The 51,318-nt window shown below is 69.6% G+C and carries 52 protein-coding genes and 1 tRNA gene (1 of these 53 cut by a window edge); 21 read left to right on the forward strand and 32 right to left on the reverse strand.

Going from position 1 to position 51,318, the window contains the following annotated elements; translation table 11 throughout:
- The 3 genes in view from M8A51_RS22710 to M8A51_RS22720 are tightly spaced (at most 51 nt apart) and all read right to left on the reverse strand, a layout consistent with a single transcriptional unit that may run on beyond the window.
- Positions 1 to 136: the beginning of an anti-sigma factor gene (locus M8A51_RS22710; protein ID WP_251780828.1), read on the reverse strand. Its footprint begins 542 nt before the window's first position; the window shows 136 of its 678 coding nt (coding positions 1-136); it begins with the start codon at positions 134 to 136; its stop codon lies off the left edge, out of view.
- Positions 133 to 756, reverse strand: a complete 624-nt coding sequence (locus M8A51_RS22715; RefSeq protein ID WP_251780829.1) for a sigma-70 family RNA polymerase sigma factor — start codon at positions 754 to 756, stop codon at positions 133 to 135. Before M8A51_RS22715 ends, M8A51_RS22710 begins: the two co-directional genes overlap by 4 nt.
- Before the next feature lie 51 nt (positions 757 to 807).
- A complete protein-coding gene (locus M8A51_RS22720) occupies positions 808 to 3,426 on the reverse strand; it encodes a S8 family serine peptidase (RefSeq protein ID WP_251780830.1) in 2,619 nt (872 codons plus the stop codon).
- Between the two features lie 207 nt (positions 3,427 to 3,633).
- On the opposite strand from M8A51_RS22720, the gene purU reads away from it, so the two are divergent.
- From purU to M8A51_RS22740, 4 genes are read left to right on the forward strand one after another with little or no spacing between them, the layout of a single operon-like run.
- Positions 3,634 to 4,518, forward strand: coding sequence for a formyltetrahydrofolate deformylase (gene purU, locus M8A51_RS22725; protein WP_251780831.1), 885 nt, complete (start codon positions 3,634 to 3,636; stop codon positions 4,516 to 4,518).
- Between the two features lie 8 nt (positions 4,519 to 4,526).
- Positions 4,527 to 4,964, forward strand: coding sequence for a YybH family protein (locus M8A51_RS22730; protein WP_251780832.1), 438 nt, complete (start codon positions 4,527 to 4,529; stop codon positions 4,962 to 4,964).
- Between the two features lie 11 nt (positions 4,965 to 4,975).
- Positions 4,976 to 5,956: a YheT family hydrolase gene (locus tag M8A51_RS22735; protein WP_251780833.1), complete on the forward strand. Its 981-nt coding sequence runs from the start codon at positions 4,976 to 4,978 to the stop codon at positions 5,954 to 5,956.
- 53 nt (positions 5,957 to 6,009) lie between these two features.
- A complete protein-coding gene (locus M8A51_RS22740; protein ID WP_251780834.1) occupies positions 6,010 to 6,546 on the forward strand; it encodes a DUF2946 family protein in 537 nt (178 codons plus the stop codon).
- Positions 6,547 to 6,638: 92 nt separating this feature from the next.
- Here the strand turns inward: M8A51_RS22740 and M8A51_RS22745 are convergent, their stop codons facing one another.
- Positions 6,639 to 7,532 carry a c-type cytochrome gene (locus M8A51_RS22745; protein WP_251780835.1) on the reverse strand — a complete coding sequence of 298 codons (894 nt, stop codon included), beginning with the start codon at positions 7,530 to 7,532 and terminating at the stop codon, positions 6,639 to 6,641.
- A 207-nt stretch (positions 7,533 to 7,739) separates the two neighbouring features.
- Here M8A51_RS22745 and M8A51_RS22750 point away from each other — a divergent pair.
- The 3 genes from M8A51_RS22750 to M8A51_RS22760 all read left to right on the forward strand — a co-directional run bounded on the left by M8A51_RS22750 (position 7,740) and on the right by M8A51_RS22760 (position 9,060).
- A tRNA-Arg gene (locus tag M8A51_RS22750) sits at positions 7,740 to 7,815 on the forward strand.
- A gap of 92 nt (positions 7,816 to 7,907) precedes the next feature.
- A complete protein-coding gene (locus M8A51_RS22755) occupies positions 7,908 to 8,258 on the forward strand; it encodes a hypothetical protein (protein ID WP_251780836.1) in 351 nt (116 codons plus the stop codon).
- A gap of 106 nt (positions 8,259 to 8,364) precedes the next feature.
- A complete protein-coding gene (locus M8A51_RS22760) occupies positions 8,365 to 9,060 on the forward strand; it encodes a Bax inhibitor-1/YccA family protein (protein ID WP_251780837.1) in 696 nt (231 codons plus the stop codon).
- Positions 9,061 to 9,092: 32 nt separating this feature from the next.
- Here the strand turns inward: M8A51_RS22760 and M8A51_RS22765 are convergent, their stop codons facing one another.
- From M8A51_RS22765 to M8A51_RS22790, 6 genes are all read right to left on the reverse strand, one after another.
- On the reverse strand, positions 9,093 to 9,401 hold the full coding sequence (locus M8A51_RS22765) for a hypothetical protein (protein ID WP_251780838.1): 309 nt from the start codon (positions 9,399 to 9,401) through the stop codon (positions 9,093 to 9,095).
- A gap of 61 nt (positions 9,402 to 9,462) precedes the next feature.
- Positions 9,463 to 10,116: an exopolysaccharide biosynthesis protein gene (locus M8A51_RS22770; protein WP_251780839.1), complete on the reverse strand. Its 654-nt coding sequence runs from the start codon at positions 10,114 to 10,116 to the stop codon at positions 9,463 to 9,465.
- A gap of 87 nt (positions 10,117 to 10,203) precedes the next feature.
- On the reverse strand, positions 10,204 to 11,097 hold the full coding sequence (locus M8A51_RS22775) for an NAD(P)/FAD-dependent oxidoreductase (RefSeq protein WP_251780840.1): 894 nt from the start codon (positions 11,095 to 11,097) through the stop codon (positions 10,204 to 10,206).
- Positions 11,098 to 11,193: 96 nt separating this feature from the next.
- A complete protein-coding gene (locus M8A51_RS22780) occupies positions 11,194 to 11,637 on the reverse strand; it encodes an Rrf2 family transcriptional regulator (protein ID WP_251780841.1) in 444 nt (147 codons plus the stop codon).
- Positions 11,638 to 11,700: 63 nt separating this feature from the next.
- Complete coding sequence (locus tag M8A51_RS22785) at positions 11,701 to 13,869, reverse strand: TonB-dependent siderophore receptor (protein WP_251780842.1); 2,169 nt, start codon at positions 13,867 to 13,869, stop codon at positions 11,701 to 11,703.
- Positions 13,870 to 14,086: 217 nt separating this feature from the next.
- Positions 14,087 to 15,136: an AraC family transcriptional regulator gene (locus M8A51_RS22790; protein ID WP_251780843.1), complete on the reverse strand. Its 1,050-nt coding sequence runs from the start codon at positions 15,134 to 15,136 to the stop codon at positions 14,087 to 14,089.
- Positions 15,137 to 15,213: 77 nt separating this feature from the next.
- On the opposite strand from M8A51_RS22790, the gene M8A51_RS22795 reads away from it, so the two are divergent.
- Complete coding sequence (locus tag M8A51_RS22795; protein ID WP_251780844.1) at positions 15,214 to 16,434, forward strand: MFS transporter; 1,221 nt, start codon at positions 15,214 to 15,216, stop codon at positions 16,432 to 16,434.
- 50 nt (positions 16,435 to 16,484) lie between these two features.
- Positions 16,485 to 17,522: an NADP-dependent oxidoreductase gene (locus tag M8A51_RS22800; protein ID WP_251780845.1), complete on the forward strand. Its 1,038-nt coding sequence runs from the start codon at positions 16,485 to 16,487 to the stop codon at positions 17,520 to 17,522.
- Between the two features lie 21 nt (positions 17,523 to 17,543).
- Here the strand turns inward: M8A51_RS22800 and M8A51_RS22805 are convergent, their stop codons facing one another.
- The 7 genes from M8A51_RS22805 to M8A51_RS22835 all read right to left on the reverse strand — a co-directional run bounded on the left by M8A51_RS22805 (position 17,544) and on the right by M8A51_RS22835 (position 25,445).
- The gene (locus M8A51_RS22805; protein ID WP_251780846.1) at positions 17,544 to 18,725 is read right to left on the reverse strand and encodes a cystathionine beta-lyase; all 1,182 of its coding nucleotides are present in this window, start codon (positions 18,723 to 18,725) and stop codon (positions 17,544 to 17,546) included.
- Positions 18,726 to 18,772: 47 nt separating this feature from the next.
- A complete protein-coding gene (locus M8A51_RS22810; RefSeq protein WP_251780847.1) occupies positions 18,773 to 19,426 on the reverse strand; it encodes an amino acid ABC transporter permease in 654 nt (217 codons plus the stop codon).
- Positions 19,427 to 19,496: 70 nt separating this feature from the next.
- On the reverse strand, positions 19,497 to 20,297 hold the full coding sequence (locus M8A51_RS22815) for a transporter substrate-binding domain-containing protein (protein ID WP_251780848.1): 801 nt from the start codon (positions 20,295 to 20,297) through the stop codon (positions 19,497 to 19,499).
- A gap of 150 nt (positions 20,298 to 20,447) precedes the next feature.
- Complete coding sequence (locus tag M8A51_RS22820; RefSeq protein WP_251780849.1) at positions 20,448 to 22,580, reverse strand: alpha/beta hydrolase domain-containing protein; 2,133 nt, start codon at positions 22,578 to 22,580, stop codon at positions 20,448 to 20,450.
- A gap of 133 nt (positions 22,581 to 22,713) precedes the next feature.
- Entirely contained in the window at positions 22,714 to 23,691 is a 978-nt protein-coding gene (locus M8A51_RS22825; RefSeq protein WP_251780850.1) for a Bug family tripartite tricarboxylate transporter substrate binding protein, read from the reverse strand.
- 21 nt (positions 23,692 to 23,712) lie between these two features.
- Positions 23,713 to 24,084, reverse strand: coding sequence for an AtuA-related protein (locus M8A51_RS22830; protein WP_251780851.1), 372 nt, complete (start codon positions 24,082 to 24,084; stop codon positions 23,713 to 23,715).
- Positions 24,081 to 25,445, reverse strand: coding sequence for an acyclic terpene utilization AtuA family protein (locus tag M8A51_RS22835; RefSeq protein ID WP_251780852.1), 1,365 nt, complete (start codon positions 25,443 to 25,445; stop codon positions 24,081 to 24,083). Before M8A51_RS22835 ends, M8A51_RS22830 begins: the two co-directional genes overlap by 4 nt.
- Positions 25,446 to 25,562: 117 nt before the next feature.
- Here M8A51_RS22835 and M8A51_RS22840 point away from each other — a divergent pair, with 117 nt between their 5' ends.
- Entirely contained in the window at positions 25,563 to 26,528 is a 966-nt protein-coding gene (locus M8A51_RS22840; RefSeq protein WP_251780878.1) for a LysR family transcriptional regulator, read from the forward strand.
- Between the two features lie 67 nt (positions 26,529 to 26,595).
- On the opposite strand, the gene M8A51_RS22845 is transcribed toward M8A51_RS22840, so the two are convergent.
- On the reverse strand, positions 26,596 to 27,330 hold the full coding sequence (locus M8A51_RS22845; RefSeq protein WP_251780853.1) for a PEP-CTERM sorting domain-containing protein: 735 nt from the start codon (positions 27,328 to 27,330) through the stop codon (positions 26,596 to 26,598).
- A 200-nt stretch (positions 27,331 to 27,530) separates the two neighbouring features.
- On the opposite strand from M8A51_RS22845, the gene M8A51_RS22850 reads away from it, so the two are divergent.
- Entirely contained in the window at positions 27,531 to 29,273 is a 1,743-nt protein-coding gene (locus M8A51_RS22850) for a PEP-CTERM sorting domain-containing protein (protein ID WP_251780854.1), read from the forward strand.
- A gap of 44 nt (positions 29,274 to 29,317) precedes the next feature.
- Here M8A51_RS22850 and M8A51_RS22855 read toward each other — a convergent pair whose 3' ends face one another.
- From M8A51_RS22855 to M8A51_RS22865, 3 genes are read right to left on the reverse strand one after another with little or no spacing between them, the layout of a single operon-like run.
- On the reverse strand, positions 29,318 to 29,656 hold the full coding sequence (locus tag M8A51_RS22855; RefSeq protein ID WP_251780855.1) for a nuclear transport factor 2 family protein: 339 nt from the start codon (positions 29,654 to 29,656) through the stop codon (positions 29,318 to 29,320).
- A 46-nt stretch (positions 29,657 to 29,702) separates the two neighbouring features.
- Positions 29,703 to 30,581: an EamA family transporter gene (locus M8A51_RS22860; RefSeq protein ID WP_251780856.1), complete on the reverse strand. Its 879-nt coding sequence runs from the start codon at positions 30,579 to 30,581 to the stop codon at positions 29,703 to 29,705.
- The gene (locus M8A51_RS22865; protein WP_251780857.1) at positions 30,578 to 31,192 is read right to left on the reverse strand and encodes a nitroreductase family protein; all 615 of its coding nucleotides are present in this window, start codon (positions 31,190 to 31,192) and stop codon (positions 30,578 to 30,580) included. Before M8A51_RS22865 ends, M8A51_RS22860 begins: the two co-directional genes overlap by 4 nt.
- Positions 31,193 to 31,296: 104 nt before the next feature.
- On the opposite strand from M8A51_RS22865, the gene M8A51_RS22870 reads away from it, so the two are divergent.
- On the forward strand, positions 31,297 to 32,187 hold the full coding sequence (locus M8A51_RS22870; protein ID WP_251780858.1) for a LysR family transcriptional regulator: 891 nt from the start codon (positions 31,297 to 31,299) through the stop codon (positions 32,185 to 32,187).
- 59 nt (positions 32,188 to 32,246) lie between these two features.
- Here the strand turns inward: M8A51_RS22870 and M8A51_RS22875 are convergent, their stop codons facing one another.
- Entirely contained in the window at positions 32,247 to 33,329 is a 1,083-nt protein-coding gene (locus M8A51_RS22875; RefSeq protein ID WP_251780859.1) for an alpha/beta fold hydrolase, read from the reverse strand.
- 113 nt (positions 33,330 to 33,442) lie between these two features.
- Here M8A51_RS22875 and M8A51_RS22880 point away from each other — a divergent pair, with 113 nt between their 5' ends.
- Positions 33,443 to 34,216 (forward strand): hypothetical protein, encoded by a 774-nt coding sequence (locus M8A51_RS22880; protein ID WP_251780860.1) that lies wholly within the window; start codon positions 33,443 to 33,445, stop codon positions 34,214 to 34,216.
- Positions 34,217 to 34,367: 151 nt separating this feature from the next.
- Entirely contained in the window at positions 34,368 to 34,805 is a 438-nt protein-coding gene (locus tag M8A51_RS22885; protein ID WP_368408591.1) for a hypothetical protein, read from the forward strand.
- Between the two features lie 113 nt (positions 34,806 to 34,918).
- Here the strand turns inward: M8A51_RS22885 and M8A51_RS22890 are convergent, their stop codons facing one another.
- Genes M8A51_RS22890 through M8A51_RS22900 form a run of 3 tightly spaced genes read right to left on the reverse strand, consistent with a single transcriptional unit; the run spans position 34,919 to position 37,564 of the window.
- The gene (locus tag M8A51_RS22890; RefSeq protein ID WP_251780861.1) at positions 34,919 to 35,842 is read right to left on the reverse strand and encodes an NAD(P)-dependent oxidoreductase; all 924 of its coding nucleotides are present in this window, start codon (positions 35,840 to 35,842) and stop codon (positions 34,919 to 34,921) included.
- Positions 35,839 to 36,537 carry an RraA family protein gene (locus M8A51_RS22895; RefSeq protein ID WP_251780862.1) on the reverse strand — a complete coding sequence of 233 codons (699 nt, stop codon included), beginning with the start codon at positions 36,535 to 36,537 and terminating at the stop codon, positions 35,839 to 35,841. Before M8A51_RS22895 ends, M8A51_RS22890 begins: the two co-directional genes overlap by 4 nt.
- A gap of 58 nt (positions 36,538 to 36,595) precedes the next feature.
- Positions 36,596 to 37,564, reverse strand: coding sequence for a Bug family tripartite tricarboxylate transporter substrate binding protein (locus M8A51_RS22900; protein WP_251780863.1), 969 nt, complete (start codon positions 37,562 to 37,564; stop codon positions 36,596 to 36,598).
- A gap of 130 nt (positions 37,565 to 37,694) precedes the next feature.
- Here M8A51_RS22900 and M8A51_RS22905 point away from each other — a divergent pair, with 130 nt between their 5' ends.
- A complete protein-coding gene (locus M8A51_RS22905) occupies positions 37,695 to 38,585 on the forward strand; it encodes a LysR family transcriptional regulator (protein ID WP_251780864.1) in 891 nt (296 codons plus the stop codon).
- 52 nt (positions 38,586 to 38,637) lie between these two features.
- Complete coding sequence (locus tag M8A51_RS22910; protein ID WP_251780865.1) at positions 38,638 to 39,873, forward strand: MFS transporter; 1,236 nt, start codon at positions 38,638 to 38,640, stop codon at positions 39,871 to 39,873.
- Positions 39,874 to 39,941: 68 nt separating this feature from the next.
- On the opposite strand, the gene M8A51_RS22915 is transcribed toward M8A51_RS22910, so the two are convergent.
- The 4 genes from M8A51_RS22915 to M8A51_RS22930 all read right to left on the reverse strand — a co-directional run bounded on the left by M8A51_RS22915 (position 39,942) and on the right by M8A51_RS22930 (position 42,489).
- Complete coding sequence (locus M8A51_RS22915; protein ID WP_251780866.1) at positions 39,942 to 40,835, reverse strand: LirA/MavJ family T4SS effector; 894 nt, start codon at positions 40,833 to 40,835, stop codon at positions 39,942 to 39,944.
- A gap of 182 nt (positions 40,836 to 41,017) precedes the next feature.
- Complete coding sequence (locus tag M8A51_RS22920) at positions 41,018 to 41,824, reverse strand: hypothetical protein (RefSeq protein WP_251780867.1); 807 nt, start codon at positions 41,822 to 41,824, stop codon at positions 41,018 to 41,020.
- Positions 41,825 to 41,870: 46 nt separating this feature from the next.
- Positions 41,871 to 42,269: an alternative ribosome rescue aminoacyl-tRNA hydrolase ArfB gene (gene arfB, locus M8A51_RS22925; RefSeq protein WP_251780868.1), complete on the reverse strand. Its 399-nt coding sequence runs from the start codon at positions 42,267 to 42,269 to the stop codon at positions 41,871 to 41,873.
- Positions 42,270 to 42,276: 7 nt separating this feature from the next.
- A complete protein-coding gene (locus M8A51_RS22930) occupies positions 42,277 to 42,489 on the reverse strand; it encodes a DUF3820 family protein (RefSeq protein ID WP_251780869.1) in 213 nt (70 codons plus the stop codon).
- Between the two features lie 82 nt (positions 42,490 to 42,571).
- On the opposite strand from M8A51_RS22930, the gene M8A51_RS22935 reads away from it, so the two are divergent.
- Together M8A51_RS22935 and M8A51_RS22940 are read left to right on the forward strand one after the other, a co-directional pair.
- On the forward strand, positions 42,572 to 43,387 hold the full coding sequence (locus M8A51_RS22935; protein ID WP_251780870.1) for an AraC family transcriptional regulator: 816 nt from the start codon (positions 42,572 to 42,574) through the stop codon (positions 43,385 to 43,387).
- Between the two features lie 79 nt (positions 43,388 to 43,466).
- Positions 43,467 to 44,363, forward strand: coding sequence for an SDR family oxidoreductase (locus tag M8A51_RS22940; protein WP_251780871.1), 897 nt, complete (start codon positions 43,467 to 43,469; stop codon positions 44,361 to 44,363).
- A 9-nt stretch (positions 44,364 to 44,372) separates the two neighbouring features.
- On the opposite strand, the gene M8A51_RS22945 is transcribed toward M8A51_RS22940, so the two are convergent.
- Positions 44,373 to 45,485: an ABC transporter substrate-binding protein gene (locus tag M8A51_RS22945; RefSeq protein WP_251780872.1), complete on the reverse strand. Its 1,113-nt coding sequence runs from the start codon at positions 45,483 to 45,485 to the stop codon at positions 44,373 to 44,375.
- A gap of 162 nt (positions 45,486 to 45,647) precedes the next feature.
- Between M8A51_RS22945 and M8A51_RS22950 the strand changes: the two genes are divergently transcribed.
- Entirely contained in the window at positions 45,648 to 46,112 is a 465-nt protein-coding gene (locus M8A51_RS22950; protein ID WP_251780873.1) for a cache domain-containing protein, read from the forward strand.
- A gap of 21 nt (positions 46,113 to 46,133) precedes the next feature.
- The gene (locus tag M8A51_RS22955) at positions 46,134 to 47,741 is read left to right on the forward strand and encodes a methyl-accepting chemotaxis protein (RefSeq protein ID WP_251780874.1); all 1,608 of its coding nucleotides are present in this window, start codon (positions 46,134 to 46,136) and stop codon (positions 47,739 to 47,741) included.
- 89 nt (positions 47,742 to 47,830) lie between these two features.
- On the opposite strand, the gene M8A51_RS22960 is transcribed toward M8A51_RS22955, so the two are convergent.
- Positions 47,831 to 48,679: a helix-turn-helix transcriptional regulator gene (locus M8A51_RS22960; RefSeq protein ID WP_251780875.1), complete on the reverse strand. Its 849-nt coding sequence runs from the start codon at positions 48,677 to 48,679 to the stop codon at positions 47,831 to 47,833.
- Between the two features lie 149 nt (positions 48,680 to 48,828).
- Between M8A51_RS22960 and M8A51_RS22965 the strand changes: the two genes are divergently transcribed.
- Positions 48,829 to 50,373: an MFS transporter gene (locus tag M8A51_RS22965; RefSeq protein WP_251780876.1), complete on the forward strand. Its 1,545-nt coding sequence runs from the start codon at positions 48,829 to 48,831 to the stop codon at positions 50,371 to 50,373.
- A gap of 46 nt (positions 50,374 to 50,419) precedes the next feature.
- Here the strand turns inward: M8A51_RS22965 and M8A51_RS22970 are convergent, their stop codons facing one another.
- Positions 50,420 to 50,872, reverse strand: coding sequence for a carboxymuconolactone decarboxylase family protein (locus tag M8A51_RS22970; protein WP_251780877.1), 453 nt, complete (start codon positions 50,870 to 50,872; stop codon positions 50,420 to 50,422).
- Positions 50,873 to 51,318 lie beyond the last annotated feature (446 nt).

Below are 51,318 nucleotides of genomic sequence, written 5' to 3' on the forward strand. Positions count from 1 at the left end.
AGCGCCCGACCGCCTGCCGCAGGGCGGGGTGCGCGAGCAGCAGCGTCTCGAAGCGGCGCCGCGCGCGGCCCTGCAACGTGCCCAGCACGTATTCGGCGGCCAGCCGGTCGGCCAGTTCCGGGCGGGTGTAGTTCACAGCGCGCCCTCCCCGCCCGACCGGTCCAGACAAGCCTTCAGCGCCTGCAAGCCGCGCCGCACCCACGACTTCACCGAGCCCAGCGGCGCGCTCATCTGCTCGGCCACCTCGCTGTGGGTCAGCCCCTGGTAGTAGGCCGGCGCCAGGCTCTGCTGCTGCTCGTCCGACAGCGTGTCCAGGCATTGCCGCAGCAGGCGCGCCGCCACTGCCTGCTGCCACAGGTCGGCCGGGCCGGGGCCGGGATCGGGGTGGGTGTCGGTCACGTCGGGGTCCTGCTCATCGTCCGGCACGGGGGTCTCGGCCTTCTGCGGCCGGGCCTGCGCCCGCCGCAGGCTGTCGATCGCGCGGTTGCGGGCGATGCTGGCCAGCCAGGTATAGGGCTGGCTCTGGCCCGCTTCATAGCGTTGTGCGGCGCGCCAGACGTTCAGGTACACCTCCTGCAGCACTTCCTCGGCCTGCGCCCGTTGAGGTTGTATACGCAGGATCACCCCGAGCAGATGCGCAGAGGTCGTGCGGTACAGCTCGGCGAATGCGCTGCGGTCGCCCAGCGCGACCCGGGCCAGCACCTCGGCGAGCGCCTTGCTGCGGTGAGACCAGGCTTGCGGGTCGGGGGCGGCCATGGCGCGCGATTGTAGGAGCGGCGGCCGGTGTGGCGCCTGGCCGCCCTCTTTCTAGCGCGGCCGGCGCCAGCCCGGTACTGCAGCCCCCACGCCTTGTGCATTGGCCCCCCCGAACGGCGCCACCGGGAAGTCAAGCCCGCTGCGCGAACCGTCAAGTTCGATCTCCTGCAACGGCGTGGCCAGTACCGGATAAGCGCCACAGGCCTCGCCGCGCTGGCAGATCACGCCGTCGTTGTCGAGGTCGGTACCGGCCACCAGGTGCAGTCGGGTCGCGGTGACGCCCGTGAGCTGCCACTCGTAGCGGCCGGAGGCGGCATTCAGCGCGCTCTGGTCGATGACCTCACCGCTGGCCGCATCGAGCACCAGCACGTACAGCCGGCCGAAATCGGCCGTCGGCGAGCCCGCGCCGGCCTTCGTGACGCTCACCGGCACGGTGAAGCTGCGGCCGGACGTCTGTACCGTGATGGCGGCGTAGCTCGTGCCTGCAGACAAGGTGGCGCGGTCCACGCCGACCCGGTAGACGCCCAGCCCGGTGGCAGCCTCCACCTCGACCTCGCTCACTGTGACGGCTGCGTTGTCGCTGGTCACGCTCTGCACCGTCTCGTCGCCGGCCGCCGACAGCGCCAGCGTCAGGTCCATGCTGGTGCGCGTACCGCCGAAGTGGATCGACGACGGCGCGGCCTGCACCTCGCCCGCCGGCGCGGGCGGCGGCGTGCCGTCGCGCAACTCGAGCGCGGCGTCCACCGCCTTGCGGGCGTTGACCGCGCCGTAGCCGGTGGCATCGTCCCGGCCTGCCGCGCCGAGGTCGTCGCTCAAGCGGCCGGCGGCGATCAGGGCGTCGACGTCCGCCGGGCTGAGGCCGGGGTGCACGAAACGCATCAGGGCCATCACACCCGCCACGTGGGGCGAGGCCATGGAGGTGCCCATCATCTGGCCGTAGCTCGGCATGCGTGCGCCGTTGGCATCGAAGGTGGCCACGGTGCTGTAGACGCCGTCGGGTTCGCCGGTGCCGGTGGTCGAGCGGCGCACGTCGCCTCCGGGTGCCGCCAGCGCCAGCGTCGGCCCGGCATTGGAATAGAAGGCCGGGCTGCGGCCGGCGTCGAGTGCTCCGACGGCGATCACGCCAGGGCAGTTGGCCGGCATGCCGACCGGCGCCGACCGGCCCTGGTCATTGCGCGCCTCGTTGCCGGCCGCCGCGACGACGATCACGCCCTCGGCGCGCGCCTGCGCAATGCCGTCACGGAACGCCGCCGAGCAGGCGCCCTGTGCGCCCAGGCTCATGTTGATGACGTCGGCCCGCCGCGGCGGCAGGCGCCCGGCATCGTTGGGCAGGCGCGCGGCATAGAAGATGGCCTGCAGCACGTCGTACAACGCGGCATTGCCGTCCGGGCGGAAGGTGCGCAGCGGCAGCAGTTGCGCCATCGGGGCCACGCCGGCGCCGCCGATGCCGTTGAAGGTCAGCGCGCCGATGGTGCCGGCAACGTGCGAGCCGTGAAAAGCCCCGTTGCTGTCGGGCGTCGCGGGATCGTCCGGGTCGGCGGTGTTGGTGCCGCCGGCCGCCGCCACGAAGCTGTAGCCGTCGACGATCTGCTCGGCCAGATCCGGATGGTCCTTGACGATGCCGCTGTCGATGACGGCCACCAGCGGGCGCTGCGCCGGCTGCGGCGACAGCGCGACCAGCCGGTCCATCGCCGGCGGCAGGCCGATCATTTCGTAGTGCCAGCGCTGCAACGGGTAGGCACGGTCATCCGGCGGAAAGCTGCCGACCGACGCCGCCGTCAGCCGCAGCTGCAGGTTGGGCTCGACATAGGCGTACTGCCCGCTGGCGCGCAGCCGCTTCAGCTGGTGCACGGTGTCGCGCACCGCCCGCTGCGAAGCCGGGGGCGCCGAAGCGGCACGGGCGCGGCCTTCGGAGGATGCGCCGAGCAGCAGCGGGCGCCCGGCGGCGGCATCGCCCTGCAGCACCGTGAGGCCCGACGCCTGCGCCAGTTGCAGCGCCTGCGCGCGCGCCTGTGCATCGGGCAGCAACTTCGCAACCAGTTGGCCGGGGATGATGGCGCTGCCCGTGCGGCCCGCGATCTGCTCGCAGTCGCCCCCGTCGGCCGGCGCGGAAACGCGCAGGTTGTAGATCGACGCGCCGGAGTACGCGTTCACGTCCACCACGTAGTCGCCGTCCTGCAGCACGCGCACGCATTCGTACTGGTGGGTGCCGATCGACTGCCCGAGCACGTCGCCGGTGGCCGGATCGTGGACATAGAGGTCGACGTCGTTGTCTGCCGGGTCGCTGGCGAACTCGAGTTCCAGCGTCTGCCCGGCCTTCAGGGCAACCCGGTACATGTCGTCTTCGTCGCCCGCGCTGCGATTGGGGCCTTCCGGCCCGCCGCCCGCGACGTTCACCGTGCCGACGGCCAGCGTGGGCGCCGTCAGCGGTTGGGCCGTGGCCATGCTGTTGTTGGCGGTGCGCCCGGCCTGTTCCGCGTCGTTGGTGTCGGAGTCGACGGACGCGGTCTCCGGCAAGACCACGCGGCCGGAGATCGTCCAGCCTTGAGGTGGCGCCGGCGGAGGCGGCTCGTCGTCGCCGCCACCGCCACCGCCGCCGCCACCGCCACAAGCGGTGAGCGCGAGACTCGCGGCAAGCCAAAGGGACCGGAAACGGATCGATGCAGACATTGCGGGCCTCCCTGCCTCATTGATGTGCCGGGCGACTTTATCGGCCGGCCGGCCGGCCTTCCGCCCCCCTTTCGGGGGCTCAGTGTGACGACGCGTGACGCGCGAGCACCGGGGCGGCATCCCGGCACCCGCCGGGCGCGGCCCTGCCACGCGAGGTGCCGGGCGGCTCCTTACAATCGGCCGGGTCGCAAAGCCCCGGAAGGGCCCATGAGCTCCTCGACCGAATTCGTCCTCACCCTGTCGTGCCCCGACAGCAAAGGCATCGTCTATGCTGTCTCCGGCCTGCTGTACCAGGCCGGCTGCAACATCATCGATTCGCAGCAGTTCGGCGACGTGCAAAGCGCCGACGGCACCGGCCTGTTTTTCATGCGCGTGCACTTCGAGGCGCCCGAGCACCTGGCCGACACCGCCACGCTTGACAAGCTGTTCGCCAACGTGCGGCAACAGTTCGCGATGAATTCGAGCTTCCATGCGCTCGCGCGCAAGCCGCGCCTGCTGCTGATGGTCAGCAAGCACGGTCACTGCCTGAACGACCTGCTGTTCCGCTGGCAGTCCGGGCAGTTGAACGTGGACATCCCGGCGATCGTCTCGAACCACCCGGACTACGCCGATCTGGCGCGCGGCTACGGCCTGGCCTTCCACCACCTGCCGCTGCCGACCGGCGCCTCGGCCGAGGCCAAGCGTGCGCAGGAGCGCCAGATCGAGCAGCTGGCGAGCGAGCACGAGATCGACCTCGTCGTGCTGGCGCGCTACATGCAGATCCTCAGCCCGGAGTTCTGCCGGTTCCTGGCCGGCCGCGCCATCAACATCCATCACAGCTTCCTGCCCAGCTTCAAGGGCGCCAAACCGTACTACCAGGCGCACGACCGGGGTGTGAAGCTGATCGGCGCCACCGCGCATTACGTGACGGCCGACCTCGACGAAGGCCCGATCATCGAGCAGGATGTCGAACGCGTCGACCACACGCTCAGCCCCGAGGACTTCACCGCCGTCGGGCGCGACGTCGAATGCGTGGTACTCGCGCGTGCCGTACGCTGGCACGTCGAGCACCGCGTGCTGATGAACGGGCACAAGACGGTCGTCTTCAAGTAGGAAACTCGATGTCCACACCCCAGGCCCTGCTCGCTTCGCCCGAAGACACCGAAGCCCAGTTCTACGAAGCGCTGCAACGCGGCGACATCGAGAAGCTGATGTCGCTGTGGTCGGATGACGACGAGATCGTCTGCGTGCAGCCGGGCGGGCCACGGCTGGTCGGCATGGCCGCGATCCGGGCCACGTTCGAGGCCATGTTCGCCAACGGCACCATCAACGCCCGGCCCGACAAGGTCAAGCGAGTGCACACGCTGACCACCGCGGTGCACAGCGTGCTCGAGAAGATCGAGCTGACCACCGCCGACGGCGTGCGCTCGGCCTACGTGGTCGCGACCAACGTCTACGTGAAGACGCCGCAGGGCTGGCGCATGGTGTGCCACCACGCCAGCCCGGGCACCTCGCGCGAGGCACAGGACCTGTCGGACGCGCCGTCCACGCTGCACTGAGTGCTGCCGCGATGCACGCCTACCGTTCGCCGCGGTGGCTGGTCGGCGGCAACCTGCAGACCATCTGGCCGGCCTTGTTCTCGCGCCGCTTCCTGGGGCCGCGCCCGGTCTACGCGCGCGAGCGCTGGGCCACGCCCGATGGCGACTTCGTCGACGTCGACCGCCAGGTCTGCCCCGCCGAGCCCCCTGCCGCCGACGCGCCGCTGCTGGTGCTGTTCCATGGCCTCGAAGGTTCGTCGCGCAGCCACTATGCCGAGGCCTTCGCGCACTTTGCACACCAGCGCCGTTGGCACTATGCGGTGCCGCACTTCCGCGGCTGCTCGGGCGAGCTGAACCTGGCGCCACGCGCCTACCACTCGGGCGACTACGAAGAGGTCGGCTGGATGCTCACGCGGCTGCGCGCCGCGCACCGCGGGCCGATGTTCGCAGTCGGCGTCTCGCTGGGCGGCAATGCGCTGTTGCGCTGGGCCGAAGAGGCCGGCGACAGCGCCGCGCAGACCGTGCATGCGGTGTGCTCGATCAGTTCGCCGATCGACCTGGCGGCAGGCGGTGCAGCGATCGACAGCGGCTTCAACCGGCAGGTCTACGCACGCATGTTCCTCAACACGATGAAGCCCAAGGCGCTGCGCAAGCTGGCGCAGCACCCCGGGCTGTTCGATGCCGAGCGGCTGCGGCGGGCACGCACGCTGTACGAGTTCGACGACGTCTTCACCGCGCCGCTGCACGGCTTTCGCGGCACCGACGACTACTGGACGCGGGCCTCGGCCAAGCCGCACCTCGCGCGCATCCGCGTGCCCGCGCTGGTGCTCAATGCCCTGAACGACCCGTTCGTGCCGGCCGCCTGCCTGCCGAAGCCCGGCGAGGTGGGCGAGTTCGTCACGCTGTGGCAGCCGCCGCACGGCGGGCACGTCGGCTTCCCCGGTGGTGGCTGGCCGGGACACGTCTTGACACTGCCCGAACAGGTGCTGGGCTGGATGCAGGCACGACTTTGAGCGAGGATCGTGGGTCCGCCTGCGCGGCGGCCGCACCTCGAGGACACCCAAGCATGGACGACATCGTCAAGGCCGCACTGAAGAAGTGGCCCAACGTGCCCGCCTGCCACGGCTGGCTCGCGCTCGACGCCCGTGGCGACTGGTACATGCGCGACGAGCGCATCCAGGCCGCCGGCCCCTTCCCGCAAGTGAAGGGCAGCCGCATCACGCACGACAAGCTGAAGGACTTCATCCACCGCAACTACGCCGCCGACGAGCAGGGCGCGTGGTTCTTCCAGAACGGCCCGCAGCGGGTCTATGTCGAACTGGAAGTCGCCCCTTGGGTGTGGCGGTTGCAGGCCGATCCGGCCGGGCCGGTGCTGGTGTGCTCGCACACCGGCGTGCCGGCACAGTTCCAGTCGGCGTGGCTCGACGAGCACGGCCGCCTGTTCCTCGACACCGACCTCGGGCTCGGCGTCGTGCACACGCTGGACATGGAAGCCGCCGCGCAGGCGGTCGAGACAGGACAGTGGCAGGTCCGTGACGTGCGCTTCGCCGAGCTGCCGGCACGCCACGCCTACGTGCTCAGTCCGCAGCGCGCCCAGGCCTGACGGACGGCCTGCGCCTCTTCCCGAAAAAAGCCCCCGCTGAAAACGCAAAGGCCGGGGTCTCCCCGGCCTTTGCGTTGGCCCTCACGACGCGTTTACTTGACGGCGTCGACCATGTAGGCGACAGCGGCCTTGATCTCCGCGTCGGAGGCGGCGGAGCCGCCCTTCGGCGGCATCGCACCCTTGCCCTTGATGACGCTGGCCGTCAATGCGTCGAGGCCCTGGCCCAGCCGGGCGCTCCACTGCGCCTTGTCGCCGAACTTCGGCGCACCGGCCACGCCGGCGGCGTGGCAGGCCACGCAGGCCTGGTTGTACAGCGCGCTGCCGGCGTTCGCACCGGCTTCGGCGGCCGGAGCCGCGGCCGGCGCGGCCGCCTGGTTCGCCGCCGCCACAGCGGCCGCGGCCTGCTGCGCAGCGCCGGCATCGGCGGCGGCCGGCTGGGTCTGCGCCGCCTCGGCCGTGGCGGCGGGCGCGGCTTGCGGCTCGGCCAGTTTGCCGCCCGACTGGTTGGCCATGTAGACCACCGCGCGGCCGATCTCGAGGTCGGTGAAGTCGCCGCCGCCTTGCGGGCCCATCGCGCCCTTGCCCTTCAGGGCAGAAGCCAGCAGCGCCTGGTAGCCCTGCGGCAGGCGCGGGGCCCAGGCCCCGGCGTCGCCCAGCTTCGGCGCACCCGCTGCACCGGTGGCATGGCAGGCCGCGCATTGCGCGGTGAAGACCTGTTCGCCGGTCTTCAGCGTCGCGGGGTTGGACAGGTCGCGCAGCTCGACGGTGCCGACCGGCTGGATGCGGCGCAGCACCGCCTCCTCGGTCAGGCCGTCGCTGCCGGCGCCGGCGCGCTTGTCGGAAGCCACGTAGGTGACCAGCAGGATGATGCCGACGATGGGCACCAGAAACGCGAACAGCACCGTGACGATCAGCTGCTTGGGCGTCTTGATCGGGCCTTCGTGGGGGCCGTCGTGTTCATCGTGCGTGTGTTGTGTGTCGCTCATGGGGCTCGATCCTTGACTGCGGGAGCGTATGTTTGGAAGTGTGGCGGGCGTCCGCGGCGCAAAACTTCGGGATTATAAGGGGCCGGCCTGTGGTCGCCGGAGGGCTCCGCCACCCTGCGCGCGACACGTCGCGCAAGGGCGTCGCCGCACGCTTGGCGGCAAGGCCCGGGCAACCGCTTTCGAGAAAGCGGTACCATAGCGACCTTTGCGCCCGTAGCTCAGTGGATAGAGTATTGGCCTCCGAAGCCAAGGGTCGCTGGTTCGATCCCAGCCGGGCGCGCCAGACGTCACAACGCCAGCCTCGTGCTGGCGTTGTCTTTTCCGGGCCCGAACGTCGCCCGAAGGACTGGTGACGCCGGGCAGTAGAATGCGGCCATGCCCGCGCGGCTTGTTGCCCTCCTTCTTTCGTGCGTCCTGCTCTGGTCAGGATTGAGCACGCACGAGTCTTTCGACGCATCGCTTTCCGCCGTGCAGCAGGACTCCCAGATGGCAGCGCCCGGCCATCCGTCATCCGACGATGTGCCGGGCTCCGTCGAAGGCCTGCCCGTCGACGGCCTGGCCGCTTGCGCCGACCTCGTGGAGCATGCGGTGCTGCTGGCCATGCCCGACCCGCCCGGCACCACCCTGACGATGTTGCTGTCCCGGCACGCCGGGATGACGGACGTCCGGTCGCCTCTTGTCGACGGCTTGCTCCGCCCGCCCTGCGCCGGGTCCGCATCGGCCTGAACGGGCCGCGTAACGCTGACCGGCCGCGCCCGCGGCTTCTGCCTTCGGATCGCCTGCGCTCGATGCACGCGACCCATCACTTCGACGCATCGCCAAGAGACTCACCGTGAACCTGAACACCTACTCGACCCCTTCTCACGATCTTGCGGTTTCGGCCGCCCGAGAGCGCAACCGCGTACTGCGCAACACCTATTGGCTGCTCGCGCTGTCGATGGTGCCCACCGTGCTGGGCGCCTGGATCGGCGTCAGCACCGGCATCGCGCGGTCCATGTCCTCCGGGATGGGGCTGGTCGTATTTCTCGTCGGCGCGTTCGGCTTCATGTTCGCCATCGAAAAGCTGAAGAACACGGCGGCCGGGGTGCCGGTGCTGCTGGCATTCACCTTCTTCATGGGCGTGATGCTGTCCCGCCTGGTCGGCGCGGTGCTCGGCCTGGCCAACGGTGCGAGCCTGATCATGACCGCGTTTGCCGGCACCGGGCTGATCTTCCTGGGGATGGCGACGCTGTCCACGGTGATCAAGCGCGACCTGTCCTCGATGGGCAAGTTCCTGTTCATCGGCGCGCTCCTGCTGCTGGTGGCCGGCATCGCCAATTTCTTCCTGCAATCGAGCGCGCTCATGCTGACGCTCTCGGTGCTGGCCATCGGCATCTTCTCGGCTTTCATCCTCTACGACCTCAAGCGCGTGCAGGACGGACACGAGACCAACTACATCACCGCAACGCTGGGCGTGTACCTGAGCATCTACAACGTGTTCCAGTCGCTGCTCATGCTGCTGGGGGTGTTCGGCGGGCGCGACGAGTAGCGCGCGCCCGGCGGCTTCGGCTCACGCCCTGTTCACAGGATCACCGCCAGCGCGCACCACCCGAGGGCCGCGAGACGCAGGGCGCTCGTCCATGGCTCGCCTGAGCCGGCCGCCGAGCGCCACACCGACACCAGCAGGAAAACGTTGTACGGCAGCAGGACCCCCCACGCCGCGGTGGTGAGCGGTGGCGGAGCGGCCTGCGTGATGCCGATCATCGCGGCCGTGCCGACCGCAAGGTTGACAAAGGTGCCGACCAGCAACATGTCCCAGAAGAAGGCGCGTGGCCAGTGCACCTGGCCGCGCCATCGTGAGACCGCGTAGCTTTTCGACCTTTCCCACATGACGCTGTCCCTCTGTTGACGTGGCTGAAGATCGTGGCAGCGTTTGCGGCACGGCTTTCGCTCAGCTCAGCACCGCGGCAAACAGGTACAGCGCGCTTTTGACGAGCGCCGCCAGCACCCCCCAGACCAACGCCACGCCGGCCGCTGCGATGACGCAGCCGCCCGCGACCCAGACGCCGTCGCGCTCGAGGATGCCGAGCGACATCACCGCGATGGCCAGCGCCGGCAGCATGTTGCCCAGGGGAATCGGCAGCACCAGGATGACCGCCAGCAGCAGGCACACCAGACCGACCAGATGTTCGAACGGCGGGCGCGCAAGCGCGCTGAGCCGGGGGCGCAGCAAGCGCTCGGCGCGTTGCAGCCACGGCACGACGTGGCGCACCATCCGCTCGAAGTCGCGCCGGGCGATCGAACGGCGGGCGATGAATTGCGGCAGCCAGGGCGGCAGGCCGAATGCCAGCTGCACCGTCAGGAACAGCAAGGGAGCACCGACGATGGCCGAGGTGCCCGGCGGCATCGGAATCGCGTTCGGGAACGCGAAGATGAAGATCAGGGCCGCCAGCGCGCGATCGCGCAGCGCATGCAGCAGGTCCGCGACCGAGATGTGCTCCCTCGCCGGGTCGCCCGCCACATCCTGGAGCAGTTGCGAAAGCAGGCGGCCCTGAGGTCGGTTCTCGCGCGGCTCCTGGTCCTCAATCGTATCGTCTCCTTGCATGCCGCAAGGCTATCAGGGCTGGCGCGCCTGGGGCCGCCGGATCACCGTTGCTGTCGCACGGAAGATGCATGCGGCCGCATGCCTGCATCAGAAGGCCATCCCCATCAGGAACCGGTGCGCCGCGGCCCCGGCAATGGCGCCATCGCCGACGGCCAGGGCGACGTTTCCTGCCATGCGCGCTGCATCGCCGCAGGCGAACACGCCGGCCACCGTCGTGGCCTTGATCGGGTCGGTCTTGATGCAGGTGCCGAGCGGCCCTTCCTCGACTGCGCAACCGAGCTGCCCTGACAGCGGGCTGGCGAGCACGGAGCGCGCCGCCACGAACAGACCTTGAAACGGGAGGATCCGGCCGTCGTGCATCACCACGTCGAGGCCCTCCCCTTCCAGGCGATCGATCCGGCCAGGCTCGATGGTCACGCCGCGCGCCTTCAGCGCTTCGGCCTGCTCGCGATCGGGTTCCAGCACGCCGTTGAGCAGGAACGTCGTCGGCCCCCAGTCGGGCAGCATCAACGCCTGGTGCACCGACATCGGCGATGTCGCCAGCACACCGATGCGGCCCTGCTGCAACTCGTAGCCGTGGCAGTAGGGGCAGTGGAACACTCGCCGGCCCCAGCGCTCGGCCAGCCCCGGTACGTCGGGCAGCTGGTCCCGCACCCCGGTGGCGAGCACCAGGCACCGCCCGAGCAGCGGCTCGCGGCCCTGCACCGAAACGACGAACCCGCCGCCTGCCTTCGCGGCACTTTCCGCCGTGCCACTCAGCCAGTCGACGGTGTCGTACTCCATCAGCTGCGCGCGTCCTTCCGCGGTGACCGCGCCGGGGTCGCTGCCGTCCTGTGTCAGGAAGCCGTGCGTGGCAGACGCAAACCGGTTGCGGCGCACGCCGGCGTCGACCACCAGCACCCGGCGCCGGGCGCGGGCCAGTTGCAGGGCGGCCGACAGGCCCGCATAGCTGCCGCCGACGACGATGGCGTCGTATGTCATGAATCACCTCGCTGTTGATCACGTATCATCAAATGCTACATGAAAAGCGAGGGCGGTATCGCGTCGGGGATTTGGGAGGGCGTACGGGCACGGGCCCTACTTCGGCCCCGAGGCCTCGTGCGTGCAATGCACGTCGAAGCCGCGCGCCAGCGTCGCCAGCGACACAGCACCGAGGCGTTCGATCAGCAGGGCTTCGGCGGTCTGCAGCGCGTCTTTCAACGCGGCGTTGACCACGCGCTCCACCGCGCACGCGGGGTTGTCGTTGTCGTTGCCGATCGCGAAGATCTTCGGGCCGCCGATGGCGTGGTGGATGTCCAGCAGGGTGACCTGCTCCAGGTCGCAGGCCAGCGTCCAGCCGCCGCCGTGCCCCTTCTCGGAACGGACATACCCGGCGCGCCGCAGGCCTGCCATCGTGCGGCGCACGACAGCCGCATTGGTGCCCAGCATCGCGGCGATCTGCTCGGAGGTGAAGGGCTCGTCCCGCCGGCTCATGTGCAGCAGGACGTGCAGCATCCGGGAAAGACGGCTGTCGGGTCGCATGCCCGGTACTGTCTCATACCGCCTTGACGCCACGCCCGGCCCGCGGCGGCGGGCCGGACAGGGTCACCAGCGGTAGCTCACCGACGCCACCATGCGACGGCGGCTGCCGAACCAGCAGTCGCCGCGCTCCAGGCAGGACGCCACGTACTTCTTGTCGGTCAGGTTGTTGATGTTGAGGGCGAAGCGCCAGTCGGCGGTGTCGTAGGACAGCATCGCGTCGAACAGCTCGACCGCCGGCACGTCCACCGCGTCGACCCCGTCGGACGACCTGCCGACGTGGCGCACGCCGGCCCCGGCGCGCAAGCCCGGCAGCGCGGCAAAACTGTGCACCGCCCAGACGCTGGCGCTGTGCTTGGGGATGGCCTCGAGCTGCTTGCCGAGATAGCGCGTGTCGGCCGCCGAGGTCTCGGTGATCTGGGCGTCGGTGTAGCTGTACTGCGCCACCAGGTCCCAGGCCGGCAGCCGGCCCGACACTTCGAGCTCGAGGCCCTTGACCGTGATCTCGCCGCGCTGCACCGAGGAGTTGACGTCATCGGGGTCCCGCGCCAGTCGGTTGGTCTCCTTCAGCTTGTAGACCGCCGCGGACGCCGCAACGCGCGACCACTCGGGTTGCCATTTCACGCCCAGCTCCACCTGCTTGCCGCGCTGTGGTTTGAACGGGCCGCCGCGGCCCGTCACGGGCTCGAAGGACTCTGAGTAGTTGACATAGGGAGACCACCCGCCGTCGCCCAGCCAGACGCCGCCGAGGTTCTTGCTGGTGGCTTCGTCCGTTCGCGGCTTGCTTTCGCCCTCCTCGGTGCGGACCTTGTCGTGCCGCAGCCCGGCCACGATCACCCAGCGGTCGCCGATCTTGATCTGGTCCTGCACCAGCACGCCCAGGCGCCGTGCCTTCGTAACGGTGGCGTCCATGTCCGGCAGGGCCGGCATCGGGTAGTTGTCATAGTCGGGGTCGTAGACGTCGAGCGGCGGGGCTTCGAAGTCGCCGTAGTAGCGCTGGCTGGCCTTGGAGTGGAAGCCGTCCAGGCCCACCAGCAGCGTGTGCGCCACGGTGCCTGCGCGCAGCTTGCCCTCGAACAGCAGGTCCGCATTGGTGACGCGGTCCTCGTCGTCAGCGGCGTAGAAGTAGCGGTTCAGGTAGGTGCCGTTCGGGTCGGGCGCGCCGGTCGAGTCGACGAAGCCGTCTTCCCAGTCGGCGTACATCGTGCGCATCTTGCCGTCGGTGCGGTCCTGGCGCAGGCTGTGGCGCAGCGTCCAGGTGTCGGTCAGGCGGCGCTCGAACTGCCAGCCCAGGCGCCAGCGCGTGCCGCCATAGGTGTCCCAGTCGGGCTCGCCGATGAAGGTGTCCATCGGGATCTTGCCGTTGGGCCCCGGCCGCAGCGTGCCGACGACCGGGAAGAAGCCGTTGACGTTGCCGCTCTCGTCGCGCTGGTATTCGGCGAACAAGGTCAGCGATGTCGAGCTGTCGGGACGCCAGGTGAGCGAGGGCGCAAGCAAGTCGCGGTCGTCGAACGCATGGTCCACCTGCGTGTTGCTGCGCTTGGCCAGCGCCACCACGCGGTACAGCAGCGTGCCGTCGGCGTTCAGCGGGCCGGTGAAGTCGCCCTGCACCTGCTTGTGATCGTGGTTGCCGACCTGCAGGCCGATCTCGCCGGCGCGCTCGGGCTGGGGCCGCTTGGACACCAGGTTGACCACACCGCCGGGGCCGTTCTGCCCGGCGATGACGGAGGCCGGGCCGCGCAGCACCTCGATGCGTTCGAAGGCATAGGGTTCGTTGCGCACCAGGCCCCAGTAGCCCGTCAGCGGCCGGCGCAAACCGTCGATCAGCGTCGAGCCGACGCTGCTGCCGCGCAGCGCGAAGTAGTCGCTGCGGTTGTCGACGCCATAGGTCTCGACACGCACGCCCGCGGTGTAGCGCAGCGCTTCCTGGATGTTGGGCGAGCCCTGGTCGCGCACCTGGTCGGCCGTGATGACGGAGATCGACTGCGGCACCTCGTTCAGCGGCGTGTCGGTCTTGGTCGCGGTGGCGGTCCGCCGCGCCACATAGCCGGGCACCGGCGAGGCGGCGGTTTCGGTGTCGGCGCTGGCGCGCACGCTGATGGTCGGCAGCGTGGCAGCAGGCTCCGAAGCGGCCGCGGCAGGCGGCGCAACGGTTTGCGCCAGGGTCGCGGCAGGCGCGCTGGCAAGCACGGCGGCCCGCACGAGGGCGTGCAGGCGGGTGGTCGGGGCGGTCATGGTCGGGGGTCCCTCTTACTGCTGGTTCGAAGTCGGTGCGCCGCGGCGGGATGTCACGCTGGCACGGCATGCGTCGTCGTCCGTTGCGATGGCAAGGCGGCGCGCAGCAATCGGTGCCTGAAGCGTGGCGACGGCTGGCTTCGTGGGACCCGGGCACCGCCTCGGTCAGAGACGGTTGCCGCGGAGGTGCTGGCTCAAATTGTAATGCGACTTATTCTTATTCAACAACCGCCAGTGCGCGAGGCGCGGACGGTGCAGCGGCGCGAGCCTGCAGGCGTTCGCCGCGTGCCACGCTGGGCGGGTGGCCGATGACGCGTTTGAACGCCCGGCTGAACGAGGCTTCCGAGTCGTAGCCCAGCCGGTGGGCGGCCACCGCGATGCGCATGCCGTCCTGGGCGATCCAGCGACGCGCCTGGAACATCTTCACCTTGGCAACGTATTTCGCCGGACTTTCGCCGACGGTGCGCGTGAAGGCCTCGGCAAAGCTGGAGCGCGAGGCACCCATCAGCTCGGCCAGCACCGGCACGCTCCAGTCGCGTTCGGGCTCGGCATGAATGGCGGCCAGCACCTTGCCGACCTTGGGGCAGCGCACCGCGGCGATCCAGCCCGTCGCGTCGCTGCAGGCGCACTCCACCCACGCGCGGATGATGGTGGCTGCCAGCACGTCGGCCAACCGCGCCAGGATGCCGCAGGCGCCGATGCGGTCGAGCTCGACCTCGCGCTCCATCGCCTCCAGCAAGGCCGGCACGGTGGGGTCGCGCTGAGCCAGGTCGCCGGCGCGCATGACGTCCGGCATCATCGTCATGAGCGGGTGCAGCGGGTCGAGGTTGAAGCGCATCGCGCCGCAGAACATCACGTCGGGCGGGGTGGCGCCTGCGGCTTCGACCGCGGGCTCGGTGTCTCCGCGCACGAGGTAGATGTTCTCGGACACCGCCACGCGCGCCAGCGAGTCGATGTCGACCGCCGGTGCGTCGGGCGAACTGGCGATGACGTGGAAGCTGCCGCGCGGCAGCAGCACGGCGTCGCCGGGATTCAGGCGCACCCACTCGGTCGAGGCAGTGCGCAGCCAGCTGCCGCCACTGGCGACGAAATGGAAGCGCGCCGCGCGTTGCGCCGGGAAGGCGACCGCCCAAGGCCGGCGCAACAGGCAGCGGCCGTATTCGACACCGTCGAGGCGCAGCCCCAGCAGGATTTCGGTGAGCGTGTCGGGCACGCCCGGTGGGCCCCCCCGGGGGCGCAACACAGGTCCGGAGAAACGATCAAGCATTTCGGATTTTCCGGCATGGAAACGCCGACATCTTATCCCTAAGCTGGCGGCCCAGACCACAACAACCCGCCTGTCTCATGTCTTCCGCTTCCTGCTCCGAATGCCTCGACGCCCGCACGGCCTTGGGCGCCCCGGTCCCCGCCGCGACGCCGGCGCACTGGCCTGCCGTCGCCTCGCTCGCGCTGGGCGTGTTCGCGCTGGTGACCGCCGAGTTCCTGCCGGCGAGCCTGCTCACCGCCATGGCCGCCGACCTGGGCGTGTCCGCCGGCGCTGCCGGCCAGGCCGTCACGGCCACGGCGCTGGTCGGTGCGGTGGCCGCGCCGTCGATCCCGCTGCTCACCCGCAGCTACGACCGCAGGCTGGTGCTGCTGGCGCTCACCGTGCTGCTGGTGCTGTCCAACGCGCTATCCGTCACCGCCAGCAGCCTGCCGGTGCTGCTCGTCGCCCGTGTGATGCTGGGCATCGCGCTGGGGGGCTTCTGGTCGATGGCCGGCGCACTCGCGATGCGCCTGGTGCCCGAGAACCTGTTCGCACGTGCCATGTCCATCGTGCTGACGGGCGTGTCCGTCGCCACGGTCTGCGCCGCCCCCATCGGCGCCTGGATGGGCGACCTGTGGGGCTGGCGCAGCGCTTTCGTCGCCGCCGGCGCCGTCAGCATGATCACGCTCGTCGCGCAATTCTTCACGCTGCCGGCCCTGCCGCCGCGTGACAACCCGAACCTGCGCGTGCTGGGCGAGCTGCTGGCCCGCCCCGGCGTGCGCATGGCACTGCTCGCGGTGTTGCTGGTCATCTCGGGCCACTTCGCCGGCTTCACCTACATCCGCCCGTTGATGGAGGACGTGACGCATTTGTCGGTCAGCGCCATCTCGGCCGTGCTGCTCGGCTACGGCATCGGCGGCTTTTTCGGCAATTTCGCGGGCGGCTGGATCGCCGAGCGCAGCGAGCGCCGCGCCATCGTGTTCGGCGGTGCGCTGATCGCTGCCCTCGCCGCCAGCCTGCTGGTCGCCGGCAGCTCGACCGTCGTCACCGCCGTCGCCGTCTCGCTGTGGGGCTTCGCGTTCGGCGCCTTCCCGGTCGGCTTCCAGACCTGGATCGTGCGCGCCGCGCCCGACCAGGCCGAAGGCGCCGGCGGCCTGCTGGTGGCGGCGTTCCAGATCGCCATCGCCAGCGGCGCCATCGGCGGCGGCCTGCTGGTCGACCACATCGGCGCGCTCGGCGGCCCGGCCTTCGCCGTCGCAGCACTCGCGCTGGGCACGGTGCTCACGCTGCGCTATGGGCCGCGGCCCGCGCGCGCCTGACACCGCGGCCTCCTTGCGCTTCCCATTCACCCTGACTGTTCGGAACCCTCATGCCTGCCGACCACGACACCGTCAACCGCCGCTACACGCTGGCCGCCCACCCGCGGGGCCTGCCGGCGCCCCAGGACTTCCGCCTCGAAACCACCCCGGTACCGACGCCTGCCGACGGACAGGTGCTGCTGCGCACGCTCTACCTCTCGCTCGACCCCTACATGCGCAACCTGATGGCAGAGGTCGGCCCCGGCTATGCAGACCCGGTGCCGCTCGGCGCGCCGATGGTGGGCGGCACCGTCAGCCGCGTGGTCGCGTCCCGCCACCCGAAGTTCGCGGCCGGTGAACTGGTGCTGGCGAACGCCGGCTGGCAGGACTACGCGCTGTCGGACGGCGCCGACCTGCTGCCGCTCGGCGACATGGCGCAACCGTCGCTCGCACTCGGCGGCCTCGGCATGCCGGGCTTCACGGCCCACGTGGGCTTGCTCGACATCGGCCAGCCCCGCCCCGGCGAAACCGTCGTGGTGGCGGCCGCAACCGGGGCGGTCGGCGCCGTGGTCGGGCAGATCGCCAAGCTCAAGGGCGCTCGCGTGGTCGGCATCGTGGGCGGCGCCGACAAGCGCCGCTATGCCGTCGAAGAGCTCGGCTTCGACGCCTGCATCGACCGCCGTGACCCGCAGTTCGCGCAGCAGCTGGCGGCCGCCTGCCCGGCCGGCATCGACGTGTACTTCGAGAACGTCGGCGGCGCGGTGTTCGATGCCGTGCTGCCGCGGCTCAACGTCGGGGCGCGCGTGCCGGTGTGCGGCTTCATCGCCCACTACAACGAGGCCGCCGCACCGGCCGGCCCCGACCGCCTGCCGCAGCTGGTCGCCACGCTGCTGCAAAAGCGCATCCGCATGCAGGGTTTCATCATCCTCGACCACTACGGCGAGCGCTTCGAGGCGTTCCGTCGCGAGATGGGCGAGTGGGTCGCGGCCGGCCGCGTGAAGCTGCGAGAAGACCGCGTCGACGGGCTGGAACAGGCGCCCGAGGCCTTCATCGGCCTGCTGCAGGGGCGCAACTTCGGCAAGCTGGTCGTGCGCGTTGCACAGGACTGACCGCGCGCCGGCCGGCACGTCCTACCGCTGCAACTCGCGCAGCCCTTGCTCCAGGTCGGCCAGCAGATCGTCGACCGCCTCGAGCCCGATGTTCAGCCGCACCACCGTCCCTTCAAGGGGACGGAAGCGGCGCGGCAGCTCGAAGCAAGGCATGGCGAGGCTGGTGACCCCGCCCCAGCTGTAGCCGATGTGAAAGAGCTGCAGCGCGTCGATGAAGCGGACGATCTGCTCGCGCCCGTGGTGCGGTGGCAGCACGATGGAAAACACGCTGGCCGAGCCGGTGAAGTCACGCAGCCAGTGCTCGTGCCCGGGACAGGACGGCAATGCAGGGTGCAGCACCTGCTTCACCTCGGGACGCTGCGCCAGCCAGCGCGCCACCGCGAGCGTGCTGCGCCCCAGGGCGTCCAGACGCAACGGCAAGGTCTGCAGCCCTCGGAGCGCCAGCGAGCAATCGTCGGGCGAGACGCCCATGCCCAGCAGCTGGTGCGTGTCGCCGATGCGTTCATACAGCGAGTCGTCGCGCAGGCTCACCGAGCCGAGCAGCAGGTCGCTGTGGCCGCCGACGTATTTCGTCAGCGCCTGGCAGGCCACGTCGGCGCCGTGCGCGAACGCGTCGAACAGCACGCCCGCGGCATAGGTGTTGTCGACGGCGACCAGCGCGCCGTGCGCATGCGCTGCCTGCGCGATCGCCCGGACGTCCTGCACTTCCATCGTGATCGAGCCGGGACTCTCGCACCACACCAGGCGGGTGTTCGGCTTGAACTGACGCGCCACCTCCGCCCCGGCCAGCGGGTCGTACACCTCGGCCTCGATGCCCAGCCGCTGCAGCGTGCGCCGTGCCACATCCAGGCCGGGCGCATAGACGTTCTCGGGCAGCAGCACATGGTCGCCCGCACCCAGCAGCGCCAGGTCGACCAAGGCCAGCGCCGCCTGCCCGCCCGGGGTCAGGAAGGTGTGCGCCGCCCCTTCGAGTTCGCGCATGCGGGCCGCAAGCTCCATCGCGGTGGGCGTGCCGTACAGGCCGTAGCGGTAGGGCCGCTGCGCGGTGCGCCAGGTGTCTTCGGTGTCGGCGGCGCTGTCGAACAGCGTCGTCGATCCGCGATAGACCGGCATGGCCAGCGAGCGAAAGCCGGCCGGCGCGTGCACCTCGGGCTGCACGAGACGCGTGCGCCACGAAGTCGACGGGGATCGCGGGTCCGGCATGGCAAGCTCCTTTCGGTAGCGCAGGAGGCAAGCCGCATGCCGCGCGTTCAGTGAGGAAAGGCCAGCCGCCGCTCCATCAGGCGCTGCACCCGCTCGAACAGCAGGCTCAGCGCCCAGTAGACGCCGGCCGCCGCCAGGTACAGCGGAAACGGCTGAAACGTGGTGGAGATCAATTCCTTGGTCGCCAGCATCAGCTCGGTCACGGCGATCACCGAGACCAGCGAGGTGTCCTTGATCAGGCTGATGAGGCTGTTGCTCAGGCTCGGCACCGCCATGCGCAGCGCCTGCGGCGTGACCACGTAGCGCAGCGTCTGCGTGCGCGTCAGGCCGAGGCTGGTGCCGGCCATCCACTGCCCCTGCGAAATGCCCAGCACCGCGCCGCGCAGGCTCTCGGACAAGTAGGCCGCGACGTTGAGGGTCAACGCGAGCACCCCCGCGGTGATCGGCGAGAACTCGATGCCCACGCTGGGCAGCCCGTAGTACACGAGGAACACCTGCACCAGCAGCGGCGTGCCGCGCATCGCGCTGACATACACCGCGGCCACCTGTGCCAGCACCGGCACCTGCAGCACGCGCAGCAAGGCGACCAAGGCGCCGAGTGCCAGCCCCAGCACCATCGCCGAGACGGCGAACAGCAAGGTGTAGCCGGTGGCTCGCAGCATCACCGGCGCCGCGAGTTCGAACAGCGCGACCAGATCCATACAGCGCTCCCATCAAAAGAAACGCCCCCTGCGCAGGCAGGGGCGGTGGGCCAGGCGTCGAGCGACGAGCTTACTGAGCCACGGGCGGCTTGCTCACGTCACGCCCGAACCACTTGTTCGAGATCTTCGCGAATGTACCGTCTGCCTTCAGGTCTTCCAGGGCGCGGTCGATGGCCTGCTTGAACTTCGGGCTGCCCTTGCGGAAAGGAATCGCGTTGGATTCCACCGTACCCAGCGGCGCCCCGGCCTTCACCGGCAGCCGCGTCTTCTGCGCCAGGTAGGGGATCAGCAGGCTGTCGTTGAGCGCCACGTCGATGCGGCCCGACGCCAGGTCCTGCAGGTACTCCGGCGCGCCGGGGTAGACGTTCACGGTGGCCCCCGCGATGGCGCGGGCCTGTTCGGCATAGTTGCTGCCCTGCCCCACACCGATGGTGAGCCCCTTGAGGTCGGCGGCGGTGCGGATCGGGCGCGTCTCGTTCGCGCGCACGATCAGCTGCGGGCTCGACACCACGTAGGGGGCGCTGAAGGCGAACACCTGCTGGCGCTGCGGCGTGGCGGCCACCTGGTTGACGATCACGTCGTACTTGCCGGCCTGCAGCCCGGCGAGGATGCCGCTCCACTCGGTGGTGGTGAACTGCGGCTTCACCTTCAGCTTGCCGGCAATCGCCTCGGCGATCTCGACGTCGAAACCGGTCAGCTGGCCCTGCTCGTCACGGAAGTTGAAGGGCGGGTAGGTGCCCTCGAGCGCGATGCGCAAGGCGCCGCGCTGTTGCACTTCGTCGAGCAGGTCGGCGGCATGCGCCGGCAATGCGGCCAGAAACGCGAACGATAGCCCGGCTGCGGCCGCCAAAGCTTTGAGGACACGGCTCATATATTCATCTCCGGAATAAGAAACACAAACCATATGACTTGAGAGTTTATTGAGCCAACAAAGACCAGGTCGCGAGGGGGGTTGCCGTCCGTTGGCCTGCAACGCCCGCAGCGTGCACGATGTACGCCAGCACAGAGGCGAGCGATCACATCATGGCAGCACCGGCTGATCGATCGCCTGCTGGATGACACGGTCCGCGTCGCGCTGCAGCAGCAAGCGCTCGGCGACCAGCGCTTCGGCGGCGGCAGTGACTGCCGCCACGTAGCCGGCCTGGTCGCCGTAGAGCGCTTCCAGCGACGGCCGCGTGTCGCCGGCGGCCAGTCGGTCGGCCTCGGTGCGGTGGAAGGGGATGTAGGCACCGCCCAGGTTGGCCAAGTCCTCGAACGCCGGGTTGGCGACATCGTTGAATTCGAGGCTGGTGCCGATGGGCACGCGCGCCGCCACGCTGCGGATGCCGGCCAGTGTGAGGCCGGTGCCCGGGTCCACCTGCGGCACCAGGATCGCGTAGTCGCGGCCGGTGTAGTGCGGCGGCAGCAAGGTGGCGATGCCGGATTCGTCCTCGGCCACGTAGTCGGGGCCGAAGTCGAACAGCTTGAAGCCGTTGTGGCGGGCCAGGTACTCGAACTCGGGAATCGCGGTCGGCGTTCCGTTCACCGGCCAACTGACACCGCGCATCGTGGGGAAGACCAGCTGGTGCGGCCGCACCAGCGTGCCGTCGGCGATGCGCGGCACCTGGTGGTCCGGCGGCGCGACGTCGCGCACGACCCAGTCTTCGAGTGCGATGAACAGCGCCCGGAAGGTGTCGTTGAACTCGACCACCGTGCCGCGCGGGTAAACCGTGCTGGCCGGCGACCAGCCGATGCTCGCGGTGCCGCCGGGCCCGCCGTGCTGCGTGCTGGCGTAGTAGTAGATGCGCGCGTTGTCGGGCTGCTCCAGGTCGCGGAACCCCAACGCATCGGTCAGTACCGGCGAGCCCTGCAGTTGCCAGAACTCGGTGCCCGACAGGCCCAGGAAGAACTTCGGGCAGGTGTTGCCGGCCTCGCAGCGGCGCATCACGCCACCGCTGCGGCCGGCCACGTCGTCGAAGTAGTCGGCGGCCAGGCCGCGCGGCGCCGTCTGCCCGAACGCGGTGTGGTCGGTGCGCAGGCCGCCACCGCCGCCGGGCACGGCAAAGCGGGTGTTGATGTTCGTCTGCCGTGCCGCGACGTGCGCGTACAGGCCGTCGCACACGCGCTGCCCGTTGCGCCCTTCGTTGAAGCCCAGGTGCAGGAAGGTCTTCATCGCATTGCCCGACTGCGACGTGCCCTGGCACAGCGTGTGGGTGATGGCGCCGGCCAGCGGGTTGGGCGAGCCGTCGGCATCGGCAGTCGCGCTGCGGAAGAAGCCCAGCGTGTCGCGCAGCGCCGCCAGCCCCACGCCCATCACCTTCGGGTCGCGCGCGACGTAGACCAGCTCGTAGAGGTAGCCGGGGTCGAAGCCTTCCTTCAGGCACACGCGCGTGGCGTCGGGCGTGCCGGGAAACGGCTGGTCGGTGGCGTTGCAGTCGGCGAACTTCCAGTCGGCGGCAGCAATGGGAATGCGCGGGTCGGTTTCCTTCACGCGCTTGGTGAGCGAATAGCCGGGTTGCGTGTTGTCCAGGCTGGCCGGCGCATACGGAATCATCGAGCCGTTGAACACGCCGCCGGGCAGGCTCATCACGGACGTGGCGGTGGTGGGGACCAGCTCGGTGCGGTAGGGGCCGGTGATGGCCGAGCCGTCGCGTTGGCGTGCCACCGGCACCTGCACCGTCAGGCGGTTGGGGTGGCTCTTGGGCACGTCGCCCTGCCACGCCGAATACAGCATCACGTAGCCGCGCTCGAAGTACACCGCGTCGCCGGGAGCTGCGGCCAGATTGGGCTCGGTCAGGACGTTGCCGCGGTTGGGCGCGTCGTAGCGCAGCACGCCGCCGGCCCGGCTCATGTCCTTCGGCTTGAGCATCATGAAGTCGGCGGTGTACTCGACCATGCCGCGCGCGTTCACCGGCGCCAGCGCCAGGTCCTGGATGATGGCGTTGCGCGGGTCGCGCGGGTCGACCTCGCCATGAAGGGTGCCGCGCACGCGCTCGTACTCGCCCGCGTCACCGTAGCTGCCGGGGTAGTCCTCGGTGCTGGTGATGGCGAGGCGCAGCTGTGGCTCGGGCCGCGGCCCCGGCGAACCGTCGCCGTCGCTGCCGCCACCGCCGCACCCTGCGGCGAGTGCCACCAGGCAGGCCCAGGGCAAGGCTCGAAGAAAACCTCGTGTCATGTCTGTCTCCTGAGGCGGGCGCGCTGCACCTGCGCACAGGCAAAGCGCTGCCCAAGGGCGGATGAACCGCCTTTCGGAAGGTGAAGGGACAACCGGGCCCGCGAGCGCCGCGCGGGCGGCTCGCGTCAGCGCGTCATTCGGGCTGGATGCCGGCGGCCTTGATGATCTCGCCCCACTTGCGCGTCTCGGCCGACTGGAACTGCGCCAGCCCGTCGGGCGTGGTGGTGAAGGGGTCGGAGCCGCTCGCTTCGAAGAAGGCCTTGGCCGCCGCACTCGCCGTGCCGCGCGTCAGCAACTCGTTCAGGCGTTGCACCACCGGCGCCGGCGTGCCGGCCGGCACGTAGGCGGCGAACCAGTAGCCCATCTCGTAGCCGGGCACGCCGGCCTCGGCGATGGTGGGCACCTGCGGCAGCAGCGGCGAGCGCTTCGACGCGGTGACGCCCAGCGCACGCAGCTTGTCGCCCTTGATCTGCGGCACCCCGGTGGACATGTCGGCGAACATCATGTCGATCTGCCCGCCCAGCAGGTCGGTGATCGCGTTCGGGTTGCTCTTGTAGGGCACATGCAGGATCTGCACCTTGGCCATCTGCTGGAACAGCTCGCCGGCGGTGCGGCTGGACGAACTGCCGCTGCCGAACGACAGCTTGCCGGGGTTCTTGCGCGCATGCTCGATCACGTCGCGCACCGTCTTGAACGCCGAGCCCGGGTGGACCACCATCACCTGGCCGCCCTTGCCCAGCCCGGTGACCGGGGTGAAGTCCTTCACCGGGTCGTAGCCGATCTTCTTGTACAGGTGCTCGTTGGCCGCATGCGTGGTGTTGGTGGTGATGAGCACGGTGTAGCCGTCCGCCAGTGCACGCGCGGCCGCCTGCGCGGCCAGCATGCCGCTGGCACCGGCCTTGTTCTCGACCACCACCGGCTGTCTGGTCTCGGCGGTGAGCGACTCGCCCAAGGCGCGCGCCAACTGATCGGTGGCGCTGCCGGCCGCGAAGGGCACGATGAAGGTCACCGGCTTGTCGGGAAACGCCGACGCCGCGGTCCCGGTGAAGCCGAGTGCGAACAGCACGGCGGCGGCGAGGCATCGGCGGCGGGTGGAGGTGTAGAGGGTCATGGTTTGTCTCCTGTGGGTGAATCAGTCTTGCGGTGCCGGCGGGCCGGCCAGGCAGTGCGCCAGCTCGGCCGGCACGTCGACGGGCAGGTCCAGCAGCCAGAAGGCCAGCGACTTGCCGTGCGTGTCGAGGTTGAGCGCGTCGTTGACGCCGCCGTCGAGCACGTGGTCGAGCACGAAGTTCATCGCGTGCAGCCCGGGCAGCAGGTAGCGGCGCACGGCGCTGGGCCGGCGGTGTGCGAAACGTTCGGCCACTGCCGCTTCGGTGAGTTGCTCCACCAGCACCGGCCACAACGCGGGGTGCCAGGCGATGACGCTGATGTTGGAGCGGTCGCCCTTGTCGCCGGTGCGGCCGTGGGCAAGCCGGTAGAGCGGAACACGCAGCGAAACGCTCATGTCGCACTCCCTTCGTCGACGATGAAAAAGCTGGCCGGCACCGCCTCGCGCGGCACCAGGCAGGAGGCCGTGCCCAGGCGCGGGCGCAGCGAAGTGCGCACGCCGCCACCGCCGGCCGGGCCGCAGGTGTAGAGCGCCGTCACCTCGCGCGTCAGCGCTTCAGCGGCACCGCGATCGGCATGGTTGAGGGCCACGCGCAGGCGCACATCGTGCGCGTCACCGTGCGATGACGACGACCACCAGCGGCCGTCGTCGTCGGCGAACACGCTCGCCACGCCGATGAGGTCGAAACGCAGCCCGCCCAGGCCCGCGAGCCGCTGGCGCAGGATGTCGGCCGCCAGCCGCGCGCGCGCTTCGGCACGCGGGCCGGCATAGGAGATCTCGCCCTCGGCCAGCCAGCCGTTCTCGAAGCAGGCGTTGACCTTCAACTCGGCCGGGCGCGCATGCCCGCGCACGCCCGACAGCCGCACCCGGTCGGGCCCCAGGGCGTCGACCCGCGCCTGCGTCAGGTCGGCCACCACGTCGGGCGTCAGGTAGGCGGCCGGGTCGTGCACCTCGTAGAGCAGTTGCTCTTTCACGGTGCGCTCGTCGACGCGCCCGCCGGTGCCGGCGGGCTTGGTGATCACGCAATGGCCGTCGGCGTCGATCTCGGCGATGGGGTAGCCCACGTGCGCCAGGTCGGGCACGTCCTTGTAGCCCGGGTCGGCAAAGTAGCCGCCAGTGACCTGGGCGCCGCATTCGAGCAGGTGGCCGGCCATCGTGGCGCGGGCGATGCGGTCCCAGTCGTCGGCGGCCCAGCCGTAGTGGGCCAGCGCCGGCCCCACGGTGAGCGAGGGGTCGGCCACACGCCCGGCCACCACGATCTCGGCGCCGGCACGCAAGGCGGCGGCGATCGCATCGGCGCCCAGGTAGGCGTTGGCACTGACCAGCGGCGCGGCCGGCGCTGCCGGGCCCAGCGCCTGCATCAGCATCGCGCGATGGGCCGCGTCGCTGAGGTCGTCGCCGCGCACCACCGCGACACGCGGCGGGCGCAGCCCCAGGTCACGCGCCAGCGCCTGGATGCGCCGCGCCGCGCCCAGCGGGTTCGCCGCACCGAAGTTGCTGACGATGCGGATGCCGGCCTCCAGGCAGGTGCCCAGCACCGGCCGCAGCATCAGGTCGAGCAGCGGCTCGTAGCCCGCGTTCGGGTTCTCGCGCCGCGCCAGCTGCGCCAGCGCCAGCGTGCGCTCGGCCAGCGTCTCGAAGATCAGCACGGCCGGGCCGCCGCAGGCCGCAAGGGCCTGCACGACCGGGCCGGCCGCGTCGATGCGATCGCCCGAAAAGCCGGCGGCCGAGCCGACGCGCAACAGGGATGGGGTCATGGTCTCCTCGTCGCAAGACCGGCGCGCCTGCGCACGGCTTGCTGTTGGTGACCCACTCTAGGCCCGCCGCTTTGATCTGTGAAATAGGAAATTGGGATAGATTCATCCACCATGCCGATGAATCTGTCGACCCGCCAGCTGCGCGCCTTTCTTCACCTGGCCGAGCAGCGCAGCTTCACGCGCGCGGCTGCGCTGACGCACTTGTCGCAGCCCGCGTTCAGCGCGCTGATTCGCTCGCTCGAAGACGAGCTGGGCGCGAGGCTGTTCGACCGCACCACCCGCAGTGTCGAGCTCACCGCCGAGGGCCGCGCCTTCGAAGCCGCCGCGCGGCGCGTGCTGCGCGAAGCCGACGAGGCGCTGGCCGACGTGCAGGAGCTGGCCGCGCGGCAACGCGGCCGCGTGTCACTCGCGGTGCTGCCGGCGCTGGCCGCCGGGTGGCTGCCGCACGTGCTGGCGCGCTTTCATGCGCAGTGGCCCGGCATCCAGTTCGACGTGGCCGACGTGCTGTCGGAAGACTGCATCGAGCGCGTGCGCAGCGGCCGCGCCGACCTGGCGCTGGCGGCCACGCGCGCCGACACGCCCGAGCTGCGCACCGAGCTGTTCTGCACCGACGGTTTTCACCTGGTGTGCCGGCGCGACCACCCGCTGGCGACGCAGGCCACCGTGAAGCTGGCCGACCTGGCCGGCCACCCGATGATCCAGCTGGCCCGCTCGAGCAGCGTGCGCCAGTACGTCGAGGCTGCGGTGCACCCGTTGCAGCTGAATACGATGATGGAACTCGACCAGCTGAGCACCGTGGCCGGCATGGTGCGCGCCGGGCTGGGCGTGAGCGTGGTGCCGGCGCTCACGCTGTTCCACTTCGAGCATGCGGAGCTGGTGACGCGGCCGCTGCCCGGGCGGGGCTTGCGGCGGCAGATCTTCCTGGTGCGCCGGCGCGACCGGGGGCTGTCGGTGGCCGCGCAGGCCATGTACGAGCATGTGATGGCGTGGCGGCCGGAGGTGCCGGTGCGCCACCCGGCCGCGCAGCAGCGTGCACGGCGGATTTCGACACGCTCGAAGCGGCCGGCCCCGGCAACTCGCTGATGGCGAGCAAGCGCCGAGTGCGCGCCGAGCCTGTGGCCGCGAGGCAAGGCCTCGGGGCAGCGACGCGCTACACCAACCGTCGAGACCGCTTGAGTTTGAAGCCCAAGCCTGCCAGGCCCAGTGCCATCAGGGCGTAGCTGCTCGGCTCGGGAATCGGTGCGACAGCGCCTTCGATCGAGATGCGCGCGAACATCATCGCGTAGCGCCAAGAGTCGGTGTTGTTTGTATAGGAGGCCTCCAGCCGGCGCGCGAGTGTGCCGGACTCGTAGAGGGAGAAGCCATCGTTGTCTTCGGCGTACTCGAATTCGCCCACTTCGGGAAACTGCGTCGCGGCAACAGCGAAGCCCAGCTCGCCATAGCTGGTGCCGACGCAATCGATCGATGTGCAGCTGCTGTCTCTTGTGATGCTGGTGCTGAAATCGGCGGACAGCGTGACGGTGGCGCCAGGCGCGATCTCGATGCGCATTCCGGAGTAGTCGGAGCCGAGTCCGACCAAGCCGTAGTACGTCGACCCCGGCACCGATCCGTCGAACGTCAGCAAGAACGTGGACGCACCCGGGCCCATCAGGGCAGTGAGACCGCCGCTCGTGACTTGCAACGGCTCGATCGGCAAGCCGGGAAAGTAGTCATCGAACCCTTGCTGATCGGAACCGGGCACTCGGCTTGTCGCACTGACCCCGGCGCCGACCTCTCCCCAGCCCGCCCCCGACAGCGTCAGGTTCGAGAAACTGGCCGAGGCGGTATCGGCGATGGCGGCAGGCCAGTAGAAAGCGAGTGCAATGACCGCGGCTGCTTTGCGCATGAAACGTTCCTCGAAGTAAGGCCGCTTGGAGCGACGACGCCATGTCACGCTACAGCACTTCTCGCGTGCCTGCCCCCCTCGATCGAGCGGGTCGCCAGCGGGCCAGCCCTGATGGGCTTGCACTTGCTTTCAATATCGTGGCACCCCCCGACGTCCCTCTGGCAGTGTGCGGTCCTGCTCCGGCCACTTCGAGAGATGTGATGTCACACGCGACAAGCAACGCCCTTGGCAGTCGGTCTTCATCCTTCACCCGCCGCAGTGCGGCACCGCAAGGCTCCCCTGCGCAGTGGCCCAGGCTGCGCTCCACCGCCGCGGCTCTCGCCGTCGGCCTGACCAGCACCTGTGCCGGGGCACTGACCACCACCTGGGCCGGGATCGGCATCGCTCCGCCCTACTGGGATCTCGACGCCAACTGGAGCGCCGGCGCGCCCATTGCGCCGGATACCGAGGTGCAGCTCGGCCATGCCGACACGGTGTTGCGTTCGGGCAGCTTTCAGGCGGCGCGGGTCCAGGGCCTGGCACGGCTGGAGATATCGGGCGGCAGGCTGCAGCTGCACGGCGAGGGGTCGAGCCTGAACTCGCTGCACCTGTCCGGGGGCGAGCTTGCCGGGCCCGGTTCACTCACCGTCAGCCATTTGCGGTGGACCGGCGGCGCCATCGGCGGTACAGGCACGGCACCCCGCATCACGGCCGCCGGCGGAGCCACCCTCAGCGGCAACTCGACGCACGTCATGGCCGCTGGGGGCTCGCTCACCCTCGGGGCCTACAGTTTCTGGATCGCCAACGACTGGCACATGTTCAGCCCCCTGAGCATCCAGAAGAACGTCACCTTCATCGACCGGCCCACGGCCACGGGGCATGAACTGCGACTTCACGCCGATGCCGAGTTCGCCGGGCTGTACCGGAAAGAAGCCGGCAACACCCGCGTGCGGGTGGGGCAGCACGCGTCGTTTCGCAACAGCGGCGCCATGGTGGTGGAAAGCGGTTCGCTCGATTTCCAGGGCGGCAAGTCGTGGGACAACACCGGGGCACTGATCGTCACCCGGACGGGCCGGGTCGATCTCTTCCGGTCGACCGAAACCCGTTGGAGTAACACCGGTCGCGTACAGGTGGAAGGCCTGTTCCGCGCGCGCGTCTCGCGCCTCGGGATGAGCAGCAGCGGCACCTGGTTCGTGGCCAAGGGTGGGCAAGCCACCTTCGTCGGCGATCGCACGGCACCCGTGATCGTGTTCGAGCAGGGGGTGCACAACGAGGGAGGCCTGGCCCTCACGGCCGGCTTCGATCCCACGACGTCACGGGCACCTTCCGCGTGGTACCGAATGGAAGGCGGCGGGCTCACCGGCACCGGCTCGGTCTGGGTCGACCGCGCGCACCTCGATCTCGGCGACGAGCACGTCAACCATGGCCGGCTGACCATCAACAGCGGCGAAGTGCGGGTGGGGCACTATGTGCAGAACGAGGCCGCGGCCTCGACCGGGGTGGGCCGGTTGTTGACCGCCGACGACGTGCTGATCCTCGGCGGCACGCTCCATACCGCCGGCTACGACCGCGGCATCATTGACGGCAACCTGGTCCTCGGCGACGACGCCACCTTCGAAGCCCGCTCCGGCTGGTATCAGACGTCGCGGCTGGACGTCACCGGCACGGCGGCACTGGACGGCACGCTGCTGCTGGACACCTACGCACCCATGCGACCGGGCAGCCATCGCCTGCTGCAGGCGGCCGGCGGCATCACCGGCAGCTTCGACGAACTGGTAAGCGACGTCGACGTTGAGCGCTACCTGCTCACGCTCACCTACGGCAGCGACTGGGTGGCGCTCAACGTGACGGCCGTGCCCGAGCCGCACACCTATGCCCTGATGGCGGCCGGCATCGTGGCACTCGTGGTGCGGACGAGGCGCCGTCGCTCGACGCCTGCCGATGAACGGCCGAATGATCGGTGAGCGGCCACGGCGGCTGCTCAGGGACGCTTGAGCGGCAAGGCAGGCTATTCGTCGGAGTAGAACCAGACGTTGCGAATCAGGCCGTCGGTCACTTCGTACAGCGCAATGCCTTCCACCGGCGTGTCGCGGATGCCGGCAATCCGTTCGTGGTCAGCCACCTTGTTACCGACCACCATGCGCTGCACCACCTCGGCGTGCAGGCCGTTCAAAACGAAGCGTTGGCCGCCGTAGTACGTCCGCAAGGCGGCCTTGCCCTCCAGGAACGGTTCGCTCGCAGGCGGCCGGTACTCCCGGACGTCGTCGGCATATTGCGCGAGGAAACTCTCCAGGTCCTTGGCGTTGTAGGCCACCAGCTGGCGCTGCACCACGTCTTCCGGATTCATGCAGGTGTCCTTTCCCGCTCCCGCTCGGAGCGCTCCATCCTCGTGCTCAGGCAGCTGTCTTGAGTGCGCGCCCGGGGGCCCGGTACGCATACTGGCCCAACCAGATGCTGCCCACCACCAGCAGGCCGCCGGCTGTCTGCATCGCGGTAAGCGACTGCCCCAGGAACCACCAGCCCAGCAGCACGGCCGTCACCGGGCTCAGCAGCAGCAGCGGCGACACCAACGAAGACTCCAGCCTGACGATACCGCGCAGCCACAACAGGAAGGTCAGCGCCATGCCGATCAGGCCCAGCCACGCCAGCGCCAGCAGGTTGGCCGTGGTGGGCACCGGCATGGCCGGCTCCAACAGCCCCACCACCGGCACCAGCAGCAGGCCGCCGGCCGTGAGCTGCCATGCGGTGAACGTCAGCAGCGACACCGGCGGCTGCCACTTGCGGCTCAACACCGTGCCGCAGGCCATCGAGCCGGCACCGGCCAGCCCTGCCGCGATGCCGATGGGGTCGAGCGCGGCCTGGGGCGTGAGCACCAGCAGCGCCACCCCGCCGGCACCGAGCAGCGCCGCGACCACAGCGCCCGCGCGGATCGGGCTGGCGAGCAGCAGGTAGGCCAGGAACACCACCAGCAAAGGCTGCACTGCCCCCACCGTGGCGGCCACGCCCCCGGGCAGCCGGTAGGTGGCAATGAACAGCATGCTCAGGAAGATGGAGAAGTTCAGTGCGCCCAGCGTGAAGACGCGCAGCCACCAGATGCCGGTGGGCAGTTGCCGCACGATCAGCAGCAACAACAGCCCCGCCGGCAAGGCACGCAGCATGGCGACGGTGACCGGCGAAAACCCCGCCAGGAATTCGGTGGTGACGACGTAGGTGCTGCCCCAGATGACGGGCGCGATGGCGGTCAGCAGCAGGTCGGTGGTGCGGGTGGTCATGAAAACTCCAGCACCTGGGCCAGCGGCCGCCGCGGCTTTTGCGGCCAGTTGCCCGGGGCTGCGCGGCCCACCGCGAGCAGCATCACCGGCACCTCGTTCGGCCCCAGCCCGAACTCGTGCGCCACGCCTTGCGCATCGAAACCCACCATCGGGCCCGACACGCACCCCAGCGCTTCGGCCGCATACATCAGGGTGGCGGCGCCCAGCGTGGCCGAGCGCACGGCTTCGTCGCGCGCCGTCCGGGCGTCGGCGTACTGCGCCCGCGCGCCTTCCTGCCAGCCGGCGGCCGTTTCTGCCGCCATGAAGCCGGCGTCGACGAAGGCGGACAGCCGTGCCGGGATCTCGGCGGGCTCGGGCAGCACGCCGCACACGATGAAGGTGACGGCCGCCTGCGCCACCTTGGCCTGGCCGTGCGCCAGGTGCTGCAGCCGCGCCTTGGCGCCGGCCGTGCGCACCGCGACGAAGCGCCAGTTCTGCAGGTTGTAGGCCGTGGGCGCCCGGGTGGCGAGCCGCACCAGCGCCTCGATCTCGGCGTCGGGCAAGGTATGGCCCGGGTCGAAGCGGTTGGCGGACACGCGCCGCTCGATCAACGCGATGGTGGGGTGGGTCATGGGCTCACACGGAAGGTGAATCAGCCCCGTAGGGTAGAAAATTCACCGACAGTTGATAACCCGCCCGGCGGGAAAGAAATACTTTACCACCAGAGAACAGTGCCATGGACCGCTATACCGCCTTGCAAGTGTTCCGCCACGTGGCCCAGCTGCAAAGCTTCGCCGAGGCCGGGCGACGGCTGGGCCTGTCGCCGGCCGCCGTGAGCAAGAACATGGCCGAACTGGAAGCGCACGTCGGCGCGCGGCTGGTCCACCGCACCACGCGCCGCATGTCGCTGACCGAAGAGGGCAAGACCTACCTGGAACACGTGATGCGCGGCCTCGATGCGCTGGCCGAGGCCGACCAGGCCCTGTGCCCGGTCAAGACCGGGCCGAGCGGCACCCTGCGCGTGAGCGCGCCCATGACCGTGACGCTCACCCGGCTGTCGACGTGCATTCCGCACTTCCTGTCGCGCTACCCCGAGCTGGCGCTGGACCTGCACCTCGACGACCGGCGCGTCGACCTGGTGCGCGAAGGCTACGACCTGGCCATCCGCGGCAGCGACCACCTGGAAGATTCGAGCATGGTGGCCCGCAAGCTGGCCGTCATGCCGCATGTGCTGTGCGCCGCGCCGTCGTACTTCCAGGCCCGCGGCACGCCGGCGACGCCCGCCGAGCTGAAGGGGCACGAGTGCGTGCGGTTCTCGCTCTCGGGCCATGCGGACGAATGGGCCTTCTCGAAAGACGGCCGCACCGAACGCGTCACGGTGGCAGCCCGCTATTCGGTCTCGTCGAGCCTGGCGGTGCGCGATGCGCTGCGCGAGGGCTACGGGCTGAGCCTGATACCGCATCCCTACGTCGAGGACGACCTGCGCGCAGGGCGGCTGCAATCGGCGCTGGACGACTGGCGCAGCGTGGACACCACGCTGTATGCGGTGTTTCCATCGCGCCAGCACCTGGCGCCGAAGATCCGGGTGTTTCTCGACTTCCTCGTCGACGCGTTCGCAAGCTCCTGAGTCTCTCTCGATCCTGAGCAGCTCGCCCCCCTGTCGAGGGCGATCTTGGTCCTCTGCCCTCAGGGCGCGCGTCGCCCCAGCCCGTTCTCGCGCGCCAGCACGATGGCCTGGGCGCGGCCCTCCACCTCGAGGCGGTCGAACAGTTGCGTGATGTGATTGCGCACCGTCTTCTCGGCCAGGCCCAGCACCGCGGCGATCTGGGCGTTGTCGCGCCCCTGCGCCATCAGGTCGAGCAGGCCCAGCAAGCGCGGCGACAGGCCGGCGATGCGCTCGTCGGTGCCCTGGCTCGCCGCCGTGGGCGGCAGGAAGGCTTCGATGGCCGCCAAGGCGCGCGCCCAGCCGGGTTCGTGATCCAGCAGCAGATGGTTGCCGCTGTCGATGGGCACGAACTCGGCATTGGGAAGATGCGCGGCCAGGTAGCGCCCTTCGTCGAACGGCACACGCACGTCACGTGTGCTGTGCAACACCAGCGCGGGGCAGCGCACGCGCGGCAGCAGCGCGGTGACGTCGATCTCGGCAAAGGTGCGCATGAAACCCGCAGCGTTCTCGGGCGAGGTGGAGATGCGCTTGAGCTCGTTGAACCACTGGTGCTGCTCGGGCTTGCCGCCGGGAATGAACTGCGTGGTGAAGAACTGGCGGTACGACGGGTCGCTCTTGCCCCAGCCGAGCTCGGCCATGCGCACCATCATGTTCGCCTCTTCCACCTGCTGCGGGCCGTTGGCGCGCACCAGGCGACCGCGCGCATAGCCGCCATGCAGCACCAGGTGGCTCACGCGCTCGGGGTGGCGCGCGGCGTAGGCGATGGCCACCGCCGCGCCCTGCGAAATGCCCAGCAGCGCAAAACGTTCGGTGCCCAGCGCGTCGACCACCGTTTCCAGATCATCGACCCAGCTGTCGAAGCTGAGCGACGGCACGTGCCAGTCGCTGAGGCCGCAACCGCGCTCGTCGAAACGCACCAGGCGGTAGCGCGCCGACAGGTCGTGCAGCATGTGCCGCCAGACGGGGCTGTCCCAGTCGTGCTCGATGTGCGAGAACCAGGTGGCGGCCTTGATCAGCACCGGCCCGGTCCCCGACGCCGCATAAGCCAGGCGGGTGCCGTCGCGGCTGCGGGCAAAGCGGATCTGCTGGGTGGGCTCGGACATGGCAGCGGCGATTCTCACACGGGGTTCTGCCGCGAGGGCCGCTGGGACCGGCGCCCCAAGGCAGATGCACATCGATCTGCGACACTGCGGCCGACACACACGCCACCTCGACCATGGGCTATCCCGAACACGACACCTGGGGCCGCCGGTACTGCGCGGTCGCCGCCGCCGCCGCCGCGCTGACCGGCGTGCTGTGCCTCGGCTGGCCGCCGCTGGCGTCGCAGGTGCTGCCGTGGACCATGCCGGCGCTGCATGCGCGCTGCGTGGGCGTGATGCACCTGGCACTGGCACTGCAACTGCTGGTGGCGCTGCGCCCGCTCGACCCTCATGCCCTGCGCATGCCGATGGCAGCCGTAGCGGCCTGGTGCGCAGCCAGCGCGGCCGGCGTGCTGCTGCAGCCCGGTCCTTCGGGCCTGGGCAGCACCGCCTCGGCATGGGTGGCAGGCTGGGGCCTGCTGGCCGTTGGCGCCACGGCCTTGCTGCGCCGGCCGACCGGAAGCAATGCCCCGGCCGAACACCCCGCGCGCGCCTGGCAGGGCGTGGCACTGGCGGCCACGGTCGCGGCGCTGGTGCTGCTGGCCTGGCCCGGGCTGGCCGTGACCGTCTGGCCCTGGAAGCTGACACCCGCACTGGCAGCCGCCTACGCCGGCCCCTTCCTGGCATCCGGCGTGGCGGCTTGGGGCGTGGCGCGCGAGCGCAGGCGCTACGTGCAGCGGCCGGCCCAGCAGTCGCTCGCAGCGCTGGGCGTGGGCGTGCTGCTGGCCTGCCTGCTGCACCGGGCGTTGTTCGACTTCGAGCGGCCCGCCACCTGGGTGTGGTTCGCGGCCTTCGCGGCCCTTGCAGCCCTTGCGCTGCACACCCTGCGCCCCGCGCTCCGGCACAGATAGCGCCGCTCGGGACATCCGTCCCGGCTACGCCCTCGGCAGGGGCCCACGGCGGGACTGCAGTCCCACGACAACAGGACAGGTCGGCGCGCACAGTGGCGTTGTGCCGGCGAGGTGGCCGGCGCTCTCTTCAACCTCTCAAGGAGCACACGCCATGAACCGCATCCTCACCGCCCTGACCCTGACCGCCGCCGCACTGACTGCCGGCCTGGCCGCCGCCCAAACCACCGAGCAGGACGGCATCCTGCGCGACAAGGCCGGCCGCACGCTGTACACCTTCGACAAGGACGCCGGCGGCGAAAGCCGCTGCTACGACGCCTGCGCCAAGGCCTGGCCGCCCTTCCTGGCCAAGGCCGGCGCGCAGGCCAAGGGCAACCTGACGCTGCACGCGCGCACCGACGGCGGCATGCAATGGGGCATCGAAGGCCAGCCGCTGTACTACTTCGTCGGCGACGCCCAGGACGGCGACGTCAACGGCGACAAGTCGGGCGGCGTCTGGCACGTGGTGCGCGGCAAGGCGGCCGCGTCCGCGCAGGCCAAGCCCGCGGCTTCGGGGGGCTACTCGACCGGCAACTACGGCTCGGTCTACTGACACGCTGCGAGGGCGGTGCTCACCTCCGCCCGTTGCATGCCGACAGGCGTCAAGGGTCCCGGTCGCCGACCGGGTCCCGCCGAAGCCATGACAGGGGCGCGGCCATCGTCTCTTCAGCGGTGCAGGACAGCCAACGCGTTCTTCGCCGCCTCGACACCCATCTTGACGTAGGCGTCTGCCGTAACCCCACCGATGTGCGGGCTCAGCGTGATGCGCGGCTCGCCGTGGAACGGATGCGACGCGGCCATCGGCTCGACGGCAAAGCTGTCCAGCCCCGCGCTGCCGACCTGGCCGCTGCGCACGGCTGCGAGCAGCGCCGACTCGTCGATCAAGCCGCCACGGGCGGTGTTGACGATGATCACGCCCCTCCTGCATGCGGCCAGCGTCCGCGCATTGAGCAGCCCGGCGTTGTCCGGCGTCAACGGGCAATGCAGCGAGATCGCGTGCGACTCCCGCCAGAGGGTTTCCATGTCCACGCGCTCGATGCAGGCCGGCAGGTCTTTCGCGTACGGATCGAATCCCAGCACACGCATGCCCATCGCATCGGCCATGCGCGCGAAGCGCACGCCGATCGCGCCCAAGCCGACAAGGCCCACCGTGCGGCCTTCGAGCTCGACGCTCTTGTGCGTGGCCTTGTCCCAGTAGCCGGCATGCATGCGCGCGTTCTGCACCACCACCGACTTGGCGCAGGCCAGCAGCAGCGCCAGCGCATGCTCGGCCACGGCCGCCGCGTTGGCACCCGCAGCTGCGACGACCCGGATGCCGCGCGCAGCGGCGGCCGTCTGGTCGATCGTGTCGGTGCCACTGCCGTGCTTGGAGACCACTTTCAGGCTGGGTGCGGCGGCCATCGCAGCGGCACCGACCTTGCCGTAGCGCACGATGATCGCGACCGGGTCGTGGCGCTGGCACAGCGCAACGATGTCATCCTCGGTCGGCGCCCTGCCGGCGTAGATCACTTCGTGGTTCTCCAGCAGCGCGAGCGCCTCGGCGGCGAGGTCGTTGCCGGTGACGAGGAAGACGGGCTTGCCGGCGCTCACAGCGTTTCGCCTTCACCGATGACGCCGGCTGCCCGCAGCGCGCCGTCGAGCCAGACCGGGCGCAATGCCCTGCGGCTCTTGATGTCGGCCATGCGCCTGGTTTCCGCGGCGACCTTGTCCGCCGCCAGCCGCAGCATCGCCAGGGCTTGCTCGCGCTCGATCACCGTCACGCCGTCGGCATCGCCGGCCACCAGGTCCCCAGCCCTCACCGTCACGCCGCCGATCGAGATCGGGTGGTTCAGGCGGCCCGCGACGTTCTTGGTCGGCCCGTTGGGATTGAGCCCCGCTGCGAACATCGGGAAACCGAGTGCCCGGATCGCCTCGCTGTCGCGCACGGCACCATCGATCACGACGGCGGCCACACCGAGGGCAGCCGCCTGCTGGCTCATGATCTCGCCCATCAGGGCGCTGTTCAGGTCGCCCTTGCCGTCCACGAGTATCACGTCGCCCGGCTTCGCCACCGCCAGCGCGGCATGGATCATCAGGTTGTCGCCCGGCCGCACCTCGACCGTCAACGCCGGGCCGGCGAAGCGCATCGACGGCGCGAGAGGCGCAATGCGGCCGTGCATCGCACCGCGGCGCCCGGCCACGTCTGCCAGGACCGACGAAGCGAACTGCGCGGCCTGCGCGACGACACCGGCATCGACCCGTTCGAAGTCGCGGATCACGTCGGGCAACGCGGCGGCTTGACTCATGCAAATCTCCTTGATTGATCGGGGGCCACGCCGGGCCGGGCCCGGCAGCGGGCAGTGGTCAGTCGACCCTGGCGCCGGAGTCCTTCACGACCTTGGCCCAGCGCGGCGTCTCTTTGCTGATAAAGGCGGCGAACTGCTCGGGTGTGCCGCCCACCGCGTCAGCGCCTTCGTCACTCAGTCGCTTGACGAGTTCGGGATCCTTCAGCACCTTGTTGAACTCGGTGTTCAACTTTGCGACCACGTCCTTCGGCGTGCCGGCCGGGGCCAGGAAGCCGAACCAGGTGACGGCATCGAAACCCTTGTAGCCGGAATCGTTGATGGTCGGCACATCAGGCAGGTCCTTTACTCGCTTGGTCGAGGTGACGGCCAGCGGCCGCAGCTTGCCCTGCTTGATCTGGCCCAGCAGCGTCGGCACCGACGACATGTACAGCTCCACGGTGCCGCTGACGACGTCGGTCATCGCCTGCGCCGCCCCCTTGTACGGCACGTGCTGCATCTTCACGCCGGCCGCCTTCTGGAACATCTCGCTCGCCAGATGCGCCACGGTGCCGTTGCCAGGGGAAGCGAAGTTGATGTAGCCCGGCTTGGCCTTGGCTGCGTCGACCGCATCGGCCAGGGTTCCGTACGGCGCCGACATGCTGGTGACCACGACCAGCGGCGCATTGGCCACCAGAACGATCGGGGCCAGGTCCTTCTGCGGGTCGTACGGCAGCTTCGGGTACAGCGTCGGGCTGATGGCCAGATTGCTCGTCTGCCCGAGCACGATCGTGTAGCCGTCCGCGGGCGACTTCGCCACTGAATCGACGCCCAGGTTGCCGCCGGCGCCGGGCTTGTTGTCGATCACGAAGGTCCAGCCGGTGGCCTTGGCGACACGCTGGCTGGTCTCGCGGGCGATGATGTCCGTGCCGCCGCCCGGCGGGAACGGCACGACGATGCGGATGGGCTTGGTGGGCCAGGATTGCGCAAAGGCACCGCTGGTGAGTGTGGCGGCGGTCAGCGCGAGCAGAAGCTGTCGGGTCATGGACATGGTGTCTCCTTTGATGCCCCGGGCGCTCGCTGGTGACAGTTGCGGCGCTGGGTCTGCTGCCCAGTATCAGTTCCGGAAGTCGTACATTCCAATCGATACTTTCTTCCCATCGATCAATGGAACTTTTGCAATGGATCTGCGAGACCTGCGCTACTTCGAGACCATCGCCGAACTGCAGCACCTGGGGCGCGCGTCGGCTCGCCTGCACCGCACCCAGCCTGCATTGACGAGCAGCGTCCGGCGCCTGGAAGCCGCTTGCGGCACGGCGCTGTTCGAAAGGTCCGGCCGCGGCATCCGTCTCACCGAAGCCGGCAAGGTGCTGTTGAAGTGGGCGCAGCGCATGCGCGTCGACGTCGAGGACGCCAAGCGCGAACTCCAATCGATCGGCGCCGGCCTGGTCGGCAACGTGCGGATCGGCATCGTGCCGACAGCCGCGCAGTTCCTGCTGCCGGCGGTGGCCAGGCAACTGCTGAAGGAAGCGCCCGCGGTGACGTTGCGCACGGTGGTCGGACTGATCGGCTCCTTGAGGCCGCAGTTGCTCGCCGGCGAGCTGGACCTGATGGTGGGCACCGAGAGCGCTGCCGAGGCCGGCTGGATCTCCAAGGCCCTGGCTGAAGACACCATCGTCGTGGCGGCAAGCGCGAAGCACCCCGTCTTTCGCTCGGGCGCAACCCTCAGGGACCTGACGGCCTACCCGTGGGCGCTGCAGCCGCCCGGTGCACCCACACGCGACTGGCTCGACCATACGTTCGATCGCCTCGGCCTTGCGCGCCCGCGCGTGCAGGTGGAGACCACGATGCTGCTGACGCTCCCGGCGCTGATCGTGCAGACCGAGCTGCTGAGCTTCATCTCGCGCCACCACCTCGAAGGCAAGACCCGTATTCCGGGCCTCAAGGAGGTTCCGGTGAAGGGCGCGGCAATGCGGCGACGGCTGGTCGTGACCTACCGGGGGGGTGGCTTTCTCTCGCCCGCTGCAAGCAGGCTGCTCGAGCTGTTCGAGCAGTTCGGTGCACACGGCTGAAGCGGCCCCATGCACCCACCATGCGGGCCACCATCGCTTATGCTGAACCGCCATGTCTGACGCCGCTGCCCCACTCCCGCTCAAGCTGGGCCTGACCGTGGCGGCAGCCCAGCTGACGCTGGCGCTGAGCTGGACGGTCTATGTCGTCTTCCTGCCCACGCTGGCCCAGCAGGCGGGCCTGCAGCCGTCGACGGTGATGCTGCTGCTGATGCTCGACCAGCTGGTGTTCGTGCTGGCCGATTACGCCTGCGGCGTCGCTTCGGACCGCGTGCTGGCCCTGCACGCGCGGCTGGGGCCCTGGCTGGTGGGGTCCACGCTGGTGTCCGGCGCGGCCTTCGTGTCGTTGCCGGTGCTCGCGCCCCAGGGCTCGCCGGCGCTTTTCATCGCCGTCACGCTGCTGTGGACCGTGACCTCTTCGGCGCTGCGAGCGCCCCCCATGAACCTGATCGGCCGCCATGCCACCCGGCCGGCCCAGCCGGCCATGGTGGCGCTGGCGATGCTGGGGCTGGGCCTGGCGGCCGCGCTGGCCCCCTGGTTGGCGCTGGTGCTCAAGGGCCAGGACGCGCGCCTGCCCTTCGTCGTGGCGAGCCTGGGCGTTTGTGCCGCGGCGCTGGCGATGGCGGCCGCCGAGCAGTCGGCGCGCCGCAAGCGCACGCCGGCCGCGGCCGCGGCGTCGCGGCCTGCGGCGGGCGCGCGGGACACGCGGTGGCCGCAGCTGCTGGCTGCCGCGCTGCTGGCCGCGCTGGCGTTCCAGCTGCACACCAGCGTCAGCGCGGCGGCGCAGTTCCGCCGCTTCGTGCCGGCCGAAGCGCTGGTGTGGTGGCTGCCAGTGTTCTGGGCCAGCTTTAACCTGGCGCTGTGGCCGGCCATGAAGCTGGCGCCGCGCCTGGGCGAGCTGCGATGGGTGGCCGCGGCCGCGCTGGTCGCCGCCGCCGTCGTCGGCGGCACGGTGGCGCCCTCGCTGGCCCTGCTGGCCGCGGCGCAGGCGGTGGCCGGCATGGCCTGGGCCGCCATGCTCGCGGGCGGCTTCATGGCCGCGCTGGCGATGGGCCATGTGGGACGCGAAGGCCGCTTCAGCGGCGCGCTTTCGTCGAGCCTGGCCGGTGCGTCGCTGGCTCGTCTGGCGCTGGTGGCCAGCGGCGGTGCAGCCGCGCTGCGTGCCGGCGGCGCCACGTGGCCGGACGCCCTGACGGCGCTGCTGTGGGCGGCCTCGGCGGGGCTGCTGGTGTGGGCGCTCAAACCCCGGCCCGCTGCCGAGCGCGCGCCGCAGTCTGCACAAGCACGCTGATCGATTGCTGGGCAAAGCTGCGGCCCGCGTGGGCCCGGGCGCCGGGTGGCCGGCTGTTCGAACCTGCGCTAAAGGCGCCGCAGTTCGACGACGGCCTTCTTGTAGACGTTGGGCGCAACTTGCTCGTAGGCAGCGATGGGTTTGCCGCCTTGCAGGTCGGGAACCGTGCGGTCGAGATAGGCCTGATTCATCCCTATCGTGCGGCCGCCGACGTAGGGGCCCCCTGCCCAGGCCTCGGGCCCTGCTTTCAGCCCCTTGTTGCGGCGACGGGAGATGAACTCGCCAAGCCATGCTTGCTGGGGCAGCACCGCGCCGAGACGTTCCGTGAAGATCTGGGGACACCGGAACGTCTTGCAGAAAATGTTCTGCGGGTAGTCTTCGGCCCCGTCGAAACAATCGACGAGGAAGTTCCACATGTAGATGCGCTTGGGGCCGCCTTGTGCGTCGAAGTTCTTCACCGATTTGTACTTCACCGATTTGGCGTAGTACTGCGGGATGCTGTCGCCGAAGGCATATGCCAGCAGCAGCCATTGAATCGTGTGAGTGAACTCCCCGTGCGGACGGGTGAAAAGGTCGCGGATCAGAATCTTCTTCGAGAGGACTTCTGCGAACTGCTGGGAACTGAGTTGCCCGTTGAGGATGTAGAGCTCCCCGCTGAACCCGTAGTGCGGCGCGAAAGACTTGAGCGCCAGAGAAAAGGCCCCGACCACCCGATACGCGTCGCCGTCGTGGACATGCCTCTCTTGCTTCCTGTACTCGCCTTCCAGCTCCTTGGAGAGCAGGCGCGCGTACTGCTTGATCTGGTCGTTGTCTGAAAGAAACCGCGCCAGCTTCGCAAACACGACCATGTCCCGCATCTTCTCGGTGGGCGCGATGGTCACGTTGCTTTCGGCGTCGGGCTGGAAAGTCTCATCCAGAAATTTGACGAGCTCCCATTCAGAGGCATCGGTGATCTTCGCCATGCGCTCCACCTCGTTCGCTGTGTCGGCCGGACAACCCGTTGGCTGCAACCCCGCGGCCCTGGGTGCCACCCGCAAACATGGTTGATGTCGCTCGTCGGTTGAGCAACTGAGACAGTTGACAGTTCGAGCGCCGTCGCCAGGCAAGCGCGGCCATTGCCGGGCACGCCGCCCGGCCGCTTCGGTCAGAAGATCCGCTGCAGCGCCTGCGGCAGCGTCTTTGCGTCGGGCAGCCAGTGAGCGATGGCCAGGCCGGTGATCACGGTGGCCGTCAGCACGATGGCCATCGGCCCCACCGTGCGCCGCACGGCGTGGTTGAGCCACCCCTCGCGCTGCGCCTTCAGCGCGAGGGCGCCGCCGGCCGAAGCGAACGCGATTTCCACCGCCACGCCCAGCAGCACCTCGACGCCGAAAAGCCCGAAGACCGCAAACCCCAGTGCCGAGGCCAGCGCCACCGCCACCCCGATGACCAAGGCCAGCGGGACCAGCACCACCACCCCCTCGTCGGCACCCCCCACGGCGTCTGCGGCCGCCGACAACGTGTCGCCCACGACGCCATCGGGCGGGCCGAAGCTGCCCGAAGCACCGCCGCCCCCGAAGTCACCGCCCCCGCCGGAGCGAAGCGCCGCCACGTCGGCCGGCCCGCCGCCGCCGCCCGATGACGCAGGCAGGTCGAACCCTGCATCGCCGAAGTCGAGCGAGCCTTCGTCGCGCGACAGCAGCCACCGGCACCACACCCACAGCAGCCCCAGATAGACCCCGTACGCACCCACGAGCGCCAGGCCGTGGCGCAGCGCCATCGACTCGATGCCGGCCACCATCAGCGTGTGCGATGTGCCCCACAACACGGCGAACGTGACGAGCCCGATCAGGAACACATGGCACCGCACCCACCGGCGGTGACGCAGGTCGGCCCGAACGCCGCGCTCGAACTTCAGCGCCGCCGACACCGGCGACGCACGCACTGTGGTGCGGCCTTGCATGCTGCTCATGGACTTTGCCCTCCGGGCGCGGAGTGTGGCAGAAGCCGGTAGCGCCTCATTCGTCCGGCTTGCGCCGCCCCGCTTTCACCTCCGAGCGCACCGCCTTGCCTTGCAAGCGGCGCTGCTTCGAGCCGTAGGTCGGCTTGGTCGGCCGCCTCACCTTCTCGGGCTGCGCCGCGGCGTCCACGATCTGCTGCAGGCGTTCCATCGCCAGCGCCTTGTTCTGCTCCTGGCTGCGCTCGGTCTGGGCTTTGATCACCAGCACGCCGTCTTTGCTGACGCGCCGCCCGGGCAAGGCCAGCAGCTTGTTCTTCACGTCCGGCGGCAAGGAGGAAGCGCGTATGTCGAAACGCAGGTGGACGGCGCTCGACACCTTGTTCACGTTCTGCCCGCCCGGCCCCTGCGCGCGCATCGCGGTGAACTCGACTTCGTCTTCGCGCACGTGCACCTTCATGCGGTGCTCACCGGCCGCGGCGCAGCGGCGCCAGCAAGTCCGTCAGGCCGTTGTGATCGATTTCGTGCATGAGCGCGAGCAGCCGCCCCAACTGCCCCGCCGGAAAGCCTTCGCGGGCGAACCAGTTCAGGTAGTTGCCCGGCAGATCGGCGATGGGCGTGCCCTTGTACTTGCCATAGGGCATCTTGGTTTCGACCAGCAGGTGCAGCGGCTCGGACATGGGGCCATTGTCGCCGCGCCTGCGCAAACACTGCGCAGCGGCCGGCTTGGCGCCGGCACTGTCGACGGTGCAAGATGGGCCCATGGCCGACCGACTTTTCCTGCGCCTTGCCGACGACCCGCTGTATGCCCCCGAGACCACGGTCCCGGTGGGCACGATGCAGGAATTCGCCGTGCCGCCCGGGCTGGCGCCCTACGTGGCGAACGCCATGGCCTACGAGGAGCGGCTGCCTGAGGGGACGCAGGTCACCGAGCGGGTGCTGCCCGACGGCGCCTTGCGCCTCATCGTCGATGCGTGCGGCGATGTGCCGACCGTGCGCGTGGTCGGCCCCGACGCGCAGGCCGTCGTGCTGACGCACCGCGGCGACATGCAGGGCCTGTCGCTCACCCTGCGCCCGGGGGCGTCGCGTGCACTGCTGGGCATTCCGGCCCACGAACTGGCCGGCCGCAGCCATGCATGGGAAGACGTGGCCGCGGCACCCGCACGCCAACTGGTGCAACGCCTGCAGGAGGCGGCCACGGCGCCGGAGCGCATCGCCGTGCTGTGGCGGGTGCTGGCCGAAGGGCGCCCCACCCTCGATGCAACGGAACAGCGGCGCACCCATGCGGCGATGCAAGGGCTGTGCGGCAGCCAGGCGCGCCGCCCGGTGCGTGAAGCCGCTGCCCTGCTGGGCGTGAGCGAGCGGCGCGTGGAGCAGCTGTTCCGCGAGCATGTGGGCCTCACCCCGAAAACCTGGCACCGGCTGGCGCGCTTCCATGCCTGCGTGCGCCTGCTGCGGCAGCCGCACCCGCCCGCGTGGGCCGAGCTGGCCGCCGCCGCGGGCTTTCACGACCAGGCCCACATGGTCAACGAGTTCCGCGCCATCTGCGGGTTGACGCCGGGCCAGTTCACGGCATAGCGCGGTGTTTCGGGTTTTTCCAAGACGGGCGCGTGAACCGTGTTTAAGGTGCCTACCCTTGTCTTCCACAGGAGCTGCCATGGCACCACTGAAGGACTGTGTGGCCGTCGTGACCGGCGCGACGCGGGGCGCCGGCCGCGGCATTGCGGTTGAACTGGGCGCCGCTGGCGCGACCGTCTACGTCACCGGGCGCAGCACGCGCGCGCAGCCGGCGTCGGCCTACGGGCAGATCCTGGCCTTGTCGAAGATGGAGGCCGTGCCCGGCAGCATCGAGGACGCCGCCGACGACGTGACGCGCGCCGGCGGCCGCGGCATTGCGGTGCGCTGCGACCACACGCGCGACGACGAAGTGGCGGCCCTGTTCGACCGCGTGGCGCAAGCACACGACGGCCGCCTCGACCTGCTGGTGAACAACGCCTGGGGCGGCCACGAGGTGTTCGACGGCGTCTTCCAGGCCCCGTTCTGGGAACGGCCGATGGACCCGTGGGACGCCATGTTCAACCGCGGCGTGCGCAACCACCTGCTGGCCAGCCGCCTGGCCGCACCGCTGATGCTGCAGCGCCGGCAGGGCCTGATCGTCACCACCACCTTCTGGGACCGGCACCGCTACCTGATGGGCAACCTGTTCTACGACCTGGCCAAGGCCGCCATGACACGCCTGGCCTACGGCATGGCGCAGGAACTGCGGCCGCACGGCGTGGCTTCGGTGGCCGTGTCACCCGGGTGGATGCGCACCGAGTTCGTGCTGGCCGGCCACCAGACCGACGAGGCCCACTGGCAGCAGCGCCCGGCACTGGCGCGCACCGAATCGCCGCGGTATGTGGGCCGTGCGGTGGCGGCACTGGCCAGCGACCCGAACGTGATGGCGCGTACCGGCGAGGTGCTGCGCGTGGGCGACCTGGCACGCGAGTACGGTTTTACCGACGTGGACGGCCGGCAGCCCCCGGCCTTCGAGCTGGACGCCAAGGCGGGCTGAGTGCGCCCTTCAGCCGGCGTGCAGCACCCGGAAACGGCCCAGCTCGGCCGGGTCCCGGTCGACCACCTGGATGGGCGCCCACGCCCATTGCCACACGCCGATGCCCGGCATGCGGGAAAACCGGATCGGCCCGCGCGTGCCTTCGACCGCCACGTCGGCCCAGGCGGCGGCAATGCGCTCCCTGTCTGTGTCGTGAGCGCGCAGCACTTCGGCCAGCACCGCCACCGTGTCGTAGCCCTCGAAGGCAACGAACGAAGGCGCTTCCGCCAGGCTGGCGTGCAAGGCCGCTGACACCCGGTCCCCCAGGGGACCCAGGTGCTGCGGCAGGTAGCGCAGGAACGGAACGGCAGCGCCGTCGCGGCCCAGCCACGCCGCCCACTCGGCGAACTCGGGTTGGCCGGCCGGCGCGCCGATGGTGATTTCGGCCAGGCGCGGGTCGCCGCGCACGGCCTTCACGAGGGCCACCGCCGGCTCGGGGTAGCCCACCAGCAGCAGCACGGCGGTGGCCCGCTCGTCCACCAGCCGGTCGCACACCGCCGCGGGCGTGAGCTCGCGCATGTCGAGCTCGACCACCGTACCGCCGCGCGGCGCGACGTGGTCGCGCAGCACGCCGGCCCCGGCGGCCCAGTAGACACTGGGCTGGGTGGCCAACGCGATGCGGCGGTGGCCCTGGCCGAGCAGGAAGTCCGCATACATCTGCCACCCGCGTGACTGCACCGGCGCCAGCCGCGCCACCCATGGCGTCGGCTGCTCGGTCAGCGCGTCGAGCACCGCAGACGAGCAAAGGAAGGGCAGCCCCAGCGCGTCGGCCCTGGCCGCCGCGGCGCGAGCAACGACGCTGTGGTATTCGCCCGCCACGGCCGCCACGCCCAGGCCCGCCAGTTCATCGATGGCGGCCGCGGCCTTTTGCGGGTCAGCGGCGGTGTCGCGGACGACCAGCTCGAGCGGCCTTCCGGCGATACCGCCGGCGGCATTGACTTCGTGAACCGCCAGTTGGAGCCCGGCGAGCAGGTGCCGGCCGGCGTGCACCCAGCCGGGCGGTGTCAGCGGTACGAGAGCGCCGATCTGGATGGCGGATCGACCCGTCTGCCGTGCGTCGGTTGGCCGCGATGGTGTGTTCATGCTTGAGCGCGTCCCAGGAAGCAAGTCGTGATGGTAGGGCCCCAGCCTCCCCTGACGATTCGTGACTTCCTCACGAGCTCGTTCCCAGCGCAATTTGCGCCGCGCTCAAGTCGCGGCGGCTTGCGCCGAAAGAGTAGAAGGTCCCACCAAACGAGGAGAAACATGAACCGCAAGCATTTCCTTTCGCTGGTCGCAACTGCCACCGCCGTTCTGAGCATGTCGGCTTTCGCCCAGGAACGAGGCAGCCGAGACGAAGCGAAGGCGCTGGTCGACAAGGCTGTGGCACACGCCAAGCAGGTAGGCACCGAGCAAGCCTTCAAGGACTTCATGACTGACCGGCCGACGTGGACCCACAAGGATCTTTACGTTTTTGCGACGAGCTTTGAGGGCGTGATGCTGGCCAACGGCGCCAACGAGCGCCTCGTCGGCAAGAACCTGATGGAGCTCAAGGACCAGAACGGCAAGGCCTTCGTCAAGGAGTATCTGGCGGCGGCTCAGTCCAAGGGCAGCGCCTGGACAGACTACGACTGGCCCAATCCGACCACCAAGAAGGTGGAACAAAAGACCTCTTACGTGCGGCGACTGGACGGTGCGCCTGCGGTTGTCGGCGTAGGCGTCTACCGCTGAAACCCGGGGCCGGAGGACACCATGCTGAACTTCAGGCATGCCCGTATCGGCACGAGACTGCAGGTGGGGTTCGCCGGCGTGTTCTCGATCACCGCGGCCCTTGCCGCCCTTGGGGTATGGAACTCGCACCAGACGCTGGTGGGCATCACCGAAGCGGTCGTCAGCAGCCGTGAAAAGACGGCACTCGTTCAGGAAATGCGGGTGTCGGTATTGGAGGCGGGCACTCACGTTCGCAACATTGCCCTGCTCACCGACGTGCCCCTGATGAACAAGGAGCGCGAGTCCTTCGGGGCGCGGCTGGGGGCCTACCGAGGAGCAGAGTCCAGCCTGGCGGGCCGCCCGCTTGTCGCGGAGGAGACGGCTGCGCTTGAGCGCGCACAGAACTGGCGCTCGCAAGCGGAGCCGCTGGTCTCTGAAGCCTTCAACCTTGCGAACGCCTTCGATGCCGAAGGCGCAGCGAAGGTGCTGTTGGACAAACTCGCCCCGGTGCAGCAGCAGTGGGTCTTGGAGTTGGACGCTCTGCTCAAGTTGCAGCAGCACAGTCAGCAGGCCGCGCTGGAAGAGGCACGGCAGCATGCGATCTCGCGCAACACCGCCGCGGCCGTCCTGTGCGGCGTCGCCATCCTGTTTGGCATTGGCTTCGCGCTGTGGCTCACCCGTTCGATCACGCAGCCGCTGTCGCAAGCCGTACGGTACGCACAACGAGTGGCCGAGGGCGATCTGTCAGACAGCATCGGGTTCGAAACGCATGGCCGTGACGAGCCAGCTGCCGTGCTGCGAGCGATGCAGCACATGTCAGGTCACTTGGCACGCCTGGTGCAAGAGGTGCGCGAATCGGTCGGCTCCATCGCGACGGCCTCCCGGGAGATCGCCAGCGGCAACAGGGAACTGTCGTCGCGCACCGAGCAGCAGGCCTCCTCGCTGCAGCAAACGGCCGCCACGGTCGACGGCCTGACCGAAATCGTACGCAGCAACGCAGCGAGCGCTGCATCGGCCAACGGCCTCACTTCGAAAGCCACCGAGGTTGCGGCGCAGACCGGCGAGGTCATGGGCCAGGTCGAGCAGACCATGCAACAGATCCGCGGCGCTTCACAGCGCGTTGCCGACATCACCGCGGTGATCGACGGCATTGCGTTCCAAACGAACATCCTTGCGCTCAACGCGGCTGTCGAGGCCGCCCGTGCCGGTGAGCAGGGCCGCGGCTTCGCTGTCGTCGCCGCCGAGGTGCGCACGCTCGCGCAGCGCAGTGCAACCGCGGCCAAGGAAATCAAGGTCTTGATCGGGGAGTCGGCACAGGCCGTGGCCCGCGGCGACTCGCTGGTCAGCCAGGCCGCCGGAACCATGCAGGGTACGCTGGACAGCGTCGCGTCGGTGCAGTCGCTCATTGCGGGGATAGCGCACGCGTCGGATCAACAGCGCGATGCGATCGAGCAGGTCAATAGCGCCGTTCGCGACATCGACGACCGGACGCAGCAGAACGCGGCGCTCGTCGAGCAGGCTGCCGCGGCAGCCGCGAGCTTGGATCAGCAGGCTCAGCACCTGTCGAACCTCGTTGCCATCTTCCGCGTCACGGCTTCCGCGCCGCGACACGAAGGGGGGCCGGTCATGAACTCGCCGGCACACGCCTGAGAGCGGTCACGTCTCGCGCCATCGAGCCACTTGGAACTTGCCTCAACCTTCAACGGCCGTCAGCAGCTACCCTGCTGCCGCCCAGCCTCCTAAACCTCGAGCTTGCTGCCGGCCCGAAGCTGCTGCAGGGCCGGTGCTCGCGGACCTTGATGCTGAAAGTAGATGACCAACCGCAAATGACGGTGCTCGTCGACGACCAGGGACTCGTGTTCGAAACTGAGCGGCGTGCCGTCTGCCGCAAGAAGTGAACCGATGCCTCGGGCGTGATCGCCGTCCAGGTGCTCCCGCCACCCATACCGGAACTCCGCTGACGCAGCTCGCAGCTCGTCGATCAGCGACGTCATTGCCGGGTCGTCCGATGCCACGGCAAAGTCATGCCGAAACTGCGCCAGCAGCTTGCGCGCGTCTTCGTTCCATGCGGGCATGCGCCGCCGGAACCGAGTGTCGGCGAACACCCGTCGCAGCAGGTTGCGTGCGTTCTGGCCTGCATCTTCAAGGCCGAACAGCCGATCGGCTGCCTCGTTCCATGCGATGACATCCCACCACAGATTGCACACATAAGCGGGCCTTGCGCCCAGTTCGTCGAGCAGCTGCTGAACCAGCGGCCGGACCGTGGCGCCCGGGTGGACTTCCGGGCGCGGGGGGCGCCTGTGAGCCAGCATGAAAAGGTGGCTGCACTCGATGTCGTCCAGCTTGAGCGCGTACGCCAGGCTCAGCAGGAACTGTTCAGACACCTGGATGTCGCGCCCTTGCTCGAACCAGGTGTACCAGGTCAACCCGACACCGGCCATCGCAGCGACTTCTTCCCGGCGCAGCCCGGGCGTGCGTCGCCGCCCGCCGGCGCTCAAGCCGACGTCGGCAGGCGTCAGTCTCTGTCGTTTCTGCTTCAGGAACTCTGCGAGGTCCGGCTTCGTGCGGGAGGGGCTACGCGACACCATGGCTATCAGTGGCAGTAATGGGATAACGCCTTGACTTGTTGGCCCTGGATGTTCCTCCGAATATCTGGCGCTCTGCAACCGCTGACCCCAATAGCCACAGGAGCCCACCGTTGACTGCGCGCTGCGACACCCCTTCCGCCGAGGAAAACATGGATGGCCACGCCCCTTCCCGCCAGGGGCAGGCAGGCGCGCGCGAGTGGGCCGGCCTGGCGCTGCTGGCGCTGCCATCCATCTTGCTGGGCCTGGACCTGACCCTTCTGCACCTGGCCATGCCCGCCTTGGCGGTGGACCTGCGGCCCACGAGTGCACAAGTGCTGTGGATCATGGACGCCTACGGTTTCATGATCGCCGGCTTCCTTGTCACGATGGGCACGCTCGGCGACCGCATCGGGCGGCGCAAGCTGCTGCTGATCGGCTCGGTGTCGTTTGGTGCCGTGTCGGTGGTGGCGGCCTATTCCACGACCCCGGCGATGCTGATCGCCGCCCGCGCCGCGCTCGGTGTCGCGGGCGCCACCTTGATGCCTTCTACCTTGGCGCTCATCACCACGATGTTCGTCAACCCGCGCCAAAGGGCGCTGGCCATCGGCGTGTGGGCCACCATGTTTGCGCTGGGCATGGCCGCCGGGCCCGTGGTGGGTGGGGCCCTGCTGCAGCACCACGGGTGGGGTGCGGCATTCCTGGTGGCGGTGCCGGTGTCGGTGCTAGTGCTTGCCGGCGCACCGCTGCTGCTGCCGGAGTACCGTGCCCCGCACCACGGCCGCCTGGACCTGCAAAGCGTGGCGCTTTCATTGGCTGCGTTGCTGCCCATCATCTATGGCGTCAAGCAGGCCGCCAAAGACGGGCTGTCGCATGGGTCCGTCCTACCGGTGGTGCTGGGGGCTGCCGCCATGGTCCTGTTCGTTCGGCGGCAGCGCAGGCTGGCAGACCCCATGGTCGACCTGACACTGCTTTCCAACGGGTCCCTGCGGCTTGCCCTGGCCGTCCTGCTGATCGGACTGATAGGCGTCGGGGGAACGATGCTGCTGGTGACGCAGTATCTGCAGCTCGTGGTGGGGCTGTCGCCCCTGGCAGCCGGCATGTGGATGGGCCCGCCGGCGCTCGCCATGCTGGCCGCCGGTATCGCTGCGCCATTGCTGGCCAGGCGCCTGCGGGCCGGGGACGTCATCGCCGCGGCGTTGGGGTGCTCGGTCGTCGGCTACTTCCTGCTGACGCAACTGGCCCCGTTCGGCTGCGGCATTGCGCTGGCCACGGCTTCCTTCTCGCTGGTTTATCTGGGCCTGGGCACCATCGCTGCCTTGGGAACAGACCTGGTGGTCGGCAGCGCACCGGCCGACAAAGCCGGCGCCGCCTCGGCCATTTCGGAAACCGTTCAGGAACTCGGGTTGGCGCTGGGCATCGCGACACTCGGCAGCCTGACCACCGCCGTGTACCGGGCGCGCCTGGCCGACCAACTGCCCGCCACCTTGGACCCGGCGCTGCAGAAGACGGTGGCCGACAGCCTGGCTTCCGCGATGTCGGTGGCGCCACAGCTGCCGCCTGGCCTGGTCGAGCAGGCCAAGAATGCCTTTCTTGCCGGCTTGAGCACCGCAAGCATTGCCACGGGCATCTGCGTTGCCGCGCTGGCGCTGCTGGTGGCCCTGAAGTTCCACACCGCCGCGGCGCAGGCCCCGGGCACACCCCCTGGGGTGCAGTAGGGAACACGCCAAAGGCGCAGGCGCCACAGGCACCGGCTCGGCCTGTTCAGGCCGTATGGCGGGCCGGGTGAACGGCCCGCATGCTGATGGCCAGCCGGTTGAACGCGTTCATGGAGCCGACGGCGATCGTCAGCTTCACCAGTTCTTCCTCGCTGAAATGCGGTCGAACGAGTTCATAGACTTCGTCAGGCACGTGCGTGTGCGACACCAGCGTCAGCGTCTCTGCCCATTCAAGGGCGGCGCGCTCCCGGTCGCTGTACAGCGATGACTCGCGCCAGGCGCTCAACAGGTAGAGGCGCTCTTCGGATTCCCCTCGCTGCCGCGCCTCGGCCGTGTGCAGGTAGATGCACAGCGAGCACCCATTGAGCTGCGACGTACGAACGTTGACCAGGTCGAGCAACGACGGCGCGATGCCGCACGCGCGCACGTGCGCATCCAGGGCCAGGAGGGCCTGGTAGGCCTTCGGGGCTGCTGCTGCGTAATCGATTCTCGGCTTCATGTTTCCTCTGACGGTGTGGAATGACACCGACAAGACGGGGGAGGTGGCTGCCTTGTGACAGGGTGCGCGCGGTGAAGGGGGGGTTGGCCGGAAGGACGGCAAGGCAGCGGTTGCGGTCCGTCGCTGCCGGCACCGCTATTCAGGGTCTCTGTCACCTTGCAGTCATTCGATGAGTCGATGCCGCGTATACCGGAACGACCGGTCTCGCAGGTGCTGCCGTCCTACGCGCCCGCCGCCGGTTCCCATCAAGAGGGACTGCTTGCTGAAGACGCGAAGTAGCACTCGCAACCCTGAGCAGCCCTATGGGGCACGGGTTTTGTGAATCGCCCCGGGATTTGAGGAGGCTCTTTTCTCTGAGAGGATGGAGCCATGAACAAGAAGTCGAACAAGTTCTCACCCGAGGTGCGCGAGCGCGCGGTGCGTATGGTGCAGGAGCACCGAGGCGA

Origin of the sequence: Caldimonas mangrovi (genome assembly GCF_023721835.1) — a bacterium.
In the GTDB taxonomy this organism is placed as follows: Bacteria; Pseudomonadota; Gammaproteobacteria; order Burkholderiales; family Burkholderiaceae_C; genus Caldimonas; species Caldimonas mangrovi.

Excerpts from the sequence above, each read along its gene's own strand:
- M8A51_RS22715 (WP_251780829.1), bottom strand. The coding sequence starts at position 756 with ATGGCCGCCCCCGACCCGCAAGCCTGGTCTCACCGCAGCAAGGCGCTC.
- M8A51_RS22720 (WP_251780830.1), bottom strand. The coding sequence starts at position 3,426 with ATGTCTGCATCGATCCGTTTCCGGTCCCTTTGGCTTGCCGCGAGTCTC.
- purU (WP_251780831.1), top strand. The coding sequence starts at position 3,634 with ATGAGCTCCTCGACCGAATTCGTCCTCACCCTGTCGTGCCCCGACAGC.
- M8A51_RS22730 (WP_251780832.1), top strand. The coding sequence starts at position 4,527 with ATGTCCACACCCCAGGCCCTGCTCGCTTCGCCCGAAGACACCGAAGCC.
- M8A51_RS22735 (WP_251780833.1), top strand. The coding sequence starts at position 4,976 with ATGCACGCCTACCGTTCGCCGCGGTGGCTGGTCGGCGGCAACCTGCAG.
- M8A51_RS22740 (WP_251780834.1), top strand. The coding sequence starts at position 6,010 with ATGGACGACATCGTCAAGGCCGCACTGAAGAAGTGGCCCAACGTGCCC.
- M8A51_RS22745 (WP_251780835.1), bottom strand. The coding sequence starts at position 7,532 with ATGAGCGACACACAACACACGCACGATGAACACGACGGCCCCCACGAA.
- M8A51_RS22755 (WP_251780836.1), top strand. The coding sequence starts at position 7,908 with ATGCCCGCGCGGCTTGTTGCCCTCCTTCTTTCGTGCGTCCTGCTCTGG.
- M8A51_RS22765 (WP_251780838.1), bottom strand. The coding sequence starts at position 9,401 with ATGTGGGAAAGGTCGAAAAGCTACGCGGTCTCACGATGGCGCGGCCAG.
- M8A51_RS22770 (WP_251780839.1), bottom strand. The coding sequence starts at position 10,116 with ATGCAAGGAGACGATACGATTGAGGACCAGGAGCCGCGCGAGAACCGA.
- M8A51_RS22775 (WP_251780840.1), bottom strand. The coding sequence starts at position 11,097 with ATGACATACGACGCCATCGTCGTCGGCGGCAGCTATGCGGGCCTGTCG.
- M8A51_RS22780 (WP_251780841.1), bottom strand. The coding sequence starts at position 11,637 with ATGCGACCCGACAGCCGTCTTTCCCGGATGCTGCACGTCCTGCTGCAC.
- M8A51_RS22785 (WP_251780842.1), bottom strand. The coding sequence starts at position 13,869 with ATGACCGCCCCGACCACCCGCCTGCACGCCCTCGTGCGGGCCGCCGTG.
- M8A51_RS22790 (WP_251780843.1), bottom strand. The coding sequence starts at position 15,136 with ATGCTTGATCGTTTCTCCGGACCTGTGTTGCGCCCCCGGGGGGGCCCA.
- M8A51_RS22795 (WP_251780844.1), top strand. The coding sequence starts at position 15,214 with ATGTCTTCCGCTTCCTGCTCCGAATGCCTCGACGCCCGCACGGCCTTG.
- M8A51_RS22800 (WP_251780845.1), top strand. The coding sequence starts at position 16,485 with ATGCCTGCCGACCACGACACCGTCAACCGCCGCTACACGCTGGCCGCC.
- M8A51_RS22805 (WP_251780846.1), bottom strand. The coding sequence starts at position 18,725 with ATGCCGGACCCGCGATCCCCGTCGACTTCGTGGCGCACGCGTCTCGTG.
- M8A51_RS22810 (WP_251780847.1), bottom strand. The coding sequence starts at position 19,426 with ATGGATCTGGTCGCGCTGTTCGAACTCGCGGCGCCGGTGATGCTGCGA.
- M8A51_RS22815 (WP_251780848.1), bottom strand. The coding sequence starts at position 20,297 with ATGAGCCGTGTCCTCAAAGCTTTGGCGGCCGCAGCCGGGCTATCGTTC.
- M8A51_RS22820 (WP_251780849.1), bottom strand. The coding sequence starts at position 22,580 with ATGACACGAGGTTTTCTTCGAGCCTTGCCCTGGGCCTGCCTGGTGGCA.
- M8A51_RS22825 (WP_251780850.1), bottom strand. The coding sequence starts at position 23,691 with ATGACCCTCTACACCTCCACCCGCCGCCGATGCCTCGCCGCCGCCGTG.
- M8A51_RS22830 (WP_251780851.1), bottom strand. The coding sequence starts at position 24,084 with ATGAGCGTTTCGCTGCGTGTTCCGCTCTACCGGCTTGCCCACGGCCGC.
- M8A51_RS22835 (WP_251780852.1), bottom strand. The coding sequence starts at position 25,445 with ATGACCCCATCCCTGTTGCGCGTCGGCTCGGCCGCCGGCTTTTCGGGC.
- M8A51_RS22840 (WP_251780878.1), top strand. The coding sequence starts at position 25,563 with ATGAATCTGTCGACCCGCCAGCTGCGCGCCTTTCTTCACCTGGCCGAG.
- M8A51_RS22845 (WP_251780853.1), bottom strand. The coding sequence starts at position 27,330 with ATGCGCAAAGCAGCCGCGGTCATTGCACTCGCTTTCTACTGGCCTGCC.
- M8A51_RS22850 (WP_251780854.1), top strand. The coding sequence starts at position 27,531 with ATGTCACACGCGACAAGCAACGCCCTTGGCAGTCGGTCTTCATCCTTC.
- M8A51_RS22855 (WP_251780855.1), bottom strand. The coding sequence starts at position 29,656 with ATGAATCCGGAAGACGTGGTGCAGCGCCAGCTGGTGGCCTACAACGCC.
- M8A51_RS22860 (WP_251780856.1), bottom strand. The coding sequence starts at position 30,581 with ATGACCACCCGCACCACCGACCTGCTGCTGACCGCCATCGCGCCCGTC.
- M8A51_RS22865 (WP_251780857.1), bottom strand. The coding sequence starts at position 31,192 with ATGACCCACCCCACCATCGCGTTGATCGAGCGGCGCGTGTCCGCCAAC.
- M8A51_RS22870 (WP_251780858.1), top strand. The coding sequence starts at position 31,297 with ATGGACCGCTATACCGCCTTGCAAGTGTTCCGCCACGTGGCCCAGCTG.
- M8A51_RS22875 (WP_251780859.1), bottom strand. The coding sequence starts at position 33,329 with ATGTCCGAGCCCACCCAGCAGATCCGCTTTGCCCGCAGCCGCGACGGC.
- M8A51_RS22880 (WP_251780860.1), top strand. The coding sequence starts at position 33,443 with ATGGGCTATCCCGAACACGACACCTGGGGCCGCCGGTACTGCGCGGTC.
- M8A51_RS22885 (WP_368408591.1), top strand. The coding sequence starts at position 34,368 with ATGAACCGCATCCTCACCGCCCTGACCCTGACCGCCGCCGCACTGACT.
- M8A51_RS22895 (WP_251780862.1), bottom strand. The coding sequence starts at position 36,537 with ATGAGTCAAGCCGCCGCGTTGCCCGACGTGATCCGCGACTTCGAACGG.
- M8A51_RS22900 (WP_251780863.1), bottom strand. The coding sequence starts at position 37,564 with ATGTCCATGACCCGACAGCTTCTGCTCGCGCTGACCGCCGCCACACTC.
- M8A51_RS22905 (WP_251780864.1), top strand. The coding sequence starts at position 37,695 with ATGGATCTGCGAGACCTGCGCTACTTCGAGACCATCGCCGAACTGCAG.
- M8A51_RS22910 (WP_251780865.1), top strand. The coding sequence starts at position 38,638 with ATGTCTGACGCCGCTGCCCCACTCCCGCTCAAGCTGGGCCTGACCGTG.
- M8A51_RS22915 (WP_251780866.1), bottom strand. The coding sequence starts at position 40,835 with ATGGCGAAGATCACCGATGCCTCTGAATGGGAGCTCGTCAAATTTCTG.
- M8A51_RS22920 (WP_251780867.1), bottom strand. The coding sequence starts at position 41,824 with ATGAGCAGCATGCAAGGCCGCACCACAGTGCGTGCGTCGCCGGTGTCG.
- arfB (WP_251780868.1), bottom strand. The coding sequence starts at position 42,269 with ATGAAGGTGCACGTGCGCGAAGACGAAGTCGAGTTCACCGCGATGCGC.
- M8A51_RS22930 (WP_251780869.1), bottom strand. The coding sequence starts at position 42,489 with ATGTCCGAGCCGCTGCACCTGCTGGTCGAAACCAAGATGCCCTATGGC.
- M8A51_RS22935 (WP_251780870.1), top strand. The coding sequence starts at position 42,572 with ATGGCCGACCGACTTTTCCTGCGCCTTGCCGACGACCCGCTGTATGCC.
- M8A51_RS22940 (WP_251780871.1), top strand. The coding sequence starts at position 43,467 with ATGGCACCACTGAAGGACTGTGTGGCCGTCGTGACCGGCGCGACGCGG.
- M8A51_RS22945 (WP_251780872.1), bottom strand. The coding sequence starts at position 45,485 with ATGAACACACCATCGCGGCCAACCGACGCACGGCAGACGGGTCGATCC.
- M8A51_RS22950 (WP_251780873.1), top strand. The coding sequence starts at position 45,648 with ATGAACCGCAAGCATTTCCTTTCGCTGGTCGCAACTGCCACCGCCGTT.
- M8A51_RS22955 (WP_251780874.1), top strand. The coding sequence starts at position 46,134 with ATGCTGAACTTCAGGCATGCCCGTATCGGCACGAGACTGCAGGTGGGG.
- M8A51_RS22960 (WP_251780875.1), bottom strand. The coding sequence starts at position 48,679 with ATGGTGTCGCGTAGCCCCTCCCGCACGAAGCCGGACCTCGCAGAGTTC.
- M8A51_RS22965 (WP_251780876.1), top strand. The coding sequence starts at position 48,829 with ATGGATGGCCACGCCCCTTCCCGCCAGGGGCAGGCAGGCGCGCGCGAG.
- M8A51_RS22970 (WP_251780877.1), bottom strand. The coding sequence starts at position 50,872 with ATGAAGCCGAGAATCGATTACGCAGCAGCAGCCCCGAAGGCCTACCAG.